The sequence below is a fragment of the Amycolatopsis sp. NPDC004747 genome (assembly GCF_053601335.1).
In genome coordinates, this window is sequence record NZ_JBSGBQ010000006.1 from 295,501 (window position 1) to 351,432 (window position 55,932).

At 68.9% G+C, this 55,932-nt stretch carries 53 protein-coding genes and 1 tRNA gene; 35 read left to right on the top strand and 19 right to left on the bottom strand.

What is annotated here, in order from left to right; all coding sequences use genetic code 11:
- Positions 1 to 74 precede the first annotated feature (74 nt).
- The 5 genes from ACWEGE_RS12485 (at position 75) to ACWEGE_RS12505 (ending at position 3,818) form a co-directional block, all read left to right on the top strand.
- Positions 75 to 725, top strand: coding sequence for a hypothetical protein (locus ACWEGE_RS12485; protein WP_449660515.1), 651 nt, complete (start codon positions 75 to 77; stop codon positions 723 to 725).
- A 98-nt stretch (positions 726 to 823) separates the two neighbouring features.
- A complete protein-coding gene (locus ACWEGE_RS12490; protein WP_449660516.1) occupies positions 824 to 1,174 on the top strand; it encodes a YciI family protein in 351 nt (116 codons plus the stop codon).
- Positions 1,171 to 2,358 (top strand): RNA polymerase sigma factor, encoded by a 1,188-nt coding sequence (locus ACWEGE_RS12495; RefSeq protein WP_449660517.1) that lies wholly within the window; start codon positions 1,171 to 1,173, stop codon positions 2,356 to 2,358. The genes ACWEGE_RS12490 and ACWEGE_RS12495 overlap by 4 nt, the downstream gene beginning before the upstream one ends.
- A gap of 94 nt (positions 2,359 to 2,452) precedes the next feature.
- On the top strand, positions 2,453 to 2,845 hold the full coding sequence (locus ACWEGE_RS12500) for a nuclear transport factor 2 family protein (protein WP_449660518.1): 393 nt from the start codon (positions 2,453 to 2,455) through the stop codon (positions 2,843 to 2,845).
- A 493-nt stretch (positions 2,846 to 3,338) separates the two neighbouring features.
- The gene (locus ACWEGE_RS12505) at positions 3,339 to 3,818 is read left to right on the top strand and encodes a hypothetical protein (protein WP_449660519.1); all 480 of its coding nucleotides are present in this window, start codon (positions 3,339 to 3,341) and stop codon (positions 3,816 to 3,818) included.
- Between the two features lie 97 nt (positions 3,819 to 3,915).
- On the opposite strand, the gene ACWEGE_RS12510 is transcribed toward ACWEGE_RS12505, so the two are convergent.
- From ACWEGE_RS12510 to ACWEGE_RS12530, 5 genes are all read right to left on the bottom strand, one after another.
- Positions 3,916 to 4,857 (bottom strand): PIN domain-containing protein, encoded by a 942-nt coding sequence (locus tag ACWEGE_RS12510; protein WP_449660520.1) that lies wholly within the window; start codon positions 4,855 to 4,857, stop codon positions 3,916 to 3,918.
- Positions 4,847 to 5,878, bottom strand: a complete 1,032-nt coding sequence (locus ACWEGE_RS12515; RefSeq protein ID WP_449660521.1) for a ParA family protein — start codon at positions 5,876 to 5,878, stop codon at positions 4,847 to 4,849. Before ACWEGE_RS12515 ends, ACWEGE_RS12510 begins: the two co-directional genes overlap by 11 nt.
- Before the next feature lie 8 nt (positions 5,879 to 5,886).
- Positions 5,887 to 7,371 carry a mCpol domain-containing protein gene (locus ACWEGE_RS12520; RefSeq protein ID WP_449660522.1) on the bottom strand — a complete coding sequence of 495 codons (1,485 nt, stop codon included), beginning with the start codon at positions 7,369 to 7,371 and terminating at the stop codon, positions 5,887 to 5,889.
- A 135-nt stretch (positions 7,372 to 7,506) separates the two neighbouring features.
- On the bottom strand, positions 7,507 to 8,178 hold the full coding sequence (locus tag ACWEGE_RS12525) for an HAD family hydrolase (RefSeq protein ID WP_449660523.1): 672 nt from the start codon (positions 8,176 to 8,178) through the stop codon (positions 7,507 to 7,509).
- Complete coding sequence (locus ACWEGE_RS12530) at positions 8,175 to 9,017, bottom strand: GntR family transcriptional regulator (protein WP_449660524.1); 843 nt, start codon at positions 9,015 to 9,017, stop codon at positions 8,175 to 8,177. The genes ACWEGE_RS12525 and ACWEGE_RS12530 overlap by 4 nt, the downstream gene beginning before the upstream one ends.
- 191 nt (positions 9,018 to 9,208) lie before the next feature.
- Between ACWEGE_RS12530 and ACWEGE_RS12535 the strand changes: the two genes are divergently transcribed.
- The 8 genes from ACWEGE_RS12535 to ACWEGE_RS12570 all read left to right on the top strand — a co-directional run bounded on the left by ACWEGE_RS12535 (position 9,209) and on the right by ACWEGE_RS12570 (position 16,045).
- The gene (locus ACWEGE_RS12535) at positions 9,209 to 9,673 is read left to right on the top strand and encodes a hypothetical protein (RefSeq protein ID WP_043784231.1); all 465 of its coding nucleotides are present in this window, start codon (positions 9,209 to 9,211) and stop codon (positions 9,671 to 9,673) included.
- A gap of 527 nt (positions 9,674 to 10,200) precedes the next feature.
- Entirely contained in the window at positions 10,201 to 10,503 is a 303-nt protein-coding gene (locus tag ACWEGE_RS12540) for a hypothetical protein (RefSeq protein WP_449660525.1), read from the top strand.
- On the top strand, positions 10,487 to 10,735 hold the full coding sequence (locus ACWEGE_RS12545; protein WP_449660526.1) for an AMED_5909 family protein: 249 nt from the start codon (positions 10,487 to 10,489) through the stop codon (positions 10,733 to 10,735). The genes ACWEGE_RS12540 and ACWEGE_RS12545 overlap by 17 nt, the downstream gene beginning before the upstream one ends.
- 336 nt (positions 10,736 to 11,071) lie before the next feature.
- Complete coding sequence (locus ACWEGE_RS12550) at positions 11,072 to 12,619, top strand: FtsK/SpoIIIE domain-containing protein (RefSeq protein WP_449660527.1); 1,548 nt, start codon at positions 11,072 to 11,074, stop codon at positions 12,617 to 12,619.
- The gene (locus tag ACWEGE_RS12555) at positions 12,616 to 13,002 is read left to right on the top strand and encodes a hypothetical protein (RefSeq protein WP_449660528.1); all 387 of its coding nucleotides are present in this window, start codon (positions 12,616 to 12,618) and stop codon (positions 13,000 to 13,002) included. The genes ACWEGE_RS12550 and ACWEGE_RS12555 overlap by 4 nt, the downstream gene beginning before the upstream one ends.
- Positions 13,002 to 14,630, top strand: coding sequence for a replication initiator (locus ACWEGE_RS12560; protein WP_449660529.1), 1,629 nt, complete (start codon positions 13,002 to 13,004; stop codon positions 14,628 to 14,630). The genes ACWEGE_RS12555 and ACWEGE_RS12560 overlap by 1 nt, the downstream gene beginning before the upstream one ends.
- 16 nt (positions 14,631 to 14,646) lie before the next feature.
- The gene (locus ACWEGE_RS12565) at positions 14,647 to 14,865 is read left to right on the top strand and encodes an excisionase family DNA-binding protein (RefSeq protein WP_043784237.1); all 219 of its coding nucleotides are present in this window, start codon (positions 14,647 to 14,649) and stop codon (positions 14,863 to 14,865) included.
- 151 nt (positions 14,866 to 15,016) lie between these two features.
- The gene (locus ACWEGE_RS12570; RefSeq protein ID WP_449660530.1) at positions 15,017 to 16,045 is read left to right on the top strand and encodes a tyrosine-type recombinase/integrase; all 1,029 of its coding nucleotides are present in this window, start codon (positions 15,017 to 15,019) and stop codon (positions 16,043 to 16,045) included.
- Between the two features lie 94 nt (positions 16,046 to 16,139).
- Here the strand turns inward: ACWEGE_RS12570 and ACWEGE_RS12575 are convergent.
- Positions 16,140 to 16,210: transfer RNA gene (locus ACWEGE_RS12575), tRNA-Gly, on the bottom strand.
- A 109-nt stretch (positions 16,211 to 16,319) separates the two neighbouring features.
- On the opposite strand from ACWEGE_RS12575, the gene ACWEGE_RS12580 reads away from it, so the two are divergent.
- Positions 16,320 to 17,513 (top strand): oxygenase MpaB family protein, encoded by a 1,194-nt coding sequence (locus tag ACWEGE_RS12580; protein ID WP_449660531.1) that lies wholly within the window; start codon positions 16,320 to 16,322, stop codon positions 17,511 to 17,513.
- Between the two features lie 22 nt (positions 17,514 to 17,535).
- Positions 17,536 to 18,117, top strand: a complete 582-nt coding sequence (gene dcd, locus ACWEGE_RS12585; protein ID WP_003058109.1) for a dCTP deaminase — start codon at positions 17,536 to 17,538, stop codon at positions 18,115 to 18,117.
- Positions 18,118 to 18,153: 36 nt separating this feature from the next.
- Here the strand turns inward: dcd and ACWEGE_RS12590 are convergent, their stop codons facing one another.
- Positions 18,154 to 19,347: an FAD-dependent oxidoreductase gene (locus tag ACWEGE_RS12590; protein ID WP_449660532.1), complete on the bottom strand. Its 1,194-nt coding sequence runs from the start codon at positions 19,345 to 19,347 to the stop codon at positions 18,154 to 18,156.
- Between the two features lie 73 nt (positions 19,348 to 19,420).
- Here ACWEGE_RS12590 and ACWEGE_RS12595 point away from each other — a divergent pair, with 73 nt between their 5' ends.
- The 3 genes from ACWEGE_RS12595 (at position 19,421) to ACWEGE_RS12605 (ending at position 25,331) form a co-directional block, all read left to right on the top strand.
- On the top strand, positions 19,421 to 19,891 hold the full coding sequence (locus ACWEGE_RS12595; RefSeq protein ID WP_449660533.1) for a MarR family transcriptional regulator: 471 nt from the start codon (positions 19,421 to 19,423) through the stop codon (positions 19,889 to 19,891).
- 105 nt (positions 19,892 to 19,996) lie between these two features.
- Positions 19,997 to 24,487 (top strand): DUF7507 domain-containing protein, encoded by a 4,491-nt coding sequence (locus ACWEGE_RS12600; protein ID WP_449660611.1) that lies wholly within the window; start codon positions 19,997 to 19,999, stop codon positions 24,485 to 24,487.
- Between the two features lie 145 nt (positions 24,488 to 24,632).
- Positions 24,633 to 25,331, top strand: a complete 699-nt coding sequence (locus ACWEGE_RS12605) for a CAP domain-containing protein (protein WP_449660534.1) — start codon at positions 24,633 to 24,635, stop codon at positions 25,329 to 25,331.
- Here ACWEGE_RS12605 and ACWEGE_RS12610 read toward each other — a convergent pair.
- The 3 genes from ACWEGE_RS12610 to ACWEGE_RS12620 all read right to left on the bottom strand — a co-directional run bounded on the left by ACWEGE_RS12610 (position 25,325) and on the right by ACWEGE_RS12620 (position 29,309).
- The gene (locus ACWEGE_RS12610) at positions 25,325 to 26,329 is read right to left on the bottom strand and encodes a cation diffusion facilitator family transporter (RefSeq protein ID WP_449660535.1); all 1,005 of its coding nucleotides are present in this window, start codon (positions 26,327 to 26,329) and stop codon (positions 25,325 to 25,327) included. The two genes, ACWEGE_RS12605 and ACWEGE_RS12610, sit on opposite strands and share 7 nt — an antisense overlap.
- A gap of 17 nt (positions 26,330 to 26,346) precedes the next feature.
- Complete coding sequence (locus ACWEGE_RS12615; RefSeq protein ID WP_103338027.1) at positions 26,347 to 26,778, bottom strand: DUF742 domain-containing protein; 432 nt, start codon at positions 26,776 to 26,778, stop codon at positions 26,347 to 26,349.
- Between the two features lie 317 nt (positions 26,779 to 27,095).
- A complete protein-coding gene (locus ACWEGE_RS12620) occupies positions 27,096 to 29,309 on the bottom strand; it encodes a (Fe-S)-binding protein (RefSeq protein WP_449660536.1) in 2,214 nt (737 codons plus the stop codon).
- A gap of 156 nt (positions 29,310 to 29,465) precedes the next feature.
- On the opposite strand from ACWEGE_RS12620, the gene ACWEGE_RS12625 reads away from it, so the two are divergent.
- Both ACWEGE_RS12625 and ACWEGE_RS12630 read left to right on the top strand, forming a co-directional pair.
- Positions 29,466 to 30,026, top strand: a complete 561-nt coding sequence (locus ACWEGE_RS12625; RefSeq protein ID WP_167384557.1) for a TetR/AcrR family transcriptional regulator — start codon at positions 29,466 to 29,468, stop codon at positions 30,024 to 30,026.
- 21 nt (positions 30,027 to 30,047) lie between these two features.
- On the top strand, positions 30,048 to 30,485 hold the full coding sequence (locus ACWEGE_RS12630) for a GNAT family N-acetyltransferase (protein ID WP_449660537.1): 438 nt from the start codon (positions 30,048 to 30,050) through the stop codon (positions 30,483 to 30,485).
- Here the strand turns inward: ACWEGE_RS12630 and ACWEGE_RS12635 are convergent.
- The 3 genes from ACWEGE_RS12635 to ACWEGE_RS12645 form a co-directional block, all read right to left on the bottom strand.
- A complete protein-coding gene (locus ACWEGE_RS12635) occupies positions 30,482 to 30,640 on the bottom strand; it encodes a DUF397 domain-containing protein (RefSeq protein ID WP_449660538.1) in 159 nt (52 codons plus the stop codon). The two genes, ACWEGE_RS12630 and ACWEGE_RS12635, sit on opposite strands and share 4 nt — an antisense overlap.
- Before the next feature lies 1 nt (position 30,641).
- Positions 30,642 to 31,481, bottom strand: a complete 840-nt coding sequence (locus ACWEGE_RS12640; RefSeq protein ID WP_449660539.1) for a helix-turn-helix domain-containing protein — start codon at positions 31,479 to 31,481, stop codon at positions 30,642 to 30,644.
- 79 nt (positions 31,482 to 31,560) lie between these two features.
- Entirely contained in the window at positions 31,561 to 32,094 is a 534-nt protein-coding gene (locus ACWEGE_RS12645) for a YbhB/YbcL family Raf kinase inhibitor-like protein (RefSeq protein WP_449660540.1), read from the bottom strand.
- 174 nt (positions 32,095 to 32,268) lie between these two features.
- On the opposite strand from ACWEGE_RS12645, the gene ACWEGE_RS12650 reads away from it, so the two are divergent.
- The 7 genes from ACWEGE_RS12650 to ACWEGE_RS12680 all read left to right on the top strand — a co-directional run bounded on the left by ACWEGE_RS12650 (position 32,269) and on the right by ACWEGE_RS12680 (position 39,618).
- Positions 32,269 to 33,039, top strand: a complete 771-nt coding sequence (locus ACWEGE_RS12650) for a DUF4097 family beta strand repeat-containing protein (RefSeq protein WP_449660541.1) — start codon at positions 32,269 to 32,271, stop codon at positions 33,037 to 33,039.
- Positions 33,040 to 33,065: 26 nt separating this feature from the next.
- A complete protein-coding gene (locus ACWEGE_RS12655) occupies positions 33,066 to 33,299 on the top strand; it encodes a hypothetical protein (protein ID WP_449660542.1) in 234 nt (77 codons plus the stop codon).
- Between the two features lie 67 nt (positions 33,300 to 33,366).
- A complete protein-coding gene (locus ACWEGE_RS12660) occupies positions 33,367 to 34,809 on the top strand; it encodes an alpha/beta hydrolase (protein ID WP_449660543.1) in 1,443 nt (480 codons plus the stop codon).
- Positions 34,810 to 35,420: 611 nt separating this feature from the next.
- The gene (gene dnaK, locus ACWEGE_RS12665) at positions 35,421 to 37,286 is read left to right on the top strand and encodes a molecular chaperone DnaK (RefSeq protein WP_449660544.1); all 1,866 of its coding nucleotides are present in this window, start codon (positions 35,421 to 35,423) and stop codon (positions 37,284 to 37,286) included.
- Positions 37,283 to 37,981, top strand: coding sequence for a nucleotide exchange factor GrpE (gene grpE / locus ACWEGE_RS12670; RefSeq protein ID WP_449660545.1), 699 nt, complete (start codon positions 37,283 to 37,285; stop codon positions 37,979 to 37,981). The genes dnaK and grpE overlap by 4 nt, the downstream gene beginning before the upstream one ends.
- Before the next feature lie 30 nt (positions 37,982 to 38,011).
- On the top strand, positions 38,012 to 39,187 hold the full coding sequence (gene dnaJ / locus ACWEGE_RS12675) for a molecular chaperone DnaJ (RefSeq protein ID WP_449660546.1): 1,176 nt from the start codon (positions 38,012 to 38,014) through the stop codon (positions 39,185 to 39,187).
- 5 nt (positions 39,188 to 39,192) lie between these two features.
- Positions 39,193 to 39,618 (top strand): heat shock protein transcriptional repressor HspR, encoded by a 426-nt coding sequence (locus ACWEGE_RS12680; protein WP_449660612.1) that lies wholly within the window; start codon positions 39,193 to 39,195, stop codon positions 39,616 to 39,618.
- An 86-nt stretch (positions 39,619 to 39,704) separates the two neighbouring features.
- Here the strand turns inward: ACWEGE_RS12680 and ACWEGE_RS12685 are convergent, their stop codons facing one another.
- The 5 genes from ACWEGE_RS12685 to ACWEGE_RS12705 all read right to left on the bottom strand — a co-directional run bounded on the left by ACWEGE_RS12685 (position 39,705) and on the right by ACWEGE_RS12705 (position 44,557).
- On the bottom strand, positions 39,705 to 40,229 hold the full coding sequence (locus tag ACWEGE_RS12685) for a DUF305 domain-containing protein (RefSeq protein ID WP_449660547.1): 525 nt from the start codon (positions 40,227 to 40,229) through the stop codon (positions 39,705 to 39,707).
- Positions 40,226 to 40,981: a lytic polysaccharide monooxygenase gene (locus ACWEGE_RS12690; protein ID WP_449660548.1), complete on the bottom strand. Its 756-nt coding sequence runs from the start codon at positions 40,979 to 40,981 to the stop codon at positions 40,226 to 40,228. Before ACWEGE_RS12690 ends, ACWEGE_RS12685 begins: the two co-directional genes overlap by 4 nt.
- 147 nt (positions 40,982 to 41,128) lie before the next feature.
- Positions 41,129 to 41,845: a dienelactone hydrolase family protein gene (locus tag ACWEGE_RS12695; protein ID WP_449660549.1), complete on the bottom strand. Its 717-nt coding sequence runs from the start codon at positions 41,843 to 41,845 to the stop codon at positions 41,129 to 41,131.
- A 74-nt stretch (positions 41,846 to 41,919) separates the two neighbouring features.
- The gene (locus ACWEGE_RS12700) at positions 41,920 to 43,023 is read right to left on the bottom strand and encodes a globin domain-containing protein (RefSeq protein ID WP_449660550.1); all 1,104 of its coding nucleotides are present in this window, start codon (positions 43,021 to 43,023) and stop codon (positions 41,920 to 41,922) included.
- Positions 43,024 to 43,381: 358 nt separating this feature from the next.
- Positions 43,382 to 44,557 carry a globin domain-containing protein gene (locus ACWEGE_RS12705; RefSeq protein ID WP_449660551.1) on the bottom strand — a complete coding sequence of 392 codons (1,176 nt, stop codon included), beginning with the start codon at positions 44,555 to 44,557 and terminating at the stop codon, positions 43,382 to 43,384.
- A 305-nt stretch (positions 44,558 to 44,862) separates the two neighbouring features.
- Here ACWEGE_RS12705 and ACWEGE_RS12710 point away from each other — a divergent pair, with 305 nt between their 5' ends.
- The 4 genes from ACWEGE_RS12710 to ACWEGE_RS12725 all read left to right on the top strand — a co-directional run bounded on the left by ACWEGE_RS12710 (position 44,863) and on the right by ACWEGE_RS12725 (position 50,225).
- Complete coding sequence (locus ACWEGE_RS12710) at positions 44,863 to 45,306, top strand: MarR family winged helix-turn-helix transcriptional regulator (protein ID WP_449660613.1); 444 nt, start codon at positions 44,863 to 44,865, stop codon at positions 45,304 to 45,306.
- Between the two features lie 98 nt (positions 45,307 to 45,404).
- Positions 45,405 to 46,592, top strand: coding sequence for an MFS transporter (locus ACWEGE_RS12715; RefSeq protein WP_449660552.1), 1,188 nt, complete (start codon positions 45,405 to 45,407; stop codon positions 46,590 to 46,592).
- A gap of 97 nt (positions 46,593 to 46,689) precedes the next feature.
- Positions 46,690 to 49,287 (top strand): ATP-dependent chaperone ClpB, encoded by a 2,598-nt coding sequence (gene clpB / locus ACWEGE_RS12720; protein WP_449660553.1) that lies wholly within the window; start codon positions 46,690 to 46,692, stop codon positions 49,285 to 49,287.
- Between the two features lie 161 nt (positions 49,288 to 49,448).
- A complete protein-coding gene (locus tag ACWEGE_RS12725; RefSeq protein ID WP_449660554.1) occupies positions 49,449 to 50,225 on the top strand; it encodes a hypothetical protein in 777 nt (258 codons plus the stop codon).
- On the opposite strand, the gene ACWEGE_RS12730 is transcribed toward ACWEGE_RS12725, so the two are convergent.
- The gene (locus ACWEGE_RS12730; RefSeq protein WP_449660555.1) at positions 50,222 to 51,151 is read right to left on the bottom strand and encodes a hypothetical protein; all 930 of its coding nucleotides are present in this window, start codon (positions 51,149 to 51,151) and stop codon (positions 50,222 to 50,224) included. The genes ACWEGE_RS12725 and ACWEGE_RS12730 overlap by 4 nt on opposite strands.
- Positions 51,152 to 51,220: 69 nt before the next feature.
- Between ACWEGE_RS12730 and ACWEGE_RS12735 the strand changes: the two genes are divergently transcribed.
- The 4 genes from ACWEGE_RS12735 (at position 51,221) to pyrE (ending at position 55,845) form a co-directional block, all read left to right on the top strand.
- Complete coding sequence (locus tag ACWEGE_RS12735) at positions 51,221 to 51,979, top strand: SDR family NAD(P)-dependent oxidoreductase (protein ID WP_449660556.1); 759 nt, start codon at positions 51,221 to 51,223, stop codon at positions 51,977 to 51,979.
- A gap of 75 nt (positions 51,980 to 52,054) precedes the next feature.
- A complete protein-coding gene (locus ACWEGE_RS12740) occupies positions 52,055 to 52,807 on the top strand; it encodes an ABC transporter ATP-binding protein (protein ID WP_449660557.1) in 753 nt (250 codons plus the stop codon).
- Positions 52,807 to 55,254 carry an ABC transporter permease gene (locus ACWEGE_RS12745; protein WP_449660558.1) on the top strand — a complete coding sequence of 816 codons (2,448 nt, stop codon included), beginning with the start codon at positions 52,807 to 52,809 and terminating at the stop codon, positions 55,252 to 55,254. Before ACWEGE_RS12740 ends, ACWEGE_RS12745 begins: the two co-directional genes overlap by 1 nt.
- 27 nt (positions 55,255 to 55,281) lie before the next feature.
- A complete protein-coding gene (pyrE, locus tag ACWEGE_RS12750) occupies positions 55,282 to 55,845 on the top strand; it encodes an orotate phosphoribosyltransferase (RefSeq protein ID WP_400896990.1) in 564 nt (187 codons plus the stop codon).
- Positions 55,846 to 55,932: the final 87 nt, after the last annotated feature.

Here is a 55,932-nt window from a genome sequence, read left to right on the forward strand (position 1 = left end):
TCAACGCACGATTAATTTATCGAGCGGCGACCCCGGCTCGCGGCCCGAGGTCGCCCGATGGTGGGATATGGCGCATGTCGACCGAATGGCCGCTGCGCCAGGACCCGGAAGGGCCGGTCATCATCGCGCTGGCCCTGGTGAACGACCCCGAAGCGCTGGGGTTCGTCGTGCTGGACGACGAGGACGACTGGTTCATCAGCGACGGCACCGAGCTGTCCGACGACGTGCTGGTCAACCGCGAGAGCTTCGGCAAGATGTCGCTGCGCGAGGCCGTCGAACTGCTGCCGCAGCTGGGCGCGCTGGCCGGCCTGCCGACCGGGATGGCCGCCGACTGGGACCCGGAGCGGCGCACCTGGCTGCTCTCGTCGGTGACCGGTTCCGACGACGAAGACGAGGACATCCGGCTGCTGGCCCAGCGCCGCGCGGCCTGGGAGTTCGAGGGCTCACCGGACGACGAAGCCCAGATCAGCAGCGGTCTCACCGAGATCCCGACCGGCCCGCAGCAGCCCGTGCGCGCCGTCCGCCAGGTCGTCCGCGAGCAGGACGGCACCTGGCTGTTCGTCGGCTTCGAGGTCCCCGAGGCGGAGGACTTCGAGGTCGAGGGCCTGGAGCTGGAGCACGTGGCGAACCTGTACCCGGACGTGCGCACGGTGCTGGAGGCCGCGCCGGGCCAGGTCTACGACCGCGCGACGCCGGACAGCGACTGGGAGCTCGTCGAGGGCTGAAGTTTTTTCGGCGCGGTTGTCCCGGCGACGCCCGCGCCGTTCGTCCTTACAGTGAGAGCCGGCGATCGGCGCCGGTCAGGACCTGTGAGGAGCACGCCATGCCCCAGTACGCCGCGATCATCTACGCCACGGACATCGACCCGACCACGCCCGAGGCCACGGACATGATGAAGGACTACGACGAGTTCGGCACGGGCGCGGCGGCGGTGATCCGCGGCGGCGCGGCGCTGTACCCGACGGCGACCGCGACGACGGTCCGCGTCACCGGCGGCAAGGGCGGCGACATCGTCACCAGCGACGGCCCGTACGCGGAGACGAAGGAAGCCCTCACCGGCTTCTACCTGCTCGAATGCGCCGATCTCGACGAAGCGGTCAAGGTCGCGGCCCGGATCCCGGGCGCCTGGGACGGCGCGATCGAGGTCCGGCCGGTCGTCGACTTCGGCAAGTGACCGGCGCCGGGGACGCGGTCGCGCGGCTGGTCCGGGACGAGGGGACCCGGGTACTGGCCACGCTGGTCCGCGTCACCGGCAGCGTCGACCTGGCCGAAGACGCGGTGCAGGACGCCGTCGTGCGCGCGCTGGAGACGTGGCCGCGCGACGGCGTCCCGGGCAACCCGCGCGGCTGGCTGCTGGTCGCGGCCCGCCGCCGCGCGGTCGACGTGGTCCGCCGCGAAGCGAAGCGGCTCGGGAAGGAGGCGGACGCGATGCCCGCGGTCGACCCGTTCCCGGACCCGGTGGTGGTCCGCGACGACCTGTTGCGGCTGGTCTTCACGTGCTGCCACCCGGCGCTGTCCCTGGACGCCCAGGTGGCTTTGGCGCTTCGGACACTGGGCGGTTTGTCGACCGCCGAGGTCGCCCGCGGCCTGCTGGTACCCGAAGCGACGATGGCGAAGCGGCTGACACGCGCGAAGCAGAAGATCGCCACCGCCCGGATCCCGTACCGGGTGCCTTCGGCGGAGGAACTGCCCTCGCGCTTGGCCGGCGTCGCGTCGACGGTGTACCTGATCTTCAACGAGGGCTACACGGGCCGCGGTTCGCTGCTCGCCGAGGCCGTCCGGCTGGCCCGCTTGCTGGTTTCGCTGATGCCGGACGAGCCGACGGCGCTGGGGCTGCTGGCCTTGGTGCTGCTGCAGGACGCCCGCCGCGCGGCGCGGTTCGCCGCGGGCGTGCCGGTGTTGCTGTCCGAACAGGACCGTTCGCTGTGGGACGCGGAGCTGATCAAGGAAGGCGTCGAGCTGGTCGGCCGCGGTTTGCGCCGGACGCCGACGGTGCCGAACGCGTACGTGGTCCAGGCGGCGATAGCGGCTTGCCACGACTTGGCGCCGTCGTTCCCGGAGACGAACTGGGACGCGGTGATCTCCTGGTACGACGTGCTGTTGTCGGTCCAGGACACCCCGGTGGTCCGGCTGAACCGCGCGGCCGCGGTGGCGGAACGGGACGGCCCCGAGCCGGCCCTGGCGCTGGTGGACGGGTTGTCCGGACTGGACGACTACCCGTGGTGGCACGCTTCACGGGCGGAGTTGTTGCACCGCTTGGGTTCTCCGACGGCGTTCGAGGCGTTGGAGCGTGCGGAGGAAACCGGCTTGCCCGCCGCCCACGTGGCACATTTGCGAAACCGGCTGGCGTCACGGTAGCCGTTTTCCTTGCCGAGCGGTGAAAATCGAGGCCTTGACCGTGGTCCGAACGGACGCGTTCGATGGACGGACGCCCTATCCGAGGAGGCCACCCATGGCCGAACACCAGAACGCCACTCTCATCCGCCGGGGCTACGAGGCGTTTTCCGCGGGCGACATCGCCACGCTGTCGGAGCTCCTCGCGCCGGACGCCGTGCAGCACATGCCCGGTCACAACGTGTTTTCCGGTGACCACAAAGGCCGCGACGCGATTCTCGCCATGTACGGGCAGCTGGCCGAGCGCAGCGGCGGAACGCTGAAGGTCGAGCTGGAGGAGGTCTACGCGAACGACGAGGAAGTCATCACCGTCTACCGCTCGACCGGCACCCGCAACGGAAAACACCTGGACACCCGCCACGCCCTGGTGTTCCGCATGCGCGACGGCAAGGCCGCGGAACTGACGGACGTTTCGAGCGACGAAGCCGCCGACGACGATTTCTGGTCCTGACGGAGAAAGCGAAAGGCCCCGGGTTTTGCGCCCGGGGCCTCTCGTCGAGAGCGGATGACGGGAATCGAACCCGCGTATTCAGCTTGGGAACCAGGGTGATCATGCTCGAAAGTGGCCCTGACCTGCGGAGGGACCTACCTCTTGGTGCCCGTTGTTAACCTTGGTTGACCGGCCTGAATGGCACGCTAATGGCATGACCTGTGCCCCCACCCAGACCTCCCCCGCCACCCCGATACGAAGCCAGCACGCGGCCGGTGGTGCCGGGTCAAGGCACGCTTTCCCGCCTTGACGCGGTGCTACCGGCCGTTGTCATGATCCGGCTCCGGGGTGGCCCAACGTCTCGCTTGTCTGGTCGTGTTGTCTGTGGCGCGGTGACCAAGCATACGAGCGGACACGTACGCTACCGAGCGTAGCAATGTCCGGCCAGGAAGCAGAGACGATGACTGGACCTACTCCGTGGTGGGGCACCCTAGTTGTAGCTGGGGTTGGCTTCTTGGGCGTGTTGGTGACGGTCTTCGTCACAGGCCGCCGTGAGGCCAAGAGAGCCGAGGAAACTCGCGCTGAGCGCGCTCGGGAGATGAGGTCAGACGTCTACGCTGAGTTCTATCGTGTCGTCGCGGCCTTTCGGAGAGTCGCAGACGAACTCGGGGAGGCGGCGAGCGCGCACCGGCAAGCGAAGACGAGGTTGGGGCAGTCCGGCCCCGAGAAGACTGTCAAGCGCCTGACTGACGACGTGCGTGCGCTTGGTGACTCGGCGGCGATGATGTACGGCCGGATTCGCCTCTTGGCTCCACCTGATGTGGTTCAGGCGGCCGAACGCGTGGTCAAGGGGCTGACGCCGTATCACGACGCGCGCGCGGCTGGGCAAACGGACAGTACCGAGGCCGACGGCCTGAAGCAATTGCTCGACGATGCGGTAGGAACGATGAGGCGAGACCTCGGTACGGGGATAAGCCACGAGACGTCGCGCTGAGGCCGCCGGCCGGAGCGGAGCGGAGGCCGGGCGGTCCTCTGCGGCGGCACGCTTGCGTGCCGCCCTTGATCCCATAGAGCCAAGTTCGGCAGTAGAGTTAGTCCGGCACCGAAACGTTTTCGAGCTCGGCCTCAATGTAGGTGCCGGATCCTTCTTCCTGCACGAACCACACCCGAGCTGTGACCTCGTCTGCGGACAATTCATCTGCCTCTTCGCCGATATCGCCGATATGAAGGTGAAGCTTCACTTCAAGCAGAGCGAGTATCGTTTCGTCAATCTTGTATGCTCGGATAACTCGGTGCTCGCTGACGGTGCTTGGTCCCAACTGGAGTGCTATGTCAGTCGACTTGTCTTCAACGAGGTCCGCGACGGCCGCGGTGGCGGAATCTAAGATTTCGACTATCCCGGCCTCTACGGCAGAGTTGTCAATCTGCTGAAGACCAATTCGCTCCGCGAGAAATGAAATTAGGTCGTCGAGTGACTTGTGGTAATGGAAGTTCGTGTCGCCCTGCAGCTCTGCGCGTAGTTCTTCATTAAGGCTCTTCTTGTCCTTGGCGGCAAAGTCGGCGGTATTCGATGACACGAAGTGAGTTTCATTGGTCGATGCGCGGTGACCACGTAAGACGGTGAGCCATATGGCAGAATCCCGTGATCCGGTACCCCCAGAGGCAGGTTTAACGCGGTTGGCCTCTCGAATGAGCGCCTCAACGGCATCATCTGGCGCGAGTGGTACTACCTCAAACGCCTCCGTAAGTTCACTTCTCCAGTCTTCTTCTACCTCTGCTGTGCCTGGCACATATATCGGAGGGAGTGAATAGAACTTGGAGCCTTCGTTGAACGCGGACAAAAGTTTATCGAACGCTTCTTCTGCTTCGCGCCCACGCGCATTAACTGATTCTTCAAGCGCAACCTGCGGGAGTTTTATTGTCATACCCTTGCGCGCGGCGACTTGTATAAGTGCCGAGATAATTGGCGTGCGAAGGCGTCCGCGGCGAGGCAGAACGCACGTGTCAAGAAATATCGACATTTTATGCTTCATTCACGAAGTCGACGCGTGAAGAGATTTCACTTGCCAGGCGGCTAAACAGGTCGTAGGTGTCTTTAGCGCGAGTATGCTGAGCTCCGCGAGCTTCTACGCCGCTCAATTCAAAGATAGCCTTATTTGTTCGTTGCGCAATCGGAACAAGGCTCGACAGATTCTTGATCTCGCCAATGCTCGCAGGTCCCTCGGGTATAACGACACCCGCTTTATCCAACGGTTCGATGACGCCGCGTTGATATTTCTCCGGGATCTGGCCAATCCACCTTTTATAGGCTGCAGCTGGCTCTTCTCGATAGACTGAAAACTGCTGGCTAATATAGCCAAGCGGCGAAGGCTTACCTGTGGGCAAGGCAAACGGTAGTTCCAACTCGCGTCGTTGCATGGCCCCCAGGGCGGCAGTCCATTCAGACACCCACAGAGCGGCACTCTTTCCTACGCTGCTCAGAGCGGTCAGAGAGAAAAGATCGGGCGCCAGGGGAATCACGAATCCGGTCGAAGCAAGTATTGCCGTTCGATTCAGTGCGCCGACGTTCGGGCCCAGGTCCATCATGATAAAGTCTGCATTAACCCTGCGGGCGGTATCCGTAACTAGCCTAAACACCGCAGTGCTCGTGCGAAAACCGCCAGGATTTCCGGCGACTGCTTCGATCCATCCGGTGGGAGCGATTTCTTCGAATTCGCTCAGTGCAATATGTCCCGGAAGGATCCAAGCAGACTTACGAATCTGAACGGGATCGACAGGGTTCACGTCCCCGGAACGATCAATTAATGGCTTTAAGCAGTCATAGACGGTTCGACCTCCGCTAATGAACGCCTCCAGCGGAGCTTCCGCGAGGGCGGCGCTAGTCAAGTTCGCCTGCGGGTCAAGGTCCACGAATAGCACGCGATGACCGTGTGACGCTAGAGCTAGCCCAACATTATAGACAAGAGTAGTCTTGCCTACTCCGCCTTTGTGGTTAAAGAAGGAGACTATGTTCAAAGGTGCTCCTAGCGTCGTAGATTCCGCCAACTCTAGCACGGTCTGTCCTATCGCTTGCGCTTCAGATCGCCACTGCCGACGGTGATATTCTTTCCCGTGGTCTTTGCTATCCGCAGCGCGGTATACGCTTCATGTGTGGTCGTGCCGTAGCCGCACGAAATTTTCAAGATAGATTCAGATCGGACACGGTCCAAAGCGTCCTCGAATGCTGCAATCGAATTATCTTCGAGCTCGAATATGGCGCTGTCTCCCGCAAAGGAGCGTAATGTTACTCCTGGGACAGACTTCATGGATTCGACGGCTACATTGATCAGCTGATCCATTTCCTTGCTGTAGGCGATCGCTTCGTTGAGACTGTTCGAGAGAAGTAGGTTCTCCATGCCGGAACCGATGTCATCACCGTCAATTATTGCGATCAGCTTTGCTGCGCCCTCGCGTGGCAGTTGCGCCGCTGCGACATTGGCGTCATAAGGGACAAGTCGACTGCCATCGGGCAAGAAAGCCCCCAGTGCAAACGCCAAGATCGACGGGCCTTGCATGAATACTCGTACAGGAACTTCAGGTGTGCCATAAATTTGATTAGCTGCGTTAGTCCATGTTGCAGATATGGCTTGAACATATTTCTCGGAAGACCCACCGCGAAGGCTGTTGTAGAACTCGTCTGCCGTCAACGACAGAGAAATCGCGTTATCGCATCGGTCGTCCTCATAGATCATATATCCGTTGCTTGCAACACCTGCCGCGGCCTCTAGGGCTTTGTCTCGAAAAGCTTGGTATCGGCCCGGCGATTGCGCTGCATATAGTATGATTCCCAGTCGCGGTAGAGGTGTCTTGCTAATCTTAAAGCGGGCGGATAAATTCTCATGCTGTTCAAGATGGAGCAGGCCGCTGATTGGACCAGTCGGCTGTAGCTCCTGCAAATTAATCTCGTGAATTTGCACCTTATCCTTATTGAAGACCGAGAGTGACTTGACGCGAAAGTCAAGGTTTAGGGTCGCTGACTCAATCGAGTCATCGGATATGGCGGCATAACGCTCGTGGTGGTTCCAAACTTGAGCGATCCGTCTTCCAAGTGCGAACGCCTCTTCGAGGCGGCAGTGCAGGTATACTGATAGGGGTGGTGTGCCGCTCGCCTGCAATTCGGCTTCTTCGAGTCGATGACGGATTGTCTTTACTGTCCAGTCGACTCGGTCTTCTAGACTTTTTTGGGAATCGTCTGGGCCTGAACGAAACCAATCACGATGATGCCGGGCCATTTGCTCATGAAGAAACTCCGTCACCTTGATCGACTGGGGCGTGTCGCCTGGCCGAGGCAAATGGATGTATACGCCGATTCCGGATTTACGCTTATCTTTTAGCCAGAGTATTAGCCCGGCGACCATTGCCAGGAGCCAGATTGCGAGAAGAAACAAGGGGTGCACTTCGTCGGCGAGGTTCGGGGCTGATCCAGCTATGAAGGCGACCGTGAACCAAAAAGCGAACTGGCGAGCGTCCAGCTTCCAGTAGTAAATACTCACCCGTCTTTTCGGCATTTATTTCCCTTGCTATCGCAGTGGCGGGTCTGTGTGATGCTCGCTCAAATTCCGCTAATTACCGCAGGTTGTTTCGAACAGTTGGAAGCAGGTTATCGACTGTTCCGGCGGAAGACATGCGTGGTATGGAGGTTCTCATGCGACGGCTGTCAAGCTGGTAAGGGTATCTATGATTGCTTCCGCTCCGGCCACACTGAGACTGGCCACCTTGCCTGGCTTGTTCGCGTAGCCGATCGAGTGGACGCCCGCGGATTGTGCGGCTTCGATGTCGCTCGCCGAGTCGCCGACGAACACGGCTTCGTCAGTAGTGACGTTGAGCGCCGCAGCTGCCTGACTGAGGAGGTAAGGGCTGGGCTTGAGTAGAGCAACGTTCGAACTGGTTCGCCCGGACACGAAGTTGACTGAAGTGCGAAGATCGTAGAGGTCAAGATAGGCGCTGATCGCCGGGACGCCGTTGTTGCTGACGATGGCGAGCGGCCGGCCAGATTCGTGCCAAGCCTCAATGAGCTCGTGCGCCCCGGTCGCTGGGGCAGCAGTAGAGATGGCCTCGGCTTCGTGGGCGGCAAAGGCAGCTTCGACGTAGCGAGCCTCGTCTTCCCCAAGCATCGCAGCGTATTGGAGTACGTCGAACGGGTCGGCGCTAGTTGCGACTGTTTTGGGTAGATCAGTGTGCCCGCCGTCCGAAAGCACTGTGCGGAGCTGGTTGGCAACAGTCGAGGCAGGGATACCAGCGAATACTGAGCAGACCGGGCCGTCGAAGTCGAGGAACAGCGCTCGCGCCCTGTCGAGCATGTCTGCCGCTCTCATCGCTTGTAGTCCTTGGCGACGCTGTTCCAAAGGCTGTCGAACCAGGTCTTGGCCTGGTCGACGTACTGTGAGCCGGTTGATGTGTCGTCGTCGTTGATCGAGTGGTGGAAGAGGATTGCGTCCTTGCCCATGAGGTCGTAGATGGCCTGGGTCTCGCCGCCGAAGTTAATGACGTGCTCGCGGACCGGGTAGAAGCCGAAGAACGTCTCTTCGTTGTTGATCAGGTAGAGCTTGAACATCGGCGGTGCCGGGTGCACACGGACCTGCGCGGTTGCCTTATTGACCAACCCGAGCTCGCCGAGCTCGGTCACCGAGTCGACGATGGCGAGGGTGTGGCGCCGCATGATCTCTTCGGCGCGCTTGCGGAACAGTGGGCTGTCGGCGTGCTCGTCCACGGTGACCGGAAGGGACCACGGCTGGGTCGGGTCTGGCACCAGCAGGCGGACTGTGATCGACTCTGGCCGGAGCCGGCCGATGCGGATCTTGTCCAGCGGTTCGGCGATGACGCCGTGGAGCGTTTCGCCAGAGAACCCGGCGAAGTCGATCGTGACGTCTTGGGCCTCGAAGGCTCGTTCGATGTGCGGTCGAAGTCCGACCGGGCGTTCGGTGCGCTCTCGCACGAAGACACCGCTGCCCTGACGCGAGACAATCAGACCCTCATCGCGGAGTTCACGGATGGCGTTCTGCACGGTCATCGGCGCGACGTTGTAGGTCTTCGCCAGCTCGTTTCGGGATGGCAACTTGTCACCTGGCGTGAACTTCCTGGTCAGGATCGCCGCGCGGAGCGCGTTCGCCACCTGCACATACGGCGGCCTCGGGTCGTCTGGGTCGAGTGCCATCGGTGCATCCTTCCTTGACTGGGACCCCGGGTCCGCGTTCAGTTTCCCCGACTGGCGCCAAGCATGTCTAGGCGACCTAGCGGCCTAGACCGTTTTCGTCTTGCTTGACTTGGCTAGCCAACCTGGCTAACCTGACCATGTCAGCCACGATAGGCGGCGCCGCGTGAGGCGCCTGACCAGGGAGAACCGACATGGCAGTACCGCGCGGAACGCGCTTCGAGATAGAGCACGACGCGGTGTTCCCGGCCGGGGCGGCGATCGTTGGCCCCGTCACGCCGGACATGGAGTACGTCTCGAACGAGGACAAGGCCCGGGGCAAGCAGCCCAAGCAGAAGATCGACGAGCAGACCGGCCTTCCGCAGTGGAAGGTCACGGTGACCGACCCGTCGGCGGAGAAGGACCGCGACAAGTCGGCCACGGTTACTCTGCTCGACCGGGTCCAGCCCGTCCCGCCCCCGGCGGCGATGCAGGGGTTCGACTTCCGGCCGGTGGTGTTCGAGGGCCTCACGGTTGAGGCCCGGGTCATGGGCGAGAAGTTCAAGTACCAGGGCTGGGCGCTGCGGGCTACCGGGATGCGGGAGCCGGGTAGTGGCGCTGGTTCGAAGCAGGCCGCGAAGACCCCGGCCGGCCAGAGTGGTCAGCAGAAGGCCGCGTGATGGCGGGGCGGCCGTCGCGTGAGGCGGTCGCTCGGTGGAACGAGGCGTACGCGGAGCAGACGTCCGCACTGTTCGCCGCGATGAGGTCGGCATCTGACGATCTGGCGGCAGTGCGGCGTCTTGCTCACGCCTACCACGCGGTTGCGGTGGCGTGGCGCGCCTTGTCTGCCGATCTCGCTGCTCCGCTGTGGGCGCGGCACGCGTCGGCCGTGGCGGCTGAGGAGTTCGAGCGGCGGGCGCGCATGGAGTTCGACCGCGCTGATTCGGCCCAACGACCAGGGGAGATCACATGAGCCGATGGGAGCGGATACGGGCTTGGGAACTCGCCTACGCGCGATATGCGGGGGCCTCGGACGTGGAGTTGCCGCAGGTGTCGCGGGCGGTTGCCGCAGCTTGGCGTGATCTTGCGGCCGAAGTTCCGTTACCGGCCTGGGCGCGCGCGGCCGTCATCTCCGCCGCTGAGGCATTCGAGATTCAAGCCGAAAAGTGGGAGACCCGCCTTCGGCATGGGGAAAGTGTTCAGGGACATGGCACACGACGAGAAACAGGACGCGGCGGAAGCTGGGTGGGACGGGTTCGGCGTGACGTGGATCGTCGGGTCGGAGGCGGAACTGGCGGTCGAGGAGACTGGTTCGGAGCCGACGCATCCGCCGATGCTGGTGCTCGCGGGGGCGCCGTGCGTGGTGATGCTGCGGCCGCCGGACGACCCGGCGATGTGGCCGGCGTGCGTGAGGTTCCTTCGCCAACTCCGCGACAGCGCGGAGGACATGGCGGCACTCCTCGAAGCTCGCGCGACGGATCGGCTGGCGCGTGATGGCGAAGTCGGCTGAGCCGCGCACCCTGCGGGACGCGCACGAGATCGCAACGGAGCGTCTCCCAGCACCGGACGCGAACCCCGCAGTGTGGCTGGCTTTCCGGCAGGCGAACGCACGGATGTACGAGAAGGTCGCCGACGTCGACCGGGGGCACCACCACGAGGCGTTGTATTGGGCGGGATACGAGCGGCGGAAGGCGGGGGAGGTGTCGGCACAGATCCAGGGCAGTAAGTCGAAGTCTGAATAGTCCCGTGTAGACACACGAACAGTCAAATACTGCAACGAAAAACGCGCGCTATGACGTGCGGCGGTGAAACGCGTCCTCGTGCGGGTGACGTGAAACGTAAGGCGCAGAAGCGGAAACCGGCTACCAACCATGCCGCTCCTGCGCTGTCCACAACCGTGGGGTGTGAACAATGCAGACGCTAGACGATGACAACAGGCGTGCGCCAGTGGGGGTCACCCGCTCGCGCTGCTCGGAATGCAAGCGGTTCGCTCGGCTGCTGCCGGGTGAGACCAAGTGCGCCCCTTGCTTGGGCGCGTTGCCGCTGGATCTCTCGGCGGTGCTGGGTGGTGGTCGGCGATGACCTCTCCCGGAATGCTCGTAATCGCCCTGGCCGGACTCGGTCTCGGCGTGTGGGTGTTGGCGAAGATCGGGCGTGCGTTGGCGTCGATGGCTGAGGCGCTGGCCGCGATGGTGGTCGTGTTCGTGGCCCTGTGGTGGGCGTGCAAGGTCGTGTTCTGGCTGTTCTCCCAAGTCGTGATCCACTGGCGCACCTCGTTGACCGTGATCGCGGTCTACCTGTGGTGCATCTGGGTCGGCTGGATCTGGCTCGTGGTCAACCTCGGCGGCCTGGCGCTGATCCTCGGCGTGTGGCGGCTGCTCGACGTCACGTCGTTCGATCAATGGTGTGGCCGGCCGTTGCGGTCGTGGTGGCTGCGCTGGGCCGTCTACCATCTCAAGCTGCCCGGCTGGCTGCACGCCTGCGGCCTCAGCGTCCGCGATGCCGCCCTGCCGGTCGAGGTGACCGTGAACCTGGTGGGTCGCCGGAAGGCTTCGCGGGCGACGGCTCGACAGTCCGGCGTGCAGGTACCCAAGGTCCTCGGCGTCCGCTCCGGCCCATCCTGGGATGAGGTCCGGGTGCAGCTGGTCCCTGGCCAGAAGCCGGAGGACTTCGACGACGCCGCCCGTGCGCTGGCCTCGGCCCGGAAGGTCGCGCGGTGTCAGGTGCGGGAGCTGGCACCGAACGTGGTCTCCGTTGACTTCCAGCGTCGTGACCAGCTGGCCGCCCTGGTGCACTCCCCTGCACTGCCGGAGGGGCAATCTGCGGTGGATCTCCGCAAGGTGTGGGCCGGTCGCACCGAGTATGGGCACGACTGGCGGGTGCCGCTGCTCGGCTCCGGTGCGCACTGCCTGACCGCTGGTGCCTCGGGTGCGGGGAAGAACAGCGTGATGTGGTGCCCACTGGTGTCGGCGGCCCCGGCGATCCGGTCCGGTCTGGTGCGCATGTCGGGGATCGATCCCAAGGGCATGGAGCTGGCCTACGGGCGCGGCATCTTCTCCCGGTACGCGGTGTCCGGGAAGGACGCGCTCGAGGTGCTCGACGGCCTGGTGGAGGAGATGGAGTCCCGCAAGCGGGAGTTCGCTGGGCGGGTTCGCACGATCCCGCTGTCGACGGAGTACCCGCTGGAGCTGCTGGAGTTCGACGAGATCGGAGCGCTGACCAAGTACACGGATCGCAAGACCCGCGAACAGATCGTCGAGCGCGTTGCTCTGCTGAACACCCAAGGGCGGGCGCTCAACATCTCCGTACGTGGCTATGTGCAGGAACCGACCAAGGACACCGTCCCGGTCCGGGAGTTGTTCACCCGCCGTGTCTGCTTGCGCGTCACGTCGAAGACGCACGTCGGCATGGTCCTTGGTGACGGCGCCTATGAACGGGGTGCGTGGGCCAACCGGATCGGCGACAGCGAAGCCGGGGTCGGGTTCGTGTGGGGCGAGGGCATCCGCGAGCCGCTGCGTATCCGTGCGGGCTGGGTGTCCGATGAGACGGTCAAGGCGCTGGAGCACTACGTCACCAACGGCGGCACGGCTCGCCCGGTGCTCGGCGGCGAGGGGGTGGCCGCGTGAACCGGCTGATGGTCTTCCTCGACACCATCCGCGATCACCTCGACCTGCACCAGCTACCGCCGGTGGCGACGCTGACCGTGCGGACCTGGTCGGACCCGCTCACAGTCCAGCTCGACGCCCACCAGCTGTCCGACGTCGCCGGGGCCTTGCTGACCTGGGCCAACACCCTCGATGACGTGGCCGCGTCGCTCTGGCGCACCTCGGACGGCGACTCGGTGCACCTGTCGATCACCGGCCGGACCCCGTGCGGCATCCCCGTGCACGTCTACAGCGGCGTCCACTTCGACCCGGCCGTTTTCCTGGACCTGCCCGCCGGAGCCCGGCAGGACATGCCCGTGTTCCAGCTCCGCCAATGGACCCGCCCCGGGGAGGTGGCCGCCTAATGACCGACCAGCAACAGACCCAGCCGGCCGGAACGCGGGCTGAACGGATGCGGACCCCGCTGGCTGCGGACGTGATTCGGGCGACGGCGGAGAAGCACGGCGTCTGCGTCCGACCGTTCACGATGGAGGTCGGCGACACCGAGACCGGCGAACTGCGATACGTCCCGGTCCCGTGCGGCTCCACCGTCGAGTCGGTCTGCTTGTCGTGCGCGCGGAAGGCCAAGGCGCTTCGGCAGGCCCAATGCCGCGAGGGCTGGCACCTGACCGAAGAACCCAACCTCACCCCGGCTCCGCCGTCGGAGGACCACGAGGAGTTGCTGACCTATCGCGCGGACCTGGTGGCGGCGTATCGGGAGGTGGTCGAGCACGACCAGGCGGAGGCGGAGGAGCTGCGGGAGGAGGTCGCCGGGGTTGATGCGGAACTTCGGCAACTCGGGATGCGGGGTCGGCTGCCCGCCCTCGACGTGCCGACGAAGCGCCAGGTGAAAAGGTCGACGAAGCGGCGGCAGGATGCGCCGAACCTGCCTCGGCGGAAGGTCGCGAAGACGACGGTCGGTCGGGAGTTTGCCGGGAAGTTCCGGCCGTCGATGTTTGTGACGCTCACGTGCGATACCTACGGCCCGGTCCGTGGCGACGGCTCCCCGATTGACCCGAGTCGATATGACTACCGGCGAGCGGCTCGGGATGCGGTGCACTTCTCCGCGCTGGTGGACCGGTGGTGGCAGAACCTGCGCCGGGTCGTCGGCTGGGACGCGCAGTACTTCGCCACGGTGGAGCCGCAGAAGCGGACGGCTCCGCACCTGCATGCGGCGATCCGCGGGGCGATCCCGCACGACGTCATCCGGCAGGTCACCGAGGCCACGTATCACCAGGTCTGGTGGCCGTCGCACGACCAGGTCGTCTACGTCGACCGGTTGCCGGTCTGGGACCCGGACACTCGGGCGTTCCTGGACCCGGACACCCGGCAACCGCTGACGTCGTGGGATGACGCTGTGGAAGAGGTGGAGGTCCCGGCGCACGTGGTGACCTTCGGGCGGCAGGTGCACTCGAAGGGCATCCTCGGCGGCACCGAAGAGGCTGGCCGCCACATCGGCTACCTCACGAAATACCTCACCAAGTCCACCGGTGAGGTAGTCGAGGCGGACACTGCGCGGCTGCGGGACCACCACGACCGGCTCCACGCCGAACTGTCGGTCACGCCCTGCTCGCCTCGCTGCGCGGTCTGGCTGCTCTACGGGATCCAGCCCAAGGGCGCGGGCAGCAAGACCACCCCCGGCCACTGCAAGGGACGCGCGCATCGGCGGACCACGCTCGGGCTGCCGGGCCGTCGGGTGCTGGTGTCGCGCAAGTGGTCCGGGAAGACCCTCGACGACCACAAAGCCGACCGCAAGGCATTCGTGGTCCAGGCGTTGGCCGCCATCGGGATCGAGAAGCCGCAACCCGACCCCGCCCGGCTGGTCTGGCGGAAGGTCGAGCCCGGAGACCCGCAAGTACCGCCCCGGCCGCACCTGGTCATGCGCGCGATCGCGGAACGGATCACGTGGAAGGCCGAGTACGACCGCGCGCTACTCGCCGCCGGACCACCGGGGAGTGAGCCAGAAACTTCGGCAACTCAGCTCGCGGCCTGATCTGGAAGGGGGAGGCATGGAAAAGAAGTACCTGACGGTCGATGAGGCGGCCGTCTATCTGAACACGGGGGTTCGGTTCGTGCGTCGGCTGATCGCCGAACGACGGATCGCGTTTCACAAGGCCGGGGTGCACGTCCGGTTCGCATTGGAGGACCTGGAGAGCTTCATGCAGGCCGGCCGGGTCGAGCCGATCACGCGGGCATCGGTCCGTCGGGACCTGGGAAGGGCGGCCTGACATGGCGAACAAGCAAGGGCATCGCGGTTTCGGGAGTGTTCGGCAACTTCCGTCCGGCCGGTGGCAGGCTCGCTATCCCGGTCCGGATGGGGTCATGCGGCCCGCGCCCAAGACGTTCGACACGAAGCGGTCCGCCGAACGGTGGTTGTCGGTGACCGAAACTCAGATCACGCAAGGCGAGTGGATCGACCCGGAACGTGCGAAGCGCAAGCTCGGCGACTACGCGGACCAGTGGATTGCGCAGCGGCCAGGACTGCGTCCGCGCACGGTCGAGCTGTACAAGTGGTTGCTTCGTAAGCACATCGCGCCGGACCTCGGCGGGGTCGAGCTGGGCAAGCTGTCCACGGCGGTCATTCGTCAGTGGCGGGCGGACCGGCTGACGGCGGGCGTCTCGGAGTCGGTGACGGCCAAGGCGTATCGGCTGCTTCGGGCGATCCTGAACACTGCGGTCGATGAGGACAAGATCCTCCCGCGCAACCCCTGCCGGGTCCGGGGTGCTGACAAGGAGAACCCTGACGAACGGCCGGTCATCACCGTGGCCCAGGTCTTTGACTTGGCCAGTCGGATGCCGGAGCGGTTTCGGGCGCTGGTCCTGCTCGCCGCGTTCGGGTCGCTGCGATGGGGTGAAGTGACGGCCCTGCGCCGGTGTGACGTGGCTGAGGACGCGTCGTGGGTGCGGGTGTCGCGGGCGATGGTCGAGGTTCCTGGCCGTGGGCTCGTCGTCGGTCCACCGAAGTCGCGGGCTGGCGTCCGGACGCTCATCATCCCGACGGCTGTCCGGCCTGACCTGCGGCGGCACCTGGAGATCTGGGTGAAGCCGGAGCAGGACGCGTTGCTCTTCACGGGTGAGCGAGCTGGGCACGCGGTCCGCCGGCCGAACTTCAGTCAGCGGACCAGGTGGACCGAGGTCGTCGAGAAGATGGGGCTCAAGGGCCTGCACTTCCATGACCTCCGGCACGCCGGGAACATCTGGGCGTCGAAGGCCGGCACTTCGACCAAGGACCTGATGGCGCGGATGGGGCACGACGACATGCGGGCGGCCCTGATCTACCAGCGGGCGACCAGTGATGCCGACAAGCAGATCGCGGACCGGCTGTCCAAGCTCGTCGACCGGCACCGCAAGGGCACCACCCCGGACGACGACGAAGATCAGGACGGCCAACCCGTCCCGGTCGGCTAATGGCACATTAATGGCACGCGAGAAGTGAAGACCGGAGATAGAGAAAACCCCAGGTCCACAGTAGACAACCTGTGACCTGGGGCTTCTCTATGAGAGCGGATGACGGGAATCGAACCCGCGTATTCAGCTTGGGAAGCTGATGTTCTACCATTGAACTACATCCGCAGTGTGTCGTCAGCATACACGGCGCCGTGATCCCCTTGTCCAGTGGCCTCCTCCTTGACTCGCGCGCGTCATGTGACAACACTTGTTGTCGACCCTGGAGGTGGCGCCCATGGACGAGCCCGAGCTGTTCCGGCAAGGCGGGTTCCGGCTGGCTCAGCGGCTGTTCATCGGGGGTGACATCCGGGGTGACGAGCGGCAGGTCGCCCGGCTGCGCGAGTTCGCCCAGGTGCAGGACAAGCTCGCCGACGACGTCGTCGCCTGGATGGCGCAGCAGCCCAAGGGGCAGGGGCGCGCCCTCTTCGAACGCGCGCTGGTGGAGCGCGCCGAGGCGGGCGGGCCGCTCAAGGACTTCTTCGACCAGGTCGACGCCAAGCCCTACTGGGTCGATGACGAGCGGCTGGAGCGGGGCGCCAAAGCCATCACCAGGGCCGGGCTGCTGGGGCTCTTCCCGCTCGGGGACATGTCGCTGATGGGTGGTTACCTCGCTTCGCGTGCCACGAAAGCGCTGGTCGGGACCGGGGAGATCGAATACAAGGCCACGCGGCGGCTCGTCGAGACCGCCGCCTGGTGGATCGATGTCACCACGCCCGGTGCCCTCAAACACGGGGAGAAGGGGTACGCCTCCGCGCTGCGGATCCGGCTCGTGCACGCCCACGTGCGCGCCGCCATGAACCGGCGGGACGACTGGGACTACGCCGCCTGGGATCGGCCCGTCAACCAGGTGCAGACCGCCGGGACCCTTCTGCTCTTCTCGCTCGTCTACGTCTTCGGCACGCAGCTGCTCGGGCTGCGCTACTCCGCCCGCGAGCGCGGGGACATCCTGCACCTCTGGCGGTACATCGGCTGGCTCATGGGGGTCGACGACGAGCTGCTGCCCACCTCCGAAGAGGACGCCTGGCGGCTGTTGTGGCTGCTCGCCGCCACCGAGTTCATCCCGGACGACGACTCGAAACGCCTGGCCAAGGCGCTGATCGAGGCCAACGCCGCCGTCGGCGAGGGGCGCGGGGCCGTCGGGAAGGTGCTCTCGCACGTCTCCGTCGCCGTGCACTCCTCGATCAGCCGGCTCGTGCTCGGGAAGACCAACGCCGACTTCCTCGGGCTGCCGAACGATCCCGTCGCGCAGGCCGCGATCGTCGCCGTCGCGGGGGTCAACTTCGCCGCCGAGACCGTGCGGCGGTTCATCCCCGGGGCCACCGCGCTGCAGGAACGGATCGGCCAGGCCGGGCGCCGCGGGTACGTCAAGCGGCTCGAGAAGATCTTCGCCCCCGACACGACCTACGCGCAGCACATGCGGGCCGCCTGAACCCACCGGATAGGCTTCGGCCGTGCTGCTCAGTGACCGTGACCTCCGCAAAGAGCTCGACGCCGGCCGGCTCGGCATCGACCCCTTCGATGCCGGCATGGTCCAGCCGTCCAGCATCGACGTCCGGCTCGACCGGTTCTTCCGGGTCTTCGACAACAGCAAGTACACCCACATCGACCCGCAGCTGCAGCAGGACGAGCTGACCTCCCTCGTCGAAAAGGAGGGCGACGAGCCCTTCGTGCTGCACCCCGGCGAGTTCGTCCTCGGCTCGACGTTCGAGCTCGTCACCCTCGCCGACGACCTGGCCGGCCGCCTCGAGGGCAAGTCGTCGCTCGGACGGCTCGGGCTGCTCACGCACTCGACCGCCGGGTTCATCGACCCCGGCTTCTCCGGGCACATCACCCTCGAGCTGTCGAACGTCGCCAACCTGCCGATCACGCTCTGGCCGGGCATGAAGATCGGCCAGCTGTGCATCTTCCGGCTCTCCAGCTCGGCCGAGCACCCGTACGGCTCCAGCGAAGCCGGGTCCCGCTACCAGGGGCAGCGCGGCCCGACCCCGAGCCGGGCGTACAAGAACTTCCACCGCGTCGACACCTGGCGGTAGTGGATTCGCCCTCGGCGGGAAGAAGTACCTCGGGCGCTAAGCGGCGACCTTCGCGTCCCAGTCGATGTGGTGGTTCCACATGAAGCCGTTCGGGTCCTCGTCGAACGGCTTCGAGAACGCCCGCTTGATGAAGAAGTCGCGGACCACGCGCCCGACCGGGCCGATCACCTTGTCGTCGCCGTTGCGCTTGCCGGCCGCGACCACCGCTTCGACGCGCTCGCGGCGCAGGCCCTCGTAGGCGGCCAGCGCGCGCTGGAGGTCCGGCACATCGCGGAGGCATTTGCCCAGCGTGACGGCGTCTTCGATGGCCATCGAAGCGCCCTGGCCCGCCGCCGGTGACGTCGCGTGAGCCGCGTCGCCGATGATCACCATGCGGCCGCGGTGCCAGACCGGGACCGTCGGGAAGTCGTACGTCGGCCAGGCCGGGTAGATCTTCCTGGTCGCGCGGATGATCTCGGTCGCCGGCGTCCGGTCGCGGGCCACCAGGTCCAGCAGCTCCTTGCGGAAGTTCTCGCCGGTGAGCGCCCGCAGTTCGGCCGCGGACGGCTCGGTCTTGCGGGCCGGGTTCGCGAACCACCAGGCGCGGCCGTCCGGGCTGACGACGTGGCAGAAGAACACCCGCTTGCCGAACACCATGTTCAGCACGCCCGGCTCGTCGGGCAGGTCCAGTCCCTCGGCGAACCCGCCGGTGTTCAGCAGCCGGACGTACCGCGGCGACGGCGCGGCCGGGTCGATGATCGTGCGGACCCGGGAGCGGAGGCCGTCGGCGCCGATCAGCAGGTCGCCCTCGGCGTGCGACCCGTCCGCGAACTCCGCGCTGACGTGCGTGTTCGTCTGGCTCGCGCCGGTCAGCCGCTTGCCGTACTCGACGCGGATGCCGCGTCGCACGGCCTCGTCGCGCAAGGCGACGTAGAGGTCGGAGCGCAGGACGGTCTGGCTCACCGTGCCGTCCGCGAGGGCGCCGCCCAGGGGGAATTCGGCGAGCCGCGTGCCGTTGCCGAGGCTGATCGACATCCGCGGTGAGTCGAAGCCGACGCTGCGGACGACGTCCTTCAGGCCCAGTGGGAGCAGCGCGTCCAGGCCGTTGACGGCCAGCGTGAGGAAGGCGCCGACGCCCTCCGAGTCGCGGTCGTACGCCTCGAAGACCACTGGCTCGTGCCCGGCTTCGTGCAGGGCGATGGCCGTGATCGTGCCCGCGACGCCGCCCCCGATGATCAGTGCCCGTGTCATATCGTTCGTTCCCTCGAATGTCTTAGAAAGTAATTCGTTCTGTCGAACTAAAGAGTGGGCTAGGCTGGACACCGTGTCAAGCGAGCGAACGGAACTCGTCGAGGAAGTCCTGCTCAGGTCGCGGGAGCTGTCGACGGAGACGGTCATGTTCCACACCGCGATCTCCGAGACGCGGGGGCTGTCGGCGGTGGAGAGCAAGGTCCTGGACTACCTCGCGCGCTTCGGCGCGCAGACGCCGAAGGACCTCGCGCGGCTGTCGGGGCTCGCGCCCGCTTCGGTGACGGCGATGATCGACCGGCTGGAGCGCAAGGGCATCGTCAACCGCGAGCCGCACCCGGAGGACCGGCGCAAGATCCTCATCGCACTGGACCTGCAGTCCATCGCGAGTGGCGTGCACCTGTGGGACCACCTGGTCAAAGGCATGCACGAGCTCTGCGACCGCTACACCGACGACGAGCTCCGGACGATCATCGGGTTCACCCGGGCCGCCGCGGCCCTCACGCACGAGTCGACGGCGAAGCTGACGGAGTCCACGAACGAGTGAGTTTGAAGGCGTAAAACCGGGTCTCGTGCCACGCTCCCAAGGTCGTCTCGGCCCCGGAGGTGGCGAGGAGTGCCGTTGCCCGCAAGACCGCTTCGCCCGATTCTCGTGCTGGCACTGGTCTTCCTGGCCTCGGCCTTCGTCCCGGCCGCGGACGCGGCCGCCGCCCCGCCGTTCGCCGCCGGCTACGACGACGTGGTCTACGGCGACTTCGTCTACGCGGGCAACGGCGTCCTGCGCTGCCCGGTCGCGGCCGACGGCGCACCGACTTCCGGGACGGTCGCCACCCCGGCGGCGTGCGCGAACACCGCCGACCGCAAGGACACCCTGGCCAACGACGATTTCTTCATGCAGTGGGCCGACGTCGACGCCGACCCGGCCACGTTCGACTCGGCGAGCGCCTCGGTGGGCGTCCCGCCGGGAGCACACGTCGTCTTCGCCCGGCTGAACTGGGCCGGCAGCACGACCTGCGGTCCTTCGGCTGTCGCGCCGCCCGGGACACCCGCGAAGCAGAACGTCCGGCTTTCGGTCGCCAGCGCGGAACCCGTCGACGTCGCACCCTCCGGATACGCCGAAGACGGTGACCACTACTCGGCGCACGCCGACGTGACCGGCCTCTTCGCGAAGGTGCCTTCCGCTTTCGACGTGACAGCCGGGAACGTCTGGGCGCCCAAGGGTTTCGACTGCGTTGGCGGTTGGTCGATCGCGCTCGTTTACGCCTATCCGGAGCGCAACGCGGACTACGCGCCGACCAAGCGCAAGGTGGTCGTCTACGACGGTCACGTCCGCCAGACCGCCGGCGCCCCGGCCGCCGAAGCGGCGATCACCGGCTTCCGCGCCGCGGCGGCCGACGCACACATCGGCGTCACGGCGTACGACGGCGACTGGGGTAAGTCCGGCGACCAGTTCCTGGTCGACGGCACCCCGGCCGCCGAGCCGTCGACCGGTGGCACGTCGAACTTCTTCATCGCCAACGCCGACAACGCCGCGGCGCCGGGCTCGAAGAACAACTTCAGCGTCGACGCGAAGGCGTTCAACGTCGACAGCGTTCCCGTGGGTGCGACGAGCGCGAAGCTCGGCTTCGTCACCAGCGGCGACGCGATCCTGGCCCAGAACCTGGCGTTTTCGGTGCCGGTGCCCGAACTCCAGCTCGCCGTGCGTGCGCCCCAGCCGAAGGCGCACGCCGGTGAGCCGGTGACGTTCACTGTCGCCGTGACGAACCCCGGCGACGGCCCGGCGTCCGGGGTCGAGGTCACCGACCCGGCTGTCCCGGCGTGCGCCAAGCCGCTCGGCACGCTCGCCCCGCGGCAGACGGTCAGCTACACGTGCGCCGCGCCCGCGCCGCCCGACGACTTCACCAACACCGCCAAGGTGACCGGCACGAGCGCACTCGGCGACGCCCTCGACGGCGTCGCGAGCGCACGCGTCGACGTCCTGCACCCGGCGCTGGGCATGACGAAGACGGCCGACCGGCCCGCGTACCGCGCCGGCGAAGTCGCGACCTTCACGATCAAGCTCACGAACACCGGCGACACCGGGCTGTCCGGCGTCCAGGTCGCCGACCCGAAGACGCCTTCGTGCACGCTCACGGGAGCGCTCACACCAGGCGAGAGCCGCACGACGACGTGCACCGCGAAGGCACCGATCGCCGACGGCGTCAACACGGCGAGCGCGGTGGGCACCGACGAGCTCGGCAAGCAGGTCACGGCCACCGCCGACGCACCCGCGCCGACGATCGCGCCCGCGATCGAGGTCACCAAGACCGCGGCCCCGCCGGTGGTCCACGCCGGGGACGCCGTCACCTGGACGGTCGCGGTCCGCAACGCCGGTGACAGCCCGCTGGCACCGGTGAAGCTCGCCGACGACACGACCGCGGAGTGCGCACGCACGTTCGCCGGCCTGGCCGCGGGCGCGACGCAGACGTACACGTGCACGGCGAACCCGTCCCGGACCACGACGTCCCAGGTGACGGCCACCGGAGCCGACCTGGCCGGTCAGCCCGTGACGGCCACCGCCTCGGCCACGGTCACGGTGATCACCCCGGCGCTGACGCTCACGAAGGACGCCACACCGGCCATCGCCCGCGCCGGCGACCCGATCACGTTCACGACCACGGTCGCCAACGCCGGCGACACACCGCTGACCGACGTGTCGGTGGCCGACGACGTCCCGGCGTGCGCCAAGGCCATCGGCGCCCTGGCCCCGGGCGGGACGGTCACCTACACGTGCACCGCCCCGGCCCCGCCGGACGACCTCGCCGCGAAGGCCACGGCGACGGGCAAGGACCAGCTCGGCCGCACGGTGAAGGTCACCGACGACGCGGCGGTGGACGTGATCCACCCGGCGGCCAAGCTCGCCGTGCGCGCAACACCGGCCCAGGTCCGCGAAGGCGACACGGTGACCTGGACGATCACCGCGGCCAACACGGGCGACGTGCCGCTGACGGAGGTCGCGATCGCGGACGCCCAGGTCCCCTCGTGCGGGAAGCAGCTCGGCACGCTCCGGCCGCTGGGGCAGCAGGAGTACACGTGCACGACGGTCGCGGGCGCGACGGGCTTCGCGAGCCAGCCGACGCTGACGGGCACGGACCCGACCGGCCGCCCGGTCTCGACGGTGGCCGAGGCCGCGTTCGCGGTCCAGCACCCGGCGGTCGCGCTGACGGCCGAGGTGACGGGCGGCCCGTTCCGCGAGGGTGACAAGGTGCCCTTCCGGATCACGATCCGCAACACCGGTGACGTGCCGCTGACGGACCTCCGAGTCACGGACGCGCCGGCGAGGGACGGGCGAGCTGCCGGCTCACCGGTCGGGCAGGCCCCTGGACCAGCTGCGTCCGGCGAGCAGCCCGCCACCCAGCCGAGCGCGGGCTCACGGGCCGCCGCTCAGGCCACCGAAACCCGCGCCACCCAAGCGGCAACCGCAAGCTGCACCCAAACCATCGAGGGCACCCTCGAACCCGGCGCCACCCGCGACTTCGCCTGCACCACAACCGCCCCGGCCGACGACGTCACTCGTGCCTTCCGGGCCGTCGCCACTCCACCCGTCGGCTCGGACGTCAGCGCAACCGGCAGCGTCGCCGTCGACGTCATCCACCCGGCCGTCGCCGTCACCCGGACCGTCGATCCCGCCGTCGTCCACGTCAACGACACCGTGACCTCGACCATCACCGTCACCAACACCGGGGACAGCCCGCTCCAAGACGTCACCGTCGCCGACGACCGTGCTCCGGACTGCGCCAAACCCCTGGGCCGGCTCGAACCGCAAGCGAAGCTCACCTACAGCTGCACCCAAGCCGCCGGTGAGGCCGACTTCGCCGCCGCCGCGAAAGTCACCGGTACCGACGCCACGAACCGTCCGGTGACTGCCGCTGCCGAGGCCGCAGTCGACGTCATCCACCCCGCGATCGCCCTCACCGAAGACGCCGCACCCGCGCGCGTGCGGCAAGGCGACACCGTCACGTTCACCCTCGTCGTCGCGAACACCGGTGATGTCCCGCTGACCGATGTGTCCCTCCTGGACAGTCGGATCCCGGCGTGCGCTCAGTCCATCGGCACCCTCCTTCCCGGCGCCAGTCAGCGCCACTCCTGCAAGGTAGACGCCGGCACCGACAATTTCGTGAGCTCCGCCACCGCAACTGGCACCGATCCGGTGAAACGCCAGGTCAGCGCCACCGACGACGCGGCCTACACCGTGCTGCACCCCGCCCTCGAGCTCACCCAGGACATCCACGGCGGCCCCTTCCGCGCCGGCGACCCCGTCACCGCCACCCTCACCGTCACGAACACCGGCGACACCCCGCTGACCGCCGTCGACGTCCGAAGCGGGTCCTGCACGAAGACCTTCGACGAGCTGAAACCCCGAGACAGGCAGAACTTCGACTGCACCACGACCGCCCCGGCCGACGACGCGGACAGCACCGCGAAGGCGACGGCGGACGCCCCGGCCGGCCCGCCGGTCACCGCAACGGACACGGACAAGATCGACGTCATCCACCCGGCCGTGAAGCTCTCGATCGACGCGACACCCCCAACGGTCCGCGCCGGCGACGAAGTCACCTTCACCGTCACCGCGCGCAACACCGGCGACGTCCCGCTGGCCGCAGTGTCCGTTGTGGACGAACAGGCCACCTGCGCGAACGAGTTCGACACCATCGCCGCCGGAACGGCGAAGACCTACACCTGCACCCGCAAAGCGCCTGACGACGACTTCCGGCAAGCCGTCGAGATCACCGGAATTGACCCGAGTGGTCGCACCGTGCAATCGACCGGTGACGCAAAAGTCGACGTCGTCCACCCCGAGATCGCCGTGATGAAAGACGCGGCACCCTATGAAGTCCGGGAAGGCGACACCGTCACCTTTTCGATCCTGGTCAAGAACACCGGTGACGTCCCGCTCGCCGACGTGCGGGTCGTCGACGACCACACCCCGTCGTGTGCGCGAACCGCCGGCGCACTGGCCGTGGACGCCGAAATTTCGTACTCCTGCACAACCACCGCGGGCAAAGTTGGCTTCACCGGCAAAACAACCGCCACCGGTCAAGACCCGACCCGTCGGCCGGTGCGCGGGTCCGGTGAAGCGGCGTTCGTCGTCCGGGTGGGCTGAACGGAGTAACGCGGAAGCGTCCGATTGCCACGAAATCCCGGCCTGTCGCCGACGGTAAATGTGACCAGTGCGTTCGTAGGGTTCTCGCCTTAATTGTTCCGTGATACGTTCCTGCGCCGTGTCCCCCATTGGTGAACGTGCTCACGTGGTGATGGTGTCACTCAGTGTGCTGCTCGGCGTTTTTTCCGCCGCGGCCGGCACCTGGATGGCCACCGCGGAAGGAAACACCGCCGAGCTCGGCGCCGCGGCGCTCGTCCTGCCGAACGCGCCCGCCGGCGCCGGCGCCGGCAGCGGAACCGACCTCGCCGGCGGCAAGGTCCAGACCACCACCCCCGGTCAGCCCCCCGCGCCCACCACCTCGGCCCCCGCCCCGACGACGTCCAGCGCGGCACCCACGCCGACCGAGACGTCCGCGGCCCCGCAGCCGTCGACGTCCGAAGCCGCGCCGCCGCCGAGCACCAAGCCGGCGCCCCCGCCTTCCGTCGCCGCGCAGGTCATCTCGCTGGTCAACGACGAACGGTCGAAGGCGGGCTGCGAGCCGCTGACCGAGGAGTCGCACGTCACGAAGGCCGCGCAGGACTACAGCGACCAGATGTCGGACGAGAAGTTCTTCTCCCACACCAGCCCCGACGGCACGACGTTCGACCAGCGCATCAAGCAGGCCGGTTACCCGAAGCCGGGTGCGGAGAACATCGCGCGCGGGCAGACGTCCGCGGCGCAGGTCATGGACTCGTGGATGAACTCCGACGGCCACCGCGCCAACATCTTGAACTGCTCGCTCAAGAAGATCGGCGTCGGCGTCACCACCGCCGGCTGGTACTGGGTCCAGGACTTCGGCTACTGAGGCCTGCTCCACCGCTCGGCGATGTCGCCGTACCGGGCCAGCACGGTCGCCCGCAGCTCCGGATCCGACCGCGGCACGGGCTCGATGAACACCTCGGTGACGTCGTGGAACGCCTCGGTCAGCTCCGACGCGAGCCGGACGCACGCGCGTTCGAGGTCCGCCGCGCCGAGCGAGTCGTCGAAGTCGACGCGCGCGCAGACCAGCACCTGGTCGGTGCCCATCAGCATGGTCTGCAGGTCCACGACGGCCTCGATCTCGGGCGCGTTGGTCAGGTGGTCGCGGACGCCGCGGACGATGCTCGGGTCGGCCTGGCGCCCGACCAGCAGGCCGCGGTTGGTGCGGCCGAGCAGGTAGGCGACGCAGGCGAGCAGCAGGCCGATCGCGATCGACGCGATGCCGTCCCAGATCTCGGACCCGGTGAGCTGGTGCAGCCCGATGCCGCCGAACGCGAGCAGCAGGCCGATCAGCGCGGCCGAGTCCTCGAACAGCACTGTCTTCGGCGTCGGGTCGTCGATGAGCCGCAGGTACGTCCACAGCGAGCGGTTCTCCGCACGGGACTCCCTGACGACCTGGCGCACCGCCTGCAGCCACGACGTGCCCTCGAGCAGGAACGCCACGGCGAGGACGATGTAGCTGAGCAGCGACGTGCTCTGCGCTTCGCCGTGCCCGAACAGCGTCGAGACGCCCTCGTAGAGCGCGAACATCGCACCGGAGGCGAAGATCGAGACGGCCGCGAGCAGCGACCAGAAGTACCGTTCCTTGCCGTAGCCGAAGGGGTGCACGCGGTCGGCCGGGCGTTCCGAGCGCTTCAACGCGGTCAGCAGCAGGACCTCGGTGATCGTGTCGGCCACCGAGTGCGCCGCTTCGGACAGCATCGCGCCCGAGCCGGTGATGATGCCCGCGACCAGCTTCATGATGGCGATCGCCAGGTTCACCCCACCGGCGAGCAGGACGGTCAGGGTACTTTCGCCACCGGAGTTCCCGGATTCCTCGGTCACCCTGGTGAGCGTAGTGCTCAGAGGCGGCGCAGGCCGTGCAGAACGCGTTCCATGAGCGCCATCGCGGGGCGGCCGTCGGCACTGGTCCGGCTGTCGTGGATGGTCACCAGGCCCTGTTCGGCCATGTCGTCCAGCAGGACGCGCACGACGCCGAGGGGCACGCTGAGGGTGGCCGCGACCTCGGCGACCGACCGCGGGTGCAGGCACAGCGAGCGCACGGAGCGGATCTCGCCGGTGACCCGGGCGCCGTCCCAGTGCGCCTCGGCCCGCGTCGAAACCATCGCTTCGATCGCGAGGTGCCGCCGAGACTGCGTGCGGCCGCGGGTGAGGACGTACGGGCGTACGAGGGTGCGCTGGGTCGGTACGTAGTCCTGGGCGAGCCGGATGTCGTCCGGGATGGGGTGGAGTGCGTGTCGGCCGGTCGTAGTGGTCCGCCGGTCCTCGGCCATCCGTGCCGCCCCCTGTTTCTGTGATCGTCAATGGTGCCCTCGCTGGCAACGGCGGCGGCGAGGAAAGGCCAGGATACGCCGCTTGTCCAGGGTTCAGGCGATCGTTTCTCCTTAACCTGATGGGCCATTTCGGTGATTATCATGAACATTTTTCAAGAAAACGATTACCGCCACGAAATCCCAGCTAGTGGACCTGCGGGACAGGACAAAGTTGTGACAACGGGTAGCGGAATGGCTACGAAATCCTTGAAAGTTTCGATCACGGAAACGGCCCCGGTCAGCGTGCTGACCGGGGCCGTGCGTTCTCGGGAAATGTGTCACTCCTCCACGAGTGACGGCGCTCCGAGTGCGATCGGCTTCGGTTCCGGCTTGCGCTTGACCGCTTCCAGCAGCATCTGCGCGACGTCGACGATCTCGACCTTCTCGTTCGCCGAGCCGTCGCTCTGGCGCGCGGTGAGGCCGTCGTTCAGCATCACCTTGCAGAACGGGCAGCCGGTGGCGATCTTCGACGGCGCGGTGCCGAGCGCCTCGTCGACGCGCTCGACGTTGATCCGCTTGCCGATCTTCTCTTCCATCCACATCCGCGCGCCGCCGGCGCCGCAGCACATCGACTTGTCGCCGTGCCGCGGCATCTCGCGCAGCCGCGCGCCGGTCGCGCCGACCAGCTCGCGCGGCGCCTCGTAGACCTTGTTGTGGCGGCCGAGGTAGCACGGGTCGTGGTAGGTGACGTCCTCGGCGACCGGCGCCACCGGCACCAGCTGCTTCTCCCGCACCAGGCGGTTCAGCAGCTGCGTGTGGTGCACGACGTCGAACTGGCCGCCCAGCTCCGGGTACTCGTTGGCGAGGGTGTTGAAGCAGTGCGCGCAGGTCACGACGACCTTGCGGGCCTTGCGCTCGCGGCCCTCGAACACCGAGTTCAGGATCTCGACGTTCTGCTGCGCCAGCATCTGGAACAGGAACTCGTTGCCGGCGCGACGGGCCGGGTCACCGGTGCAGGACTCCTCCGAGCCGAGCACGGTGTACTTGACGCCCGCCATGTGCAGCAGCTCCGCGACCGCGCGGGTCGTCTTCTTCGCGCGGTCCTCGAACGCGCCGGCGCAACCGACCCAGAACAGGTACTCGGTGTCGCCGAGCTCGCCGTCGAACACCGGCACCTCGAAGTCCAGGTCCTCGGTCCAGGCCAGCCGGTCCTTGGCGTTCTGGCCCCACGGGTTGCCCTTGTTCTCCAGGTTCTTGAACATGCCGTTCAGCTCGCTGGGGAACGCCGACTCGATCATCACCTGGTAGCGGCGCATGTCCACGATGTGGTCCACGTGCTCGATGTCGACCGGGCACTGCTCGACGCAGGCGCCGCAGCTGGTGCAGGACCAGAGGACGTCGGGGTCGATGACGCCGCCGTCGTCGCCGATCAGTGCCTTCTGCGATTCGGCGATGGCCAGGACGTCGATCCCGGCGTACATGTTGTCCCCGGACAGGCCGACCTCGTCGCCCGCCATGTCCCGCTTGCCGCCCGCCATGAGGTACGGCGCCTTCGCGTAGGCGTGGTCACGCAGCTGCGTGATGACCAGCTTCGGCGACAGCGGCTTGCCCGTGTTCCACGCCGGGCACTGCTCCTGGCAGCGGCCGCACTCGGTGCAGGTCGAGAAGTCCAGCCAGCCCTTCCAGCTGAAGTCCTCGATCTTGCCGACGCCGAAGGTGTCCTCGTCCGGGTCGGCTTCCTCGAGGTCGAGGACCTTCCCGCCGCTCATCATCGGCTTGAGCGCGCCGAGGGCGACGCCGCCGTCGGCCTCGCGCTTGAAGTAGATGTTGAAGAAGGCGCTGAACCGGTGCCACGCGATGCCCATGGTCATCGTCCGCGCGACGACGATCAGCCAGACCGTGGCGCTCATCAGCTTGACGAACGCGAAGATCGTGACCAGGTTCGGGCTGGCCGGCAGCAGCTGGCCGATCGGGTTCGAGACGAAGGACGCCCACAGCGGCCCTTCGTGCGTGTTCAGCGCGGACTTCGCGGCCCGCACGCCGATGATGCCGATGCCCTCGATCAGGACGACGGCCTCGATGAAGTACGCCCACTTGAAGTTGGAGCCGGCGAAGCGCGACTGGCGGTCGGCGCGGCGCGGGTGGTTGCGCTGGCGGATCGCCATCAGCACCAGGATGCCGACGATCGTGCCGAGCCCGAGCAGCTCCATGAGCAGCTGGAACGGCGGGAAGTCGTCGAGGATCGGCCAACCCCAGGTCGGGACGAACACCTCGCCGTAGGCCTCGAACAGGGCGAGCGAGCCGAGCAGGAAGCCCCACATCACCAGCCAGTGGGCCGGGCCGACGCTGCGCTTGCGGTTCATCCGCGTGTGCGCGGCGAACTCCTTGATCAGCGTCTTCATGCGCGGCATGAACGGCCCGTTGCGCGTCGAGTCGGGCTGGCCGAGGCGGATCACCCGTACGAAACGGGCGATGGTCGCGGCGAACATGCCCCAGGCGACGAGGCCGAGCACGACGGAGAGCCCGCCGAGCGTCAGTTGCAGAGCGCCCATCGTTCGGGTGCCTTTCGTCCGGGAAAAACTGTGGTGGTGCCGGGAGACTAACCGTCCTTACTGATGGGTAACCCGTTGAGGCGCCCTAAGTCCCACCGATGTGGTGTACGTCGCTCTTTGTTTTGGGACGATCGTTCAGGTAGTTTTCACCCTATGGTGAAGCTCCAAGTCGACGGCCGGAAGGCGCGTGGTGAGAAGCGGCGCACCGAGCTCATCGAGGCCACGCTGCGGATCATTGAGCGCGACGGCGTCGCGGGCGTCACCCACCGGACGGTCGCGGCCGAGGCCGGAGTACCCACGACGTCGACGACCTACCACTTCTCGTCGCTGGACGACCTCCTGGTCGCGACGCTCATCTCCTGCGCCCGCGACATGGCGACCGAGGTCTACTGGATGATCGACCGGGCCCGTTCCCGCGGGTCACGCGGCGCGGAGGAGGTCGCGGCCCTGCTCGCCGAGGCGCTCGGGCCGCGGCGCGGGCGCACGATGGCCGAGTACGAGCTGTACCTCCTGGCCGCGCGCAAGCCCGAGCTGCGCCCGGCCGCCCGGCGCTGGCTGGACGTCCTGACGTCGATGGTCCGCCACGACGACGAGGTGGCCTTCCGCGTCTTCCTCGCGGGTATCGACGGGCTGCTCATCCAGGGCCTGATCGACGACGAGCCGCCGTCGGCCGAGGAGCTGCGGCCGGTGGTGGACTACCTGCTGAAACCGCGTTGACGGCTGCCTTAGTTTCGGATCATGCGCACCTTTGGCGACTACGAGCTCGACGACGACCGCGCGCGGCTGGACCTCGACGTGGTGTGGAAGTTCCTCTCCACCGAGGCCTACTGGGGCCGCTGGCGCACGCGTGAGCAGGTCGAAGCCGCGATCGACGGCTCCTGGCGGGTCATCGGGGCCTACCGCGGCGGCTCGATGGTCGGGTTCGCCCGCGCGTTCTCCGACGGCGTCTCCTCGGCTTACCTGGCCGACGTCTTCGTCGTCGACTCCGCCCGCGGCACCGGGCTCGGCAAGGAGATCGTGCGCGAGATGATCGACAACGGGCCCGGCGCGCAGTTCCGCTGGATGCTCCACACCGCCGACGCGCACGGGCTGTACCGCCAGTTCGGCTTCGCCGAGCACACCCGCGGGCACTACCTCGAGCGCGAAGGGCCCAACTCGGCGAACTTCGTCGGCTAACGCAGGTCGGCGAGGAGGGCGTCCCACGATCGGGTGGTGATTTCGAGGGTTCCGCCCGGGCGGTCCTTCGTGTCGCGGATCCGCACCACCTGGGCGAGCGCCACTTCCACGCACTCCGCTTCCTGCCCGCTGTAGGTCGACTTCCGCCAGGTCACGTCAGGCCTCCAGTTCCGTGATCACCTCCTCGATGAACGTGCGCGACGCGTCCACGTCCAGGGCGAGGGATGCCATGGTCTTCGCGGCCGACTTGTAGTCCGCCACCTGTTCCTCATCGTAGAGGTAGGCACTCCCGCGATGCTGGTCCAGAAAGACGATGGCAGGCAGGTCCGAATACTCGAAGACGCTGAAGGAACCGTTGAGCCCGGGGTGGAAACCGCCGCCCGACGGGACCACCCGCACCGCGAGCCGGCGCGGCAGGTCGACGAGGTGGCGGAGCTGGTCGGCCAGCGTCTCCGGGCCGCCGATCTGCTGCCGCAGCGCCACTTCGCCGAGCAGGATCGAGCACTCCGGCGCGCGATACTCGCGAAGGGCCGCCTGGCGGATCGTGCGCACCCGCAGCCGCTGCTCGACCAGCTGAGGAGGGGAACCGCCGTAGGACAGGATCGCCCTGGCGTAATCGGGCGTCTGCAGCAGGCCGTGCACCAGCATCGGCTGCCAGCTGAAGATCGCTGCCGCCGTGCGCTCGTATTCGGCCAGCGTCGTGAGAATCGCCGGCGCGTCCGGCATCTCCTTCTCGGCCCAGTTGGGCTCACGCGCGGTGCGAGTCAGCTCGAACAGCCGCTCGCGCTCCTCGCCGAGAACGCGCAGCTGCCCGAGCAGGAGCGCGACCTCTTCGAGCTTGGGCACCCGCAGGCCCAGCTCCCAATTGGACAGTTCCGCCGCGTGCACGCCGGTGGCGCGGGCCAGCTCGCGCAGCCCGTACCCGCGCGCCTTCCGTGCCTTCCGCAGTCCGAACCCCAGCGCTCTGGACCGGGGAGTCGCTATCGGTGGTGACATGAGCGCAGTGTGTCATCGGGGTCCGACAAAAACGGGCCCGGCTCCGTTGCCGATCGGCAACAGTGCCGGGCCCGGAACCTCAGCCCTTGTTCTCGTACACCGGCGTGAGCACCGCGCGGGCCAGCGTGTGCCCGAACATGTTGAAGCCGAGGAGGGCCGGTGTCGCGTCCTCTGGAACCTCCAGCTTGTCCACGTCGAGGGCGTGCACCGCGAAGTAGTAGCGGTGCGGGCCGTGCCCGGGCGGGGGCGCCGCGCCGAGGAACTGCTTGACGCCGCCGTCACCCTTCAACGTCACCGCGCCTTCGGGGAGGCCGGAGCCGTCGCCCGCGCCGGAGGCCAGTTCGGTCACCGACACCGGCACGTTGAACACCGCCCAGTGCCAGAAGCCGCTGCCGGTCGGGGCGTCCGGGTCGTAGCAGGTGATCGCGAAGCTCTTCGTCTCCGCCGGGAAGCCCTCCCACGCCAGGTGCGGCGAACGGTCCTCGCCGCCGGCGCCGAAGATGCCGGACAAATGGGGCGTGGCCAGGGTTTCGCCGTCGGCGACGTCGTTGCTGCGGAGGGTGAAGGACGGCACGTCGGGTAGGGATTCGTACGGGCCGGGTGCTTGCGGCATGGATCCTCCTGATCACGGAACTGGAGCCTTGCGCCAGGTTAGGCCCCGGGGACCACCCCTGCGTCTCAGGGCGGGATCTCAGGGTCTTTCGGGGGGTTACCCCCATGTACGGCCCGCTCACCCCGTCATAACGTTTCTCACGCAGAGGAAACAACACTGAGGGGACCAACGACCATGGCGCGCCCGCTGCTGGCTCTGGGAGGCATCGTCCTGATCGGCGTCGGCCTGGTCACCGCGTTCGGGTGGGGCTGGGGTGCGGACTTCGAAGACACCGGCACCGTTTCGCAGCCCATCCGCAGCGTGAAGCTGGAGGCCGACTCGGGTGCGGTGAAGATCCGCAAGGGCTCGGGGCCGGTGAAGGTGCACCAGGAGGTCGGCTACCACTGGCGCAGCAAGCCGGACGGGCCCTTCTACCGCGTCGATGGCGACCAGCTGGTGCTCGGCTCGTGCGGCACGAACTGCTCGGTGGACTTCGAGGTCGCCGTGCCGGACGGGGTGCCCGTGACCGGGAACCTCGACTCCGGCGGGCTCGACGTCGCCGGGATGTCGACTGTGGACGTTTCCGTCGACTCCGGGCACGCCCGCGTCGAAGACGTCCCCGGCGCGGTGAAACTGCGGGTGGACAGCGGTTCGACCGACCTGCGGAACGTCGGTCCGGTGGAGCTGCGGAGCGAGTCCGGCGCCATCACCGGCGACGACGTGCACGGGCCGGTCGACGTGACGTCTTCGAGCGGCAGCGTCGAATTCACGGTGGTGCAGGCGAACGACGTCAAGGTGCACGCCGACAGCGGCAGCATCCACCTGACGGTGCCGGGCGGGGCGTACCGCGTCGAAGGCGGCAGCGACAGCGGGCACCGCGACATCGGCGTTCGCAACGACGGCGCCGCCCAGCACGTGCTGGACCTGACGACCGAAAGCGGCAGCGTCACGGTCCGCGCGGCCTGACTTTTCTTACTACGGGGGCATTTCCGATGGGCAGGATCGAACGGCGCGTGCTGGTGGCCGCGCTGCTGGGGGCGATCGCGACGTTCGGCGTCGTGGGTTTCGCGCGTGGTGAGTCCGCGGAGACGCCGGCACAGGGGGTGCCGATCACCGCGGATTCCCACTATCGAGTGACTTCGTGGGTCGGTACTCCGGCTGAAGTCGTTGTGCGGCAAGGAAACTCCGATTTCTTCTTCTCCTCCTGGACCGCCCGCCGCTCCTGAACTGTCGGTGGCTGCTGTTAGGAAGGAAGCACGCCGAAGGCCGGCGGGCAGGGGGAGGAAAGACATCATGGACGTGCGGCGGGTCGTCGCGGTCGTTGTGGCGGTCGTGGTCATGGCGGCGGTACCGGCCGTCGCCTCGGCGTCGGTTCTGCCGTGGCGCCCGTGCGCGACGCAGCAGGAGCCGACGGCGGAGTGCGCGACGGTCGAGGTGCCGATCGACCGGGCGCGGCCGGAGCTCGGGTCGGCGCGGCTGGCGCTGGCGCGGCTACCCGCGCGCGATCCCGGCAGGCGGCTCGGCTCGCTGCTGGTGAACCCGGGCGGGCCGGGCGGCTCCGGCGTCGGGTTCGCGCAGTTCGGCGGGCTGGCCTCGCCGGAGCTCGCGCGGCTGCGGGAGCGCTTCGACGTCGTCGGGTTCGACCCGCGCGGGGATTGGTACAGCACGCCCCGCATCACGTGCGACGCGGCGACGCTGTTCGACCCGGCGCTGGACCGGTTCCCGTCGACCCGGGCGGGGTTCGAGGCGCTGGTCGCGCACAACTGGAAGGCGGGCGCGGACTGCCTGGCCCGCACCGGGCCGCTGCTGGCTCACGCGGACACGCAGAGCGCGGCGGAGGACATCGAGACGATCCGGGCCGCGCTCGGCGAGCCCCGGATTTCGTGGCTGGGGCTGTCGTACGGCACCGAGCTGGGCGCGGTCTACGCGTCGAAGCACCCGGGCCGGGTGCGCGCGATGGTGCTCGACGGCGCGATCGACCACGCGCGGCCGATGAACCAGGCGATCCTCGAGGAGGCCGCGGCCACCGAGGACGCGCTGGTCCGCTTCGCGGGCTGGTGCCGGGGCGCGGCGGAGTGTGCCCTGCACGGCCAGGACGTCCTCCGCTTCTACGACGATGTCGTGGCGCGGGCGGCTCGCGGCGGGATCTGGTCGAGCGACCTGGGCCGCCCGGCGACGGCCGACGAGGTGTCGGCGGGGGTGTATGGCCACCTCTACCTCCGGGACGACTGGCCGGCCCTGGGCAAGCACCTGGCCGCGGCCGGCGGTGAGTTCCCGGACGCCCGCGGGCTGACCGAGCGGAACCAGTTCCGGTCCGAGATCTACGCGGCCTACCGGGGGATCGGGTGTCACGACTTCCCGTCGCCGTTCACCGGGCCGTCGGACCTGGGGTCAATGGCCGGCCTGCTCCGGAAGGTGGCGCCGCACAGCTGGCGGTACTCGGAGTACTGGGACTTCGCGAGCGGGTGCACGGGGTGGCCGGTCCCGGCCAAGAACCCACCCCAGCCGCACCCGGTGCGGGGCGCCCCACCGATCTTGGTGGTCGGGGGTGCCCACGACCCGGCGACACCGCCGGCCTGGGCGCGTGGTCTGGCGTCGAGCATCGAGGGCGCGGCTCTGCTGACCCGCACGGACGACGGCCACACGGGGCTGTTCAACTCCGCGTGCACCCGGGCGGCCGAGGTGGCGTACCTGGTGGACGGGGTCGTGCCTGCTCGTGGCGCGGTGTGCCGGTGAACCGGGAGGGCTGGGGGCGGCGAGGGCCGAGGTTGGGTGAGGCGGCGGTCGGCCCGCGGAGGGCTCGGGCAGGACCGGGCAGCGGGTGAGGCAGGGCTTCCTCGGGCAGGCCGGGACCGCTGGGCACCGGCGCGGTCGGTCGTCGGGGTGCTCGGGGATGGCCGCGGTGGAGTGCTCGGGCAGGTCCCGGCTGCGGCCGGGCAGCCTGGTGGCGGTTAAGCGGGCCGCTGGGGGTGGGCTCGGCGACCGCCTGGCGGCGGTTGGTGGCCCGCTCGGGCGGGTCTGGCGACCGCCGGAGAGGCTGCCGGCGCCGGCGGCCGACCCTCGGTGGCGCCAGGGCCGCGGCAGGTCGCGTGGCCGTGTCGCGGGCTGCGCCGCTGGTCACGGCGGTCGCCCGCTGAGTGAGCGGCGTCACACACCGGTCGGGTGCCGGGCCCGGGAACAAGAACCCGAACCGTCTCGTTAGGCTGGGTACAGAGGTTGAGCGCAGTCGACTCAAGTCCGGCTTGACGAGGCTCGTGAAGGCCCGATAAAACTTGCCAGGGCCTCGCTCAAGGCGAGAATGAACCTGCAGGTCACGAACATAGCAGCCGTACACAGGAGGAAGCACCATGGCGCGAGCGGTCGGCATCGACCTCGGCACGACCAACTCGGTCGTCGCCGTCCTTGAGGGCGGCGAGCCGACGGTCATCGCCAACTCGGAAGGCTCCCGGACCACCCCTTCGATCGTCGCCTTCGCCAAGAACGGTGAAGTGCTGACCGGCCAGCCGGCGAAGAACCAGGCCGTCACGAACGTCGACCGGACCATCCGGTCCGTGAAGCGGCACATCGGCACCGACTGGAAGACCGAGATCGACGGGAAGAACTACACCTCCCAGGAAATCAGCGCGCGCGTGCTGATGAAGCTCAAGCGCGACGCCGAGGCGTACCTGGGCGAGACGATCACCGACGCCGTCATCACCGTCCCGGCGTACTTCGAGGACGCGCAGCGGCAGGCCACCAAGGAGGCCGGGCAGATCGCCGGCCTGAACGTGCTCCGGATCGTCAACGAGCCGACCGCCGCCGCGCTGGCGTACGGCCTGGACAAGGGCGAGAAGGAGCAGACCATCCTGGTCTTCGACCTCGGTGGTGGCACCTTCGACGTCTCGCTGCTGGAGATCGGCGAGGGCGTCGTCGAGGTCCGCGCCACCTCCGGTGACAACCACCTCGGTGGTGACGACTGGGACGAGCGCATCGTCAAGTGGCTGGTCGACAAGTTCAAGGCCACGAACGGCATCGACCTGACCAAGGACAAGATGGCGCTGCAGCGCATCCGCGAGGCGGCGGAGAAGGCGAAGATCGAGCTGTCCAGCTCGAACTCGGCCAGCATCAACCTGCCGTACATCACCGTGGACGCGGACAAGAACCCGCTGTTCCTCGACGAGACGCTCTCGCGCGCCGAGTTCCAGAAGATCACCTCGGACCTGCTCGACCGCACCAAGGCGCCGTTCAACAACGTCATCCGGGACGCGGGCATCTCCGTCGGCGACATCGACCACGTCGTGCTCGTGGGTGGTTCCACCCGCATGCCGGCCGTCGCCGAGCTGGTCAAGGAGCTGACCGGCGGGCGTGAGCCGAACAAGGGCGTGAACCCGGACGAGGTCGTCGCCGTCGGCGCCGCGCTGCAGGCCGGTGTGCTGAAGGGCGAGGTCAAGGACGTCCTGCTGCTGGACGTCACGCCGCTGTCGCTCGGCATCGAGACCAAGGGTGGCGTCTTCACCAAGCTCATCGAGCGCAACACCACGATCCCGACCAAGCGCTCGGAGATCTTCTCCACCGCGGACGACAACCAGCCGTCGGTGCAGATCCAGGTGTTCCAGGGTGAGCGCGAGATCGCCGCGCACAACAAGAAGCTCGGCATGTTCGAGCTGACCGGTCTCCCGCCGGCCCCGCGTGGCGTGCCGCAGATCGAGGTCACCTTCGACATCGACGCCAACGGCATCGTGCACGTGACCGCGAAGGACCTGGGCACGAACAAGGAACAGTCGATGACGATCACCGGTGGCTCCGCGCTGCCGAAGGACGACATCGAGCGCATGGTCAAGGACGCCGAGGCCCACGCCGAGGAAGACAAGAAGCGCCGCGAGGAAGCGGAGACCCGCAACCAGGCGGAGACGCTGGTCTACCAGACCGAGAAGTTCGTCAAGGACAACGACGACAAGCTGCCCGAGGACCTCAAGGGCAAGGTCAAGTCCGCGATCGACGAGGCCAACGAGTCGCTCAAGGGCACGGACTCGACCAAGATCCGCGAGGCGATCGAGAAGCTGAACGCCGCTTCGCAGGAGCTGGGCACCGCCCTGTACGCCAACGCGAACGCCGCTCAGCCGGGCGCCGAGGGTGCCGCGGGTGCGGCCGGGGACGCCGGTGCGGCCGGCGGCCAGGCCAAGGCCGATGACGTGGTGGACGCCGAGATCGTCGAAGAGGACCCGAAGAAGTGACCCACAGCTACGACGAATCCGAGAACCAGGGCCGAGGCCCCGAGGAGCCGGTGGTCGTGCGGGACCGTCGTCGGGTGGACCCCCAGACCGGGCAGGTCCGCCCGCCCGGTCCGGCCCACGCGGCGCCGGACCCCGACGAGGCGCCCGTGGAGCACGCGGGCCCCTCGCTGGGTGAGTCCATTGTGGACGAGTCGGTGGCGGTCGTCTCCGACGTGGAGAAGGAGCTGGCCGAGCGCACCGCCGACCTCCAGCGCCTGCAGGCGGAGTACGCCAACTACCGCAAGCGGGTCGAGCGCGACCGCGAGGCGGTCGTGATCGGCGCGAAGGCGACCGTGGTCAACGACCTGCTGCCGCTGCTCGACGACCTCGAGCGGGCCGAGCAGCACGGCGACCTCACCGGTGCGTTCAAGGCCGTCGGCGACAAGCTGATCAGCGGCCTGCAGCGCGCGGGCCTGGAGTCGTTCGGCACCGAGGGCGAGGCCTTCGACCCGAGCGTGCACGAGGCCGTGCAGCACAACACCTCGCCGGACGTGGCGGGCCCGACGGTCACCGTGGTCATGCGCCGCGGGTACCGCTTCGGGGACCGCGTACTGCGGGCGGCGCTGGTCGGCGTGACCGACCACGAGCCCGGCGCGGCCCCGTCCGCCAGTGGCGAGCTGCCACTCGGCGGCGGAGCCGATGAGCAGCAGCAGTAGGAGAAACCCAGTGGGAGGAGGAGACGCCCGATGAGTGCACGGGAATGGATCGGTAAGGACTTCTACCGTGAGCTGGGCGTCTCCTCCGACGCCACCGCGGACGAAATCAAGAAGGCCTACCGGAAGCTGGCCAAGGAGAACCACCCGGACGCGAACGCCGGCAACGCGCAGGCGGAGCAGAAGTTCAAGGCGGTCTCCGAGGCCTACGGCGTGCTCTCCGACGCGAGCAAGCGCAAGGAGTACGACGAGGCGCGGCGGCTGTTCGGCGGCGGGGGCGGCTTCAACTTCCCCGGTGGCGGCGGTGGCGGCAGCTTCGACATGGGCGACATCTTCGGCCAGGCCGGCGCCGGCGCGGGTCAGCAGGGCGGCTTCGGCGGCCTCGGTGACATCCTCGGCGGGATCTTCGGCCGCGGCCGGTCGTCGGCGGGCGCGACGGCGAACCGGCCGCAGCGCGGTGCCGACGTCGAGACGGACGTCCGGATCGACTTCGTCGAGGCGGTCAAGGGCGCGACCCTGCCGCTGCGGCTGTCGAGCCCGGCGACCTGCGCGACCTGCAACGGCAACGGGGCCCGGCCGGGCACCTCGCCGCGGACCTGCCCGACCTGTTCCGGTTCGGGGCTGGTCAGCCGCAGCCAGGGCGCGTTCGCGTTCTCGGAGCCGTGTCGCGACTGCCGCGGCCGCGGGACGATCATCGACGACCCGTGCCCCGAGTGCGGCGGTGAAGGCATCAGCACGCGCACCCGCACGCTGACCGTCCGGATCCCGCCGGGCGTCGACGACGACCAGCGCATCCGGCTGGCCGGCCAGGGCGAGCCGGGCCGGGGCGGGGCGCAGGCGGGCGACCTGTACGTCCGCGTGCACGTGGCTCCGCACGCGCTGTTCGGGCGCAAGGGGCTCGACCTGACGATCACCGTGCCGGTGGACTTCACGGAGCTGACGCTCGGCACCACGATCACGGTGCCGACGCTGGAAGGCAAGGTCTCGCTCAAGGTGCCGCCGGGCACCGCGAGCGGACGCGTGCTGCGCGTGCGTGGCAAGGGCATCGCCAAGCGCGACGGTTCGCAAGGTGACCTGCTCGTCACCCTCCAGGCGGCGATTCCCGCCAAACTGGACGACAAGGCGCGCGAGGCACTGGAGGCGTACGCCGAGGCGATGGCCGGGCACGACCCCCGGCCCGAGATCACCGAGCTGCTGCAAGGTAGGTGAGAGTGGTGTTCGGCGGGATTCCCCAGGACGGGGATGAGGAGACCCCGGTGTTCGTCATCTCGGTGGCGGCCCAGCTCGCCGGGATGCACGCGCAGACGCTGCGCACGTACGACCGGCAGGGCCTGGTCTCACCGGGGCGCACCCCCGGCGGCGGGCGGCGCTACTCGATGCGGGACATCGCGCTGCTGCGCGAGGTCCAGCGCCTGTCGCAGGAGGACGGTGTCAACCTGGCCGGCATCAAGCGCATCATCGAGCTGGAGAACCAGGTCGACGCGCTGCGGGCCCGGATCACCGAGCTGACCGAAGAACTGGCCGCGGCGTACGTGGCCGCGGAACAGGCGACGGCGGCGGCCCACGCGTCCTACCGCCGGGACCTGGTGCCGCTCAACCAGCAGACGGCGATGGTGGTCTGGCGGCCCAAGCGCCGCTGACGAACTGAACGACGAGGGCCTCCCCGGATGGACCGGGGAGGCCCTCGTGCGTGAGCAGCCCCTCCCGGCCGCTCACCGCCGCGGGATCACGCCTTGACGTTCAGCAGCTGCTTGACCTCGGCGGTCCGGGACTCGATCACCCGCCGCGCCAGGTCCCGCGCCTGGGCGTTCACCCCGCCGCCGGTTCCGTTCTCCGTCCGGGCCAGCTCGACCGCGCCCTGCTGCTGGCCCGTCAGGACGTCCAGGAACTTGCGGGTGAACTCGCCGTCCGAGGCGGTCCGCAACGCTCCCACCAGGTCCGGTGAAGTCATCTTCATGCCGCCGTGGCCGGCGTGCGCCTGCGGGGCCACGGTCTCCGGCTCGTTCCACTCGCGGAGCCAGCGCCGCATGTCGTCGACCTCGGTCTGCTGAGTCACCTCGATCGCCGCCGCCAGCTCCTTCAGTGCCGCCGGGACCGGGCGGGCCGAAGCCAGCCGGACGATCTCGATCCCTTGCTGGTTCTGGGGAATCAGCATCTGCAGGAACATCACGTCGGCCGCGTTGTGTTGCGGAGGGGCCGTCGTCGCGCAGCCGGTCAGGAGCAGCGCGACGACGGCCAGGACCACTCTCACTGGCGCTGCCAGAGCGCCGGGGTGTTCGGCGGCTCCCAGCCCGCGATCGCCGTGTGCGGCTGGATGCAGCGGTAGCTCGCGCCGCCGTACGTCACGACGTCGCCCACCTTGTACGCCGTGCCCGCCGCCCAGGTGCCACCCGTGGGCGGGGTGGTGGTCGTCGTGGTGGGCGGCGGGGTCGTCGTGGTCGGGGTCGTCGTGGTCGTGGTGGGCGGCGGGGTGGTGCCGCCCCCGCCGACCTGGAGGTCGACGCAGCTGTAGAAGGCGTTGGCCGTGTCCGAGATGTTCCAGATGGCCAGCACCTTGATCCGGCCCGAATAGCCGGCCAGGTTCACCGTGTGCGACAGCGTCGACGGCGGCTGCTGGTTGTTGCCGTTGAACACCGCGACGCGCGTGTTGCCGACGTAGTACTCGTAGTTCGACGTCGCGTGCCGGGCGGTGAACACCCAGTTGAACGTCACCGTGCTGCCCACCGACTTGGCCGGCCACGGCTTCGACTCGTCGGCCAGCTCGGCGAACTGCGACAGGCCGGCGTTGCAGCTGCGCAGCCCCTTCGGGCCTTCGACGCTCTGCGGTTCGTAGACGATCTGCCCGCAGTTGGGGACCTTCCCGGCCGCGCAGTTGGCCTGCCGGCTGGGCGGGTCGGACACGTAACCGTGTGCGCTCGCGGAGGTGGCGGGGAGGACGACGACCAGCACCGGCGCGAGCAGGGCGCCGGCCGCGGCCGCGAAGAGCTTTCTTTTCCAGGTCATTTCGGCTCCTCGAAGGGGAACAGCGTTGTTCCGGCAGGGGAGGACGAGCGCGCACATCCGGGGGAGATGTGGTCTAGACCATAAGGCGATTCGGGCACAACGGTCAACGAACTACCGCCGTTCGACGGTTTCGCTGCTCTGATCGGCTCAGTGCGAAGGTCGGGACGGCTGCTGCAGGTGTTCGCCGAAGAAGGACGTCACTCGGCGCCACGCGTCTTCGGCCGATTCGTGGTGGTAGGTGAAGCCGACCACCTTGAGCAGCAGGTTCACCGGGGCCGCCGTGTCGATCTTGTTGGCGAACCCGTGGCTGGCGTCCGGGTACTCCTTGACGTCGTGCGGGATGCCGCGCTCGGTCAGCGCCGTCTCGAGCTTCGCCGCCGCGCCGCGCAGCCCGAAGTCCTTCTTGCCGAAGCTGGCGACGATCGGGCAGGCGTCGTCGAGCACCGACAGGTTCTTCGGCAGCTGCCCGTAGTACGGCGCGGACGCCTCGAACCCGCGTGCCGCCGCGACGAGCGCGAAGCCGCCGCCCAGGCAGAACCCGGCGATGCCGATCCGGCCCGAACAGTCCTCGCGCCCGGCCAGGAGCGTGCGGGCCGCCTCGATGTCGTCGAAGGAGCGGCCGCGGCGGGCGAACATGTCCGAAAACACCCGGCGCACGCAGCGGCGCATGCCCCCGCGCGAATACAGGTCGGGGCTGAGCGCGAGGTAGCCCTCGCGGGCGAAGCGGTCGGTGATGTTCTTCGTGTCCTGGCTCAGCCCGAACGCGTCGTGGATGAGCACCACGCCCGGGTGGGGGCCCGTTCCGGCGGGCTCCGCCAGGTATCCGCCGATGGTGCCGTCCGAAACCGGAATAGTCATCTCCATATCGGCGAAGATAGCGAGAAACCACCGGTCCGGTGCGGGAGGCTGAGAGTTCCTCAGCGCATTCCGGACAAACCTCAGTCCAGGGTGAAGGGGTCGTAGGATATTCGTTCCAAATCGATCCCCCTGGCCAGCAGCTTGGCGACGGTCGCCTGGATCATCGGCGGCGAACCGGAAACGAGCACTTCGTGGTTCCGCCACGTGTCGCGCTGGGTGACGGCGTGGGCGAGCGTGCCGCGGTCGCCGCCGGCCAGCGCGCCCTCTTCGGTGACCGGGGTGACCGTCAGCCACTTCGACGTCGTGGCCAGCCGGCGCAGCTCCTCCAGCGCGTACAGGTCCTCCGGCCGACGTCCGCCGAAGAACAGGTGCACCGGCGGGTTGCGCTTCCAGCGGGACAGGTCGTCGAGGATCGCCAGCAGCGGCGTGATCCCGGTGCCGCCGCCGATCATCAGCAGCCGCCGCTTCGTGGACGTCGGGCGCACGTTCAGCACGCCCATCGACGGCCCGAGGCGCCAGACGTCACCCGGCTTGGTGTGGTTGACGATGCTCCCGCTGACCCAGCCGCCGGGCACCGCGCGCACGTGGAAGGTGAGCTGGCCGTCGCCGCGCGGCGCGTTGGCCGGGGAGAGGTACCGCCAGAACCGCGGCCGCTGCGGCACCTCCACGCTGACGTACCCGCCGGCGCGGTAGGGCAGGAGGCCTTCGGTGCGCACCTTCACCAGCGCGACGTCGCGGCTGAGTTTCCGGTGTTCGAGCACGGTCGCCGACCACGACGCCGGCCCCGTCTCCGCCTGGGCGGCTTCGCGCATCGTCTTGGCGATGAGCCCGTAGGCCGAGGTCCACGCCGATTCCACCTCGGCGGTCCACTTCTCCTTGAGAAATCGTTTCAACGCGGCGATCAGCGCGACGCCGACCGCGTCGTAGTGGCGCGAGACGACGGCGAACTTCCGGTGGTCGCGGCCCAGTTGCCCCAGGAAGGTGACCAGCTCGTCGGGCCGGTCGACCATCTGCACCACGTACACCAGCGCGCGCAGCAGCCTGCTCCGCTGCGTCGTCATGGTCACCGGGAACAGATCCCGGCAATCGGGGGCGACCACGAACAACGCACCGTAGAAGTACTGCGCCAGCTCATCTGCTTTCGATTCGACCTCCGCAAAACTTTCACGAATCAACCGGGCCATCTCTCGACCTTCCACAGCCGAAACGGGAAGCGTCTCGGGCATGGTGGAGATCTTCACGGATTCAGCACTCATCGGGAACGGTAATCTCCAGTCGTGCCAAGGCTTCTGCGCCGTGCATGCGGCGTCGCTGTGGCGGTGCCGCCCCCGAGGGTTCCCGACTGTAGGCGAATTCCCGTGCAGATGCGCGTGATTGCGCGCCTTCCCGCTCGAACGGAGCAATTCAGGTACGCCCGGTCAACCCCGTCTGTCGCAGCGTAAGAATGATCACGACGTCGGATTCATCCGTTACGGGTTACCGATTTCCGAAGCATAACGAATTCATTCACCGGACGGCGGATTGCCGTCGCGCCGGGAGCGGCTAGTCGATCGTGAACGGGTCGTACTGGATCTGGTCCAGCGCACTGCCCGCGACCAGCATGCGCGACACGGTCGCGCGGATCATCGCCGGCGAGCCGGACACCAGGATGTCGTGGCCGGGCCAGGAGCCGTACCGCGTGACGGCCTCGGCGAGCGTCCCCTGCTCGAACCCGGGGACGTCGCCGCCGCGCTCCACGACCGGGGTGATGGTCAGCCAGGGGTTCGTCGCGGCGAGCGCGCGCAGTTCTTCGAGGTCGTAGAGGTCCTCGCGGGCGGGGCCGCCGTAGAACAGGTGGGTCTTCGGGTTCTCGCCCCACAGCGCGAGGTGGTCGAGGATCGACCGCAGCGGCGCGATGCCGGTCCCCCCGGCGACCATCAGCACGGCCTGCGACGCCTCCCGGTCGACCGTCATCCGGCCCAGTGGCGGCCCGAGCCGCCAGACGTCCCCGGGCTGGGTGTGGCTGACGATGGCGCGGGAGACCCAGCCGCCGTCGATCGCGCGGACGTGGAACTCGATGCCGCCGTCCTCGCGCGGCGCGTTCGCCGGCGAGAGGTAGCGCCACAGCCGTGGCCGCTGGGGCACTTCGACGCTCACGTACTGGCCCGGGTGGTAGGGCACGGGCTGGTCGGGCACCAGCCGCACCAGGGCGAGGTCCCAGGTCAGGCGCCGGTGCTCGACGACGGTGGCCGACCACGACGGCGGGTTCGTGTCGGCCGCGGCGGCGTCCTGCATCGCCCGCGCGGCGATGGTGAACGCCTCGGCCCACGCGCGCTCGACCTCGGGCGTCCACGCCGGGCCGAGGTGGTTCTTGAGCGACGCCAGCAGCGCGGTGCCGACCGCTTCGTAGTGGCGCGGCACCACGCCGAACTTGCGGTGGTCGCGGCCCAGCTGGCGCAGGAACGGCGCGAGGTCGTCCGGCCGGTCGACCATCTGCACGATGTGCACCAGCGCGCGCACCAGCCTGCCGCGCTGGATCTCCATGTTGATGGGGAAGAAGTCGCGGGTGGTCGGGGCGAGGGTGAACAGCATTCCGTAGAAGAACTGCGAGATGTCCGCGATGTAGGGCTCGGACCTGGCCCAGCTGTCCCGGATGAGCCGGACCATCGCGGTCACGGCCGCGGGGGCCTCCCGCGGGGCCGAAGACCTGGGGAGCGGGCTGACGGCATCGGCGGTCATGAGAGGTTGTTCACGGGTCGGGGACCGCCTCCTGGGTCCTTCGCCACTGCTGCCACCTCGTCACTCAACGTCACTGGAAGGCGCTACGCGCAGCGCCCGTCCGCAGGGTAGCCGTCGACCGCCCTTTTGCCCGCATTGTTGCTCCGACCGGGTGTATTGCGCCCGGTCAGGCGTGGGCGACCTCACCGGAGAGATGGTTGTCCCGAGCAAGCGTCCGGCAATATACTTGTATGGCACAACTAAGGGAGGTGTCAGGGGTGTCTGCGGGCTTCGACAACACCGACGACGACGTCCGGGTCGAGCTCATGCGCGAGCTGAAGACCGCTTCCCAGCTCCAGCACGCCTGGATCATGCAAGCCTGGCAGAGCGAGCCCGGGCTGCACCCGGCGGCCGCGATGCTGCTGTCCGACCTGGCGAAGAACGGCGAAACGCGGCCGTCCGAGCTGGCGAAGCGCCGGTTCGTCGACCTCTCGGTCGTGAGCAGGCAGATCGCCCAGCTGTCCGCGGCCGGCCTGGTCGACCGCCGTCCCGCGCCCGAAGACGGCCGGGCGTCGCTGGTCAGCGTGTCCGAGAAGGGCCGGGCCGAACTCACCCGCTGGCGCGCCAACTACGTCGAGTTCATGGAGAAGGCGCTCGGCGACTGGGACGACCAGCGCGTCACCGACCTCACCGCGCGGCTGGCGGAGATGAACGCCGATCTCCGCCGCGCGCTCGGCAGCGACGCCTGCCTGGCTGACACGAACAAGTGACACCGGCCGGGAAGGGCCACCGCAAGTGTCTCTTTGCCCTGGGGAAAGTGTCCGTTCGGTCCTGACTTGACGGCATTCCCCAGAGTTACCGTCGGTGGGTGACGCGTGACCGGGTCGCGCTGCTGTGCGCGCTGGGGATCGACAACTTCGGCTCGGGCCTGTTCCTCCCGTTGGCGCTGGTCTACGTGACGCAGGTGGTCGGCGTGCCACTGGCGGTGGCCGGCACCGCCGTCACCCTCGGCGCCGTCGGCGGGCTCGTCGTGCCGCCGATGGCCGGCCGGCTCGTCGACCGCGTCGGGCCGCGGGCCGTGGTGATCGGGGCCCAGCTGCTGCAGGCCGCCGGGGCGGGTGCGTACCTGGTCGCCGACAGCGCGGGCCTGGTGGTGGTCGCGGCCGTCCTGCTGACCGCCGGGCAGCAGCTCTTCTACAGCTCGCTGTTCGTGCTCATCGCCGACGTCGCGGGCGAAGGCCCGAAGGACCGGCCGTTCGCCGAAGCGGGGATGGCGCGGGCCGCCTCCTTCGGCCTGGGTGGCCTCTCGGCGGGGGCGATGCTGACGTGGCTCGGGAACGACGGCTACCGCATCGCGCTCGCCGTGGACGTGGTCACGTTCCTGGTGGCCGCGTCGATCCTCGCCTCCTTCGTCCGCCTCGCGCGGCCGCACCGGCCGGTCTGCGAACGGTCGGTCCGCGTCCTGCGCGACCGGCCGTACCTCGGCCTCATCGTCTTCAGCGGCCTCTTCGGGCTCTCGCTCGACTTCTTCCTGATCGGCACGCCGGTGTTCGTGCTCGACCGGCTGCACGGCCCGGCCTGGCTGCCGGGCGCGATCCTCGCCCTGCTGACCGTGCTGACCAGCGTCGGCGGCACGCTGGCGCTGCGGCTCACCGCCCGGCTGACGCGGATCGCGGCGATGCGCGCCGGCTCGGCCCTGTTCTCCGCGTGGTGCCTGGTCACCCTGGGCGTGCTGCTCGTGCCCGAGGCCTGGCGCGTGGTGTACCTGCTCGTCTCGACGCTGGTGTTCGCCGCCGGCGACCTGGTCTTCGGGCCGCGCTCGGGGGCACTCGCCGAGGCCGCGGCACCTCCGGTGGCCCGCGGGCGTTATCTCGCTGCGTACCAGTACGCGTTCACCGTGGCGCAGGTGATCGCGCCCGCCGTGGTGTCCTTGTTTTCGGTCGCCGACTGGTTACCTTGGGTGCTGGTGGGGGCGTGTGCCGGCGTCGCCGTGGCGGGGCTGGGCGCGCTCGGCTCGCGGTTGCCGGCGAGCGCGGTCGCGCCCGGACAGAGTTGAGCGGAACAGACTCAAGTTTTCGTGCGTTAGAGGAAGTGACGGGTCTCGGTCAGGCCTGTCACCAGGACTTCTGGTAGTACCGAGCATGAGGTGAGGGATGGACGCTTTCAACCCGACCACGAAGACCCAGCAGGCGATCTCGTCCGCGGCGCAGGCGGCCACCATGGCCGGCAACCCGCACGTGTCGGCCGCCCATCTGCTGGGCGCCCTGCTGGCGCAGGGTGAGGGACTGACCGCACCGCTGCTGACCGCGGTCGGGGCCGACCCGGAGGTGGTGCACAAGGAGCTGGAGCCGCTGATCGCGGCCCTGCCGTCGGCGACCGGCGCGACCGTGTCGAGCCCGCAGTTCGACACCCACGCGGTCAAGTCGCTGACGCGCGCCCAGAAGCTCGCCACCGAGCTGGGCGACGAGTACGTCTCGACCGAGCACCTGCTCGTCGGGCTCGCCACCGAGGGCGGCCAGGTCGCCGACCTGCTCAAGCGCCACGGGGCGACGCCGGACGCGCTGCAGGAGGCGTTCGCCAAGGTCCGCGGCTCGGCCCGGATCACCAGCGCGGACCCGGAGAGCACCTTCAAGGCGCTCGAGAAGTACGGCGTCGACCTCACCGAGCGCGCCCGCGCCGGCGAGCTCGACCCGGTCATCGGCCGCGACACCGAGATCCGCCGCGTGGTGCAGGTGCTGTCGCGGCGCACCAAGAACAACCCGGTCCTGATCGGCGAGCCGGGCGTCGGCAAGACGGCCATCGTCGAAGGGCTGGCCCAGCGCATCGTCGCCGGGGACGTGCCGGAGTCGCTGCGCGGCAAGCGCGTCGTCGCCCTCGACCTCGGGTCGATGGTGGCCGGCGCCAAGTACCGCGGCGAGTTCGAAGAGCGGCTGAAGGCCGTGCTCAAGGAGATCACCGACTCCGCGGGCGAGGTCATCACCTTCATCGACGAGCTGCACACGATCGTCGGCGCCGGCGCGACCGGCGAGGGCGGCGCGATGGACGCGGGCAACATGATCAAGCCGATGCTCGCCCGCGGCGAGCTGCGGATGGTCGGCGCGACCACGCTCGACGAGTACCGCCAGCACATCGAGAAGGACGCGGCCCTGGAGCGGCGCTTCCAGCAGGTGCTCGTCGGCGAGCCGTCGCCGGAGGACACCATCGCGATCCTGCGCGGGCTGAAGGAGCGCTACGAGGTCCACCACGGTGTCCGGATCACGGACGCCGCGCTGGTCGCCGCCGCGACGCTGTCCGACCGCTACATCACTGCGCGCTTCCTGCCGGACAAGGCGATCGACCTGGTCGACGAGGCCGCGTCGAAGCTCCGCATGGAGATCGACTCGCGGCCGGTGGAGATCGACGAGGTCGAGCGCGCTGTCCGGCGGCTCGAGATCGAGGAGATGGCCCTCGCGAAGGAGAGCGACGCCGCTTCGAAGGAGCGGCTCGCCAACCTGCGTGCCGAGCTGGCCGAGAAGCGCGAGACGCTGACGGCGCTGACCGCCCGCTGGCAGAACGAGAAGGGCTCCATCGAGCGCGTCCGCGAGCTCAAGGAGCAGCTCGAGCAGCTGCGCGGCGAGTCGGAGCGCGCCGAGCGCGACGGCGACCTCGGCAAGGCCGCCGAGCTGCGCTACGGCCGGATCCCGGCGCTGGAGAAGGAGTTCGAAGCAGCCACCGCGGCGAGCGAGGCCAGCCAGCAGAACGTCATGCTCAAGGAAGAGGTCGGCGCGGACGACGTCGCCGACGTCGTGAGCGCGTGGACCGGCATCCCGGCCGGACGGCTGCTGGAGGGTGAGACCGGCAAGCTGCTCCGGATGGAGGAGGAGCTGACCCGGCGCGTCATCGGGCAGGCCGAGGCCGTGCAGGTCGTCGCGGACGCGGTGCGCCGCGCCCGGGCCGGCGTGGCCGACCCCGACCGGCCGACCGGTTCGTTCCTGTTCCTCGGCCCGACCGGCGTCGGCAAGACCGAGCTGGCCAAGGCGCTGGCCGAGTTCCTGTTCGACGACGAGCGTGCGATGCAGCGCATCGACATGAGCGAGTACGCCGAGAAGCACTCGGTGGCGCGCCTGGTCGGTGCCCCGCCCGGGTACGTCGGCTACGACCAGGGCGGCCAGCTGACCGAGGCCGTCCGGCGGCGCCCGTACTCGGTGGTGCTGCTCGACGAGGTCGAGAAGGCCCACCCGGACGTCTTCGACGTGCTGCTGCAGGTCCTCGACGACGGGCGGCTGACCGACGGCCAGGGCCGGACGGTGGACTTCCGCAACACCATCCTGATCCTGACCTCGAACCTCGGTTCGCAGGCCATCGCCGACCCGTCGCTCGACGAGCGGCAGCGGCGGGACGCCGTGCTCGAGGTGGTGCAGCGGCAGTTCAAGCCGGAGTTCCTCAACCGGCTCGACGACATCGTCGTGTTCCACTCGCTCGGCACCGAGCAGCTGACGTCCATTGTGGACATCCAGGTGGCCAGGCTCGCCAAGCGGCTGGAACAGCGGCGGCTGCACCTGGAGGTCACCGACGGCGCCCGCGAGTGGCTCGCGCTCAACGGCTTCGACCCGATCTACGGCGCCCGCCCGCTGCGGCGGCTGGTCCAGTCGGCGATCGGCGACAAGCTGGCGAAGGAGCTGCTGTCGGGCGAGATCCGGGACGGCGACACCGTGCGCGTCGACGGCCCGGACCTGGAGGCCGGTGACGCCCTGACGGTCACCCGCGTCTGACGGTTCGTGAAGGCCACCTCACCCGAGGTGGCCTTCACGGCTGTCCACAGTGGTTCGTGCCGATTTGTCGACCCGTGGCGGCGCAAAATGCTCCGAATGGGCCCGGCGACACGGGTACCGTCGATCATCCCTCCGGCGTAAGGAGCGATACCCTGGCCGTCGTGGGTATTCCGGCGTGGATCTGGTTCGTCATCGCGGCCGTCGCCCTGGTGGCGGGGCTGGGGCTGCTCGCGGCCGACCGGGCGAAGGAGGGCTCGCGCAACCGCGAGCGAATGCGCTGGGCACAGTTGCGCGGCTGGCAGTTCGTCGAGGAGGACGAGCGCCTGCCGCAGCAGTGGTCCGGCGGCGCGATCGGCTACTTCGGCGCGGACGCGGCCGTGAACGTGGTCGCGGGTTCGACCTTCACCTCCGACGGCCGCCGCCCGGTGTTCATCTTCGACATCGAGACCGAGGGCCAGATCCCCGCGGTGGTCGTGGCGGTGCGCTGCAACAAGAAGCACCGCATCCCGATCGAGATGTGGCTGTCCAGCGTCCCGTTCCAGCGCGCGGACATGCCCGAGATGCTCGGCCCGATCGGCGCCCGGTACGCGTTCGCGGACGACGCGGACGGCGCCCGCGTGGTGATCACGCAGGAGCTCGTCGACGCGGCTGACCAGCTGGGCGGCGACGTCGGCGTGGCCTGGCTGGAGAACGAGTGGGTGCTGGCCAGCGTGGTCCCGACGGCGGGGCCGTCGCGGCTGGAGCGCCTGCTGCGCGACCTCGGCGAAATCGCGGACATCGTCGACCCGTTCGACGAGGACTACGACGCGGGCCGGCACCAGGCGAGCGCCCCGGTCCCGTCCGAGGCCACGGCACCCGCCGCCCCCGGCACCCCGGCGGCCGGGACGCCGGCCCAGCAGCCGCCCGCGGAGCCGGAACCGAAGCCGAGCGAGAGCTAGCAGCCGAGCAGCCGCCGGTCGAGGGCGCTGAGCGTGGCCGACCGGTCCAGCGTCCCGCGCACCGACGTCGTGCTTCCCTCCGCGTGGACCACGTGGTCCACGCCGAGGTCGCCGCGGATCGAGCCGGCCGGGCCCGCCGGGCCGAGGGACTGGCTCGTCTCCACCAGGCCCCAGGCCGGGCCGAGCTGACCACCCGCTTCGTGGGTCTGGCCCAGGTCCAGGACGCCCGAGAGCCGGCCGGTCGCGTACTGCTCGGACGTCGCGCCGACCGCGCCGAGACGGCCGAGGTCCGCGGCCTGGCCGGAGGACCGGCGGGCCGAGAGCGCGCCGCCGAGGTCTCCGGTGAAGGTGCCGTACAGGCCCGTGTCGAGCTGCTCGGCGTTCTGGCTCAGGACGTCGACGCCGTCGGCGGGCCAGATGCCGTGGCTCGTGCCTTCGCCGAGGCCGATCCGGTGCTCGGCGCCGCCGCCGAAGGGGGCGAGCGACAGGCTGCGCGACGCACCCTGGCCGAGCCGCTGGCTGTTCGCGGTGACCGCGTGGACCTGGCCGATGCCCACGGTGTGCCGGCCGGTGCGGGCGAGCGACTCGGCTTCCTGCGACGCGGCCGACGTCTCCGTCTGGCGCTCCTCGCGGCGGGTGGCCGCGGACCCGGTCAGGTCGTTGGTGAGCGCCGCGCCGGCGATCTCCTTCGCGAGGAAGTCGTGGCGGGTCGCGGCCAGGGTCTCGCGCACCGCCGACGAGCCGCTCTCGCCCGAGGTCGAGACGTCGCGGCGGAACGTGCTGTCCTCGCGGTGGTCGAGCGGCAGGGTCAGCTCGGCCGGGCTCGCCAGCGCCACGGCCGGAGCCGCGAAGAGCAGCGCGACGGGCGCCGCGCCCGCGGCGACCTTGGGCAGATAGCCGCTTTTGCGCCTGCTGTGCTTACCCATGCGGCGGACGATACTTCCCCGTCGATTCGAACGCACGTCCACCCGTGACCAGCGGGTATGTTCACCCACATGACCACCACCGCTCTCATTACCGGTGCCACGGCGGGCATCGGCGCGCAGTTCGCGCGCCGGCTCGCCGCCGACAAATACGACCTCGTGCTCGTCGCCCGTGACACCGCGCGGCTGGAGGCGTACGCCGCTGAGCTGCGGGAACAGCACGGTGTGGCGGTCGAGGTGCTGCCCGCCGATCTGTCCGAAGTGGACGGCCGGACGGCGGTCGAGGAGCGGCTCGCCGCCGGGCCGGTCGACCTCCTGGTGAACAACGCCGGGTTCGGGCTGAACGGCGACTTCTGGACCATCCCGCCGGACGCGCTGCAGCGTCAGCTCGACGTCAACGTCACGGCCGTCCTGCGCCTCACCCGGGCCGTGCTGCCCGGCATGATCGAGCGCGGCCACGGCGAAATCATCCAGGTCAGCAGTGTCGCGGGCTTCTTCAGCGGCCGCGGTTCGACCTACACGGCCAGCAAGAACTGGGTCACGTCGTTCACCGAAGGCATCGCCGCTTCGCTGCCGAAAAGCATCCGGATGATGGCGCTGTGCCCCGGTTTCACCGCGACCGAGTTCCACGAACGGGCCGGCATCGGCAAACCGGGCCCGAAAATCGCCTGGTTGGGTGTCGAACAGGTGGTCAACGAAGCCCTGTCGGACCTGCGCCGCGGCAAGGTGATCTCCGTGCCGAGCCTGCAGTACAAGGCCGTCGTCGCGATCGGCGGCCTGTTGCCGCGCGCGGTGCTGCGCCGGATCAGCGGTGGCCGGGGCCGCACCTGAGTAGGGCTGTCCCCACCCGGAAGACGCACGCTCGCACCAGGGTGACCCGGGGGCGGGCTCAATAGCGTTTTCCCCATGACAACTGGGTGGCACGAGGCAGCCGACGCGGTCCGGCTCGAGGCCGTGCGCAAGGAGTACGGCGGTGTGGTCGCGCTGGACGGGGTCTCGATCTCCTTCCCCCGCGGCGGGTTCACCGCGGTGATGGGCCCGTCCGGCTCGGGCAAGAGCACCTTCCTGCACTGCGCGGCCGGGCTCGACCGGCCCACGTCCGGCCGGGTCGTGCTCGACGGCCAGGACCTCGGCGGCAAGAACGAGACCTACCTGACGAAGCTGCGGCGCGACCGCGTCGGCTTCGTCTTCCAGGCGTTCAACCTGCTCCCGGCACTGACGGTCGAGCAGAACGTCGTGCTGCCGCTGCAGCTGGCCGGCCGGCGCGCGGACAAGCGGCTGGTGGAACGGATCCTGGCGCACGTCGGGCTCGACGGGCGCCGCAAGCACCTGCCCGGGCAGCTCTCCGGCGGCCAGCAGCAGCGCGTCGCCATCGCCCGCGCCCTGGTCACCGACCCCGCCGTGCTGTTCGCCGACGAGCCGACCGGCGCCCTCGACACCCGCACCGCCGCCGAGGTGCTCGGCCTGCTGCGCGACTCCGTCCGGTCGTCGGGCCAGACGGTGATCATGGTGACGCACGACCCGGTCGCCGCCTCCTACGCCGACGAAGTCGTGTTCCTGGCCGACGGCAGGCTCGCCGGGCGGCTGGCCCGGCCGACTGCGGAAGCCGTCGCCGAGCGGATGACCCACCTGGGCGCGTGGGGCCGGGTGGCGGCCTGATGTTCAAGCTGGCACTGCGGACCCTCCGCCTGCGCAAGGGCGGCTTCCTGGCGACGTTCGTCGCCGTGTTCTTCGGCGCGCTCGTCGTCTCGGCGTGCGGCGGCCTGATGGAGACCGGCATCCGGTCCGAGACGCCGGTGCAGCGGCTGGCCGCGGCGCCGATCGTCGTCGGCGGGCAGCAGACGCTCAAGCTCCCGGAAGAGGACCCGGCTACCCTCGAGCCCGGGGACAAGCACAAGTTCGAGAACGCGACCCTGCCCGAGCGCGTCCGGCTCGACGCGGCGCTGGCCCGGCGCCTGCGCGCGGTCCCCGGCGTCACGAACGTCGTCGGCGAGATCAGCTTCCCCGCGCAGATCGGGGCCGCGAGCGCACTGGGCCACGCCTGGGATTCCGCCGTGCTGACGCCGTACACGCTGAAGGGCGCGGCTCCGAAGCCGGGCGAAGTCGTCGTCGACGCCGGGCTCGGCCTCGCCGTCGGGGACACCCTGCCGATCGCCGCGCACGGCAGCGTCAGCCCGTTCCGCATCTCCGGGATCGCCGAAGCGCCGCAGGCCATGCGGGACGCGGCGGTGTTCTTCGCCGCTTCGGACGCCGAACGGCTGTCCGGGCACCCGGGCCGCTTCGACACCATCGGCGTCTTCGGTGGCGACGTCGCCGCCGTGACCGCGGCCGTCGGGGACGCCGGTGTGGTGGCGACCGGCGTCGACCGCGGCGCCTTCGAGTTCCCGGAGACGGGCAAGAGCGGCGAGAACCTGATCGTGCTGGCCGCCGTGTCCGGCGGGCTCTCGGCCATGGTCATGGTGTTCGTCGTGGCCGGGACGCTGACGCTGTCGACGCAGCAGCGCCGGCGCGAACTCGCGCTGCTGCGCGCGGTCGGCACCACCCCGCGCCAGCTGCGCCGGATGGTGCTCGGCGAGGCGCTCGTCGTCGGGCTGCTCGCGGTCGGCGTCGCGGTGGTGCTCGGCCCGGTGCTCGGGCAGTGGCTGTTCGGGCAGCTCGTCGACCACCACGTCGTGCCCGACGTGCTGCGGTTCGCGCAGGGCTGGGTCCCGGCCGTGGTCGCCGCGGGCGCGTCGCTGCTGGCCGTCGTGGGTGCCTCCTTCGTGGCGGGACGGCGTGCTTCGCGGATCCGCCCGGCCGAGGCGCTCGCCGAAGCCGCCGTCGAGCGCCGCTGGCTGACGCCGATCCGGCTGGTCACCGCCATCCTGTGCTTCGGCGGCGGGACGGCGCTCGGCATCGTGACGGTCGCGGTGATGACCGGCCCGGTCGCGGCCAGCACGGCAGGCCCGGCCGTGATGCTGTGGGCGTTCGGCCTGGCGGCGATCAGCCCGGGCGTGACGAAGCTGATGGCCACGCTGCTGCGCTGGCCGGTGGAGGCGCTGACCGGCGTCAACGGCCGGGTCGCGCTGCGCAACACCCGCGTCGGCGCGGTGCGGGCGGCCGGCGCGGTCACCCCGATCATGCTCGCGGTCGGCATCGCGACCGCCAACATCTACCTGCAGACCACCCAGGAAGCCGTCTCGAACCAGGCCTACACCGAGGACCTGCGCGCGGACGCGGTCGTCGCCGGGCCGGGTGGCCTTGACTCGTCGGTACTGGGCCGGGTGCGCACCACCCCGGGGGTGGCGAGCGCGTCGGAGTACGTCACCAGCACGGTGTTCGTCGAGAAGCCGTTCGACTCGGGCCAGCACGACGACGGCCGGCCCGCACTGGGTGTCAGCGAGCTGACCGGGAACGCCGTCGAGGTGCCTTCGACGCTCGGTCACCGCGTCGGCGACACGCTGTCGCTGCGGCTCGGCGACGGCACCCCGGTGGACGTGCGGGTCACCGCCGTCGTCGACCAGCGTCCCGGGTTCGAGAAGCTCGTGCTGCCCGCTTCCCTGCTGGCGCCGCACACGACGCTCGGGCTCGCCCCGCAGCTGCTGGTCCGCGCCGCTCCCGGCGTCGACCCGGCGACGCTGACCGCGCGGCTGCGCGAGGCGACCGCCGGGCAGCCGGTGGTCGTCGGCGACCGCGGCACGCTGCTTGCGGCGCACGCGAAGGGCAACGAGGTCGGCGCCTGGGTCAACTACCTGCTCGTCGGGATGATCATCGCCTACACGGTGATCTCCGTGGTGAACACGCTGGTGACGGCCACCGCGCGGCGCCGCCGCGAGTTCGGCGTGCAGCGGCTGAGCGGCTTCACCCGCGGCCAGGTGCTGCGCATGGCCGGCGTCGAAGGCGGCCTGATCGCGACCATCGCGGTGCTGCTCGGGACGCTCGTCGCGGCGGGGGCGATCGTGCCGTTCTGCCTGGTGGTGACCGGCACGCTGCTGCCGTCGGGCCCGGTGGCGATCTACCTGGCCGTGCTCGCCATCGCCGTGGTGCTCTCGCTCGTGGCGATCCTGGTCCCGGCCTGGGCCGCGACGCGCGGGCGTGCGGTCGACGCCACATCCGTCGGTGAGTGAACCCGGCCGTGTGTAAGACTCACGGCCGTGGCGAACCCCGGTTTGGATCAAGCGGCGAAACTCGAACTGGCCAGGCTGGTCACCGATCTTTCCGTGGTGCACGGAAAAGTGACCCTGGCGTCCGGCAAGGAAGCCGACTACTACATCGACCTCCGGCGGGCGACGCTGCACCACGCGGCCGCGCCGCTGATCGGCAAGCTCCTGCGCCAGCTGACTGCGGACTGGGACTACGTGGCGGCCGGCGGCCTGACGCTCGGCGCCGACCCGGTCGCGCTGGCGATGCTGCACTCGGCGGCGAACGACGGGGTCGTGCTGGACGCGTTCGTGGTCCGCAAGTCGGTCAAGGAACACGGCATGCAGCGGCGCATCGAGGGCATGGAGGTCCGCGGCCAGCGCGTGCTGGCGGTCGAGGACACGTCCACGACCGGCGGCAGCGTGCTGGAGGCGGTCGCCGCCCTGCGTGAAGCGGGCGCGAACGTGATCGGCGTGGTGACGGTGGTCGACCGCGACACCGGCGCGCGCGAGGCGATCGAGAAGGAAGGCCTGGAGTACCGGTACGTCCTGGGCAAGGACGACCTCGGTCTGGACTGACCGGTGACCGGGGCGGATCCGGTGGAGTCGCCCCGGTGACCACCGTCACCCAGAATCACCGCGTGACGATTTCCGCCCACCGGTGTC

Excerpts from the sequence above, each read along its gene's own strand:
- ACWEGE_RS12485 (WP_449660515.1), top strand. The coding sequence starts at position 75 with ATGTCGACCGAATGGCCGCTGCGCCAGGACCCGGAAGGGCCGGTCATC.
- ACWEGE_RS12490 (WP_449660516.1), top strand. The coding sequence starts at position 824 with ATGCCCCAGTACGCCGCGATCATCTACGCCACGGACATCGACCCGACC.
- ACWEGE_RS12500 (WP_449660518.1), top strand. The coding sequence starts at position 2,453 with ATGGCCGAACACCAGAACGCCACTCTCATCCGCCGGGGCTACGAGGCG.
- ACWEGE_RS12510 (WP_449660520.1), bottom strand. The coding sequence starts at position 4,857 with ATGAAGCATAAAATGTCGATATTTCTTGACACGTGCGTTCTGCCTCGC.
- ACWEGE_RS12520 (WP_449660522.1), bottom strand. The coding sequence starts at position 7,371 with ATGCCGAAAAGACGGGTGAGTATTTACTACTGGAAGCTGGACGCTCGC.
- ACWEGE_RS12525 (WP_449660523.1), bottom strand. The coding sequence starts at position 8,178 with ATGAGAGCGGCAGACATGCTCGACAGGGCGCGAGCGCTGTTCCTCGAC.
- ACWEGE_RS12530 (WP_449660524.1), bottom strand. The coding sequence starts at position 9,017 with ATGGCACTCGACCCAGACGACCCGAGGCCGCCGTATGTGCAGGTGGCG.
- ACWEGE_RS12535 (WP_043784231.1), top strand. The coding sequence starts at position 9,209 with ATGGCAGTACCGCGCGGAACGCGCTTCGAGATAGAGCACGACGCGGTG.
- ACWEGE_RS12540 (WP_449660525.1), top strand. The coding sequence starts at position 10,201 with ATGGCACACGACGAGAAACAGGACGCGGCGGAAGCTGGGTGGGACGGG.
- ACWEGE_RS12545 (WP_449660526.1), top strand. The coding sequence starts at position 10,487 with ATGGCGAAGTCGGCTGAGCCGCGCACCCTGCGGGACGCGCACGAGATC.
- ACWEGE_RS12550 (WP_449660527.1), top strand. The coding sequence starts at position 11,072 with ATGACCTCTCCCGGAATGCTCGTAATCGCCCTGGCCGGACTCGGTCTC.
- ACWEGE_RS12560 (WP_449660529.1), top strand. The coding sequence starts at position 13,002 with ATGACCGACCAGCAACAGACCCAGCCGGCCGGAACGCGGGCTGAACGG.
- ACWEGE_RS12565 (WP_043784237.1), top strand. The coding sequence starts at position 14,647 with ATGGAAAAGAAGTACCTGACGGTCGATGAGGCGGCCGTCTATCTGAAC.
- ACWEGE_RS12580 (WP_449660531.1), top strand. The coding sequence starts at position 16,320 with ATGGACGAGCCCGAGCTGTTCCGGCAAGGCGGGTTCCGGCTGGCTCAG.
- ACWEGE_RS12590 (WP_449660532.1), bottom strand. The coding sequence starts at position 19,347 with ATGACACGGGCACTGATCATCGGGGGCGGCGTCGCGGGCACGATCACG.
- ACWEGE_RS12615 (WP_103338027.1), bottom strand. The coding sequence starts at position 26,778 with ATGGCCGAGGACCGGCGGACCACTACGACCGGCCGACACGCACTCCAC.
- ACWEGE_RS12620 (WP_449660536.1), bottom strand. The coding sequence starts at position 29,309 with ATGGGCGCTCTGCAACTGACGCTCGGCGGGCTCTCCGTCGTGCTCGGC.
- ACWEGE_RS12630 (WP_449660537.1), top strand. The coding sequence starts at position 30,048 with ATGCGCACCTTTGGCGACTACGAGCTCGACGACGACCGCGCGCGGCTG.
- ACWEGE_RS12640 (WP_449660539.1), bottom strand. The coding sequence starts at position 31,481 with ATGTCACCACCGATAGCGACTCCCCGGTCCAGAGCGCTGGGGTTCGGA.
- ACWEGE_RS12645 (WP_449660540.1), bottom strand. The coding sequence starts at position 32,094 with ATGCCGCAAGCACCCGGCCCGTACGAATCCCTACCCGACGTGCCGTCC.
- ACWEGE_RS12650 (WP_449660541.1), top strand. The coding sequence starts at position 32,269 with ATGGCGCGCCCGCTGCTGGCTCTGGGAGGCATCGTCCTGATCGGCGTC.
- ACWEGE_RS12655 (WP_449660542.1), top strand. The coding sequence starts at position 33,066 with ATGGGCAGGATCGAACGGCGCGTGCTGGTGGCCGCGCTGCTGGGGGCG.
- ACWEGE_RS12660 (WP_449660543.1), top strand. The coding sequence starts at position 33,367 with ATGGACGTGCGGCGGGTCGTCGCGGTCGTTGTGGCGGTCGTGGTCATG.
- dnaK (WP_449660544.1), top strand. The coding sequence starts at position 35,421 with ATGGCGCGAGCGGTCGGCATCGACCTCGGCACGACCAACTCGGTCGTC.
- dnaJ (WP_449660546.1), top strand. The coding sequence starts at position 38,012 with ATGAGTGCACGGGAATGGATCGGTAAGGACTTCTACCGTGAGCTGGGC.
- ACWEGE_RS12690 (WP_449660548.1), bottom strand. The coding sequence starts at position 40,981 with ATGACCTGGAAAAGAAAGCTCTTCGCGGCCGCGGCCGGCGCCCTGCTC.
- ACWEGE_RS12695 (WP_449660549.1), bottom strand. The coding sequence starts at position 41,845 with ATGGAGATGACTATTCCGGTTTCGGACGGCACCATCGGCGGATACCTG.
- ACWEGE_RS12700 (WP_449660550.1), bottom strand. The coding sequence starts at position 43,023 with ATGGCCCGGTTGATTCGTGAAAGTTTTGCGGAGGTCGAATCGAAAGCA.
- ACWEGE_RS12705 (WP_449660551.1), bottom strand. The coding sequence starts at position 44,557 with ATGACCGCCGATGCCGTCAGCCCGCTCCCCAGGTCTTCGGCCCCGCGG.
- ACWEGE_RS12710 (WP_449660613.1), top strand. The coding sequence starts at position 44,863 with ATGCGCGAGCTGAAGACCGCTTCCCAGCTCCAGCACGCCTGGATCATG.
- clpB (WP_449660553.1), top strand. The coding sequence starts at position 46,690 with ATGGACGCTTTCAACCCGACCACGAAGACCCAGCAGGCGATCTCGTCC.
- ACWEGE_RS12730 (WP_449660555.1), bottom strand. The coding sequence starts at position 51,151 with ATGGGTAAGCACAGCAGGCGCAAAAGCGGCTATCTGCCCAAGGTCGCC.
- ACWEGE_RS12735 (WP_449660556.1), top strand. The coding sequence starts at position 51,221 with ATGACCACCACCGCTCTCATTACCGGTGCCACGGCGGGCATCGGCGCG.
- ACWEGE_RS12740 (WP_449660557.1), top strand. The coding sequence starts at position 52,055 with ATGACAACTGGGTGGCACGAGGCAGCCGACGCGGTCCGGCTCGAGGCC.
- ACWEGE_RS12745 (WP_449660558.1), top strand. The coding sequence starts at position 52,807 with ATGTTCAAGCTGGCACTGCGGACCCTCCGCCTGCGCAAGGGCGGCTTC.